The organism is Pseudomonas sp. NPDC087612, from assembly GCF_044743505.1.
Lineage (GTDB): Bacteria > Pseudomonadota > Gammaproteobacteria > Pseudomonadales > Pseudomonadaceae > Aquipseudomonas.
Genome location: NZ_JBIUWO010000001.1, coordinates 284,940 through 342,610 on the forward strand (window position 1 = coordinate 284,940; position 57,671 = coordinate 342,610).

The following is a 57,671-nucleotide window of genomic DNA, read 5'->3' on the forward strand; positions in this document are numbered from 1 at the left end:
CAAGCAATACGTTGCCGACCAGGACAACCCGTCCGCCGACGTACGCAGCCGCCGCCCCCTGCGCGCCGCGCAGATCGAAGTCCAGGAGGTGGCCGGCAACCCGGGCTGGTACCAGGTCTCGCTGGCGGTGCGCCCGCACTTCAAGTACATGGGCGCCAACTTCGAGATCTCGCTGGTTGGCCGCCTGGACACCCAGTAGATGAGCGTCAACAGCCTGTTCGAGCGCCTCGAGCCCGACGCCCCGCACTACCGCCCGGGCACGGCGCAGAGCCAGGCCCGGCAGGCGATCGAAGCGATCAAGCGGCACCTTGAACAGGTGCTCAACGCCCGCCAGGGCTGCTCGCAAAGCAGCCCTGAACTGGGCCTGCGCGATTTCAACGGTGCCGCCCAGGGCAGCAACGACCTGCTGATCGCCATCAGCGCCGACATTCGCCGCTCGGTCGAGGCATTCGAGCCGCGGATCAAGGTCACCGGTGTGCGTTATCAGCCTGACCCGGACCTGCCGCTGGAGCTCAACTTTCGCCTCGACTGCCAGGTACGGCTCGAGCACAGGGAAGAACAGGTGCAACTGCAAGTGGCCATCCATGGCCGCGACGGCTACACCCGGGTGAAGTGAGAAGACCATGAGCTTGAAACAACGCTTTGCCGATGAACTGCGTTACCTGCGCGAGCTGGGCCGCGAGTTTGCCGAAGACAACCCGCAACTGGCGCAGTTTCTCGGCGACCAGGCCGGCGACCCGGACGTCGAGCGCCTGCTGGAAGGCTTCGCCTTTCTCACCGCCAAGCTGGGCATGAAGATCGACGACGACCTGCCCGAGCTGACCCATCCGTTGCTGCAGATGCTCTGGCCCAACTACCTGCGCCCACTGCCCAGCGCCACCATCGTGCGCTTCGAGCCGCGGCCTGACGCGATCACCCGGCGCAAAGTGCTGCCCAAGGGCACGCGGTTGTTCGCCAAGCCCGTGGATGGTGTGTCGTGCGAGTTTCGCACCTGTACCGAAGTCAGCCTGTTCCCCCTGGCCATGCAAGAGGTCAGTGATGCGCACAGCCGCGAGACCTCAATGCTGCGCATCGATCTCAAGGTGCTGACCCCGCAACCGCTCAACAGCCTGGAGTGCGAGCAACTGGATTTTCACCTCAGCGGTGACGACGCCACGGCCCAGACCCTGTACCTGTGGATTGCCCACTACCTGAAACGCCTGACCCTGCAGATCGATGGCAACACCTACGGACTGTCGGCCGAGAACATCGGCTTTCCCGGGTTCAGCGCCGAAGAGGCGCTGCTGCCCTACCCGCGCAATGTCTTCGACGGCTACCGGATATTGCAGGAGTACTTCGTCTTCCCCCAGCGTTTTCACTTCTTCAGCCTCACTGGCCTTGCCCGGGTATGGCCGGCGCTGAGCTGCGGGCAGATTCGCTTCGAGTTCGAATTCTCCCGGCCCATGCCGGCCAACATGCGCCTGTGCACCCGCGACCTGCAGCTGTACTGCGCACCGGCGGTCAACCTGTTCAGCCACGATGCCGAGCCCATTGCCCTCGACGGACGCCAGCTGGAGCGGCGTATCCGGCCTGCGGGCAAGCACCCTGAAGCGTACGAGGTATTCAGCGTCGACCGGGTGGCCGGCTGGGATGCCAGCGACAAGGAACGCCAGGGCGAGCCGCTTCGCACCTTCACCCCTTTCGAGTCGTTCCAGCACGAGATCGAACTCGCCCGCGGGCGCACCGCCCTGTACTTTCGCACCCACATCGAAGAATCCCATGGCCGTGATGGCCTGATCCATCGCATCGCCTTTGTCCGCGGCGACGAGAGCCTGTACATCGGCGAGCGCGAAACCGCCTCGATCGAGCTGACCTGCAGCAACCGCGACCTGCCCCAGGCCCTGGGGGTCGGCGATCTGTCGTTGTCGACCGAGGCGACGCCTTCGTTCGCCACCTATACCAACCTGATCGCGCCGACCCGCGCCTACCGGCCGGTACTCGACAGCAGCCTGCACTGGACGCTGATTTCCAACCTGTCGCTCAACTACCTGTCGCTGCTGTCGGCCGAGCCGCTCAAGGCGGTGATTCGCGCCTACGACTTTGCCGCCCTGCATGACCTGCAGCAGGCCCGGGCCACACGCAAGCGCCTCAATGGCATTGGAAAGGCCCAGACCTGCGCGGTCGACTGGCTGATGAAGGGCCTGCCGGTGCGCGGCCTGCAGACCTGCCTGCACCTGGACCAGCAGGCCTTTCTCTGCGAGGGCGACCTGTACCTGTTCGCCAGCGTGTTGTCACGCTTCTTTGCCCTCTACGCCAGCATCAATTCCTTCCATCGCCTGGAAGTGATCAACACCACCAACAACGAGCACTATGAATGGCCACTGTTGACCGGCAGGCAACCCCTGATCTAGCCCAAGCGCTGCTGGCCGACGCCCGCAACTATTCGTTCCATCGCCTGCTCGAGCACCTGCACGCCCTGCACGGCGACGACCTCGAAGCACTGCCTGCGGCCCTGGCCACGCGCCGCCGGGTTCGCCTGCAGAGCCAGGCCAGCCTCGGCTTTCCGGCGTCCGACGTAACCCAGGCGGGCGTGCTGGCCGACGACGGCAGCGGTAACCAGCGTTATCGGATGCAGACCAGCTTCTTCGGCCTGCAGGGCAGCGACTCGCCCCTGCCCGCCTACTACCTCGACCGCCTGGCTTACGAGCAGGCCCAGGAGCGCGGGATTCGCCCGGCATTCCTGGACTTTTTCAATCATCGCCTGCTGACCCTGCTGCACCAGAGCTGGCGCAAGTACCGCTACTACATCCGCTTCCAGCCCGGGGCCCGCGACCGTTTTTCGCGTTATGTGTTTTCTCTGATCGGCCTGAACGACAACGACCTGCGCGGTGCTACGCCCTTGCCCTGGGGCCGCCTGCTGAGCTTTGCCGGGCTGATCGCCAGCCGCAGCCGGCCGCCGTCGATGGTGTCCGGCATCGTCGAGCATTGCTTCGATGTACAGGGCGTCTACCTACGTGAGTTCGAACGGCGCACCGTGCCCGTGCCCTCGCGCCAGCGCCTGGTGCTGGGCGAGCGCAACGGCCAGCTGGGCAACAGCTTCGTGGTTGGCGAGCGCACCCGGACCCGCGCCAGCAAGTTCACCCTGGTGATCCCCAACCTGTCCCAGGCGCGCTTTCGCCAGTTTCTGCCCAGTGGTACGCAGTTCGCCCGCCTGCGCCAGTTGCTGGAGTTTCTGCTGCGCGACGTGACCGCCTACGATCTGGAGCTGCACCTGTGCGCAGAGGACGTACCGCCGTTCAACCTGCAGCGCCAGGGCGGTACCCACCTGGGCTGGACCAGCTTCATCGAGAACCAGCAACAGCGCCACCCTGCCGTGGTACGGATCAGGGGGCGCGCATGAAGCTGACCCTGGTGATCGCTAATCCGGCGCAGCTGCTGCATGGCTGCCTGCCCAGCCGGGGCATGGATTACCGCGGCGGCCTGATCGGCAGCCACGGCTGCGACTGGCTGCTGCGTGACCGCTCTGGCCGCGTGCGCCCGCAGCACTGCCGGATCCACTGGCATGAAGGCCGCTTCTGTGTCACCGACCTGTGCGACGGCACTTACCTCAATGGCCATGACCTGCCCCTGGGCCGCGGCGCCACCGTTCGCCTGAACGAAGGCGACTGGCTTAAGGTCGGTGTCTACCGGATCGTCGTGCACCTGCACAGCGCTGCCTGTACCGACGATGACCCACGCCACCTGAGCCAGCGTTCGCTGGCCGAGCTGCTCAGCGGGCACGAGGACGGCCTGGAGGACTGGCACGCCAATACCCGCCCGCTGCAGCCAGCGCCTGTGCCTGCCCCGGCCTTGTGCGCGGATTTCGATCGCCTGTGCCGGCCACTGGATCCGCGCGAACAGCACGACCCGTTGCTGGGCCTGGGCGCACCGCCGTCGATACCGCTGGCAACAGCCCATCGCCAGCCCGCACCCAACCACCGCCACCCGCCTGTTGCGCGTGGCAGGAAACACCCGGCAGCGACCAGCTCACTGCGCCTGGGACTGTTGCTGCTGGCAGCCCTGACCCTCGGCGGCTGCACACTGCTGGGCAAGCTCGGCCAGGTGATCGTCGACCCTTCGACGCCGGTGGGCGGGCCCGGTGATCAACCCAGCCAGTACTCGCTGAGCCTGCACGCCAGCGATGACGTCAACCGCCGCCTGGTCAACCCCGGCAACGCGCCAATGGCCGCCGAACACCCCGCCGAGGCGCCCTACCGCCTGGACATCAAGGCCAGCAGCCCCCAGGCCCTGGCAGACAAGCTGCAAGCGGTGCTCGAGCATCTGTACGAAAACGCCCCGGCGCAATCACCCGTGCGTGAAGAACCTGCGCCTGAACCCCAGGCGTCCTGGGTCGAGGAGTCACCCCTGGGCGATTACCAGGCTGCCGGCGTCCACCTGGCTACCTCGGCACAGCACCTTGCCCCGCAACTGATTGCCACGCCGGTGGCGTTCAGGGTCCTGCAACTGAGCGACGACTCGTTGCTGATCAGCGCCAGTGCCCAAGCCCTGGCGCTCGACCTGAAACACGCCCTGGGCAGCACCTATATCCGCGTCGACGACTACCTGTTGCGGCCCGGCCAGTTCAAGTTCATCGACCCACAGCCCCTTGATGAGCAGACGCGCTTCGTCGCGGTGATCGCCGACTACCACAACGAGGAGGTCAGCCAGTGGAAGCAGCTGCTGCGCGTCGAACCCAAGGGCCGGCGCTACGCGCTGCTGGTCGAGCTTGGCCAGGCGCAAGTCGAGCTCAAGGGTGAAACCCGATGACGCCAGCTTGCGCCCCTTACCTTCAGAGAGCCCGACAATGAGTTCACGCCACCCGGTCATTTGGCACGAGGGTTTGTTCGTCAAACCCCAGCACTTCCAGCAACAGGCACGCGCTATGGAGGCCGCCGCGCAACAGCGGGTCGAGAGCCTCAACCCGGCGCCGTACGGCTTCAGCGAGCTGGAGCTGAACAACGAGTTCCTCAATTTTGCCAAGGTGGCGATCAATCGTGCGCGGGGCATCCTGCCTGACGGCAGCGTCTTCGACATCCCCGGCGACCTGGCCCCGCCGGCGCCACTGGAAATCAGCGACAGCGGCCTGGTCAACCAGGTGGTCTACCTGACGCTGCCGCTCAAATCCGCCGGAGGACTGGAGGTGCGCTGGCCCGAGCAGTACGCCAACAGCCGCTACATCGCCCAGCGCAAGCCGGTGCATGACATCCACAGCGAAAGCGGCGACCAGGTGGAAATGAACCTGGCGGTCCCCAACCTGCAACTGATGCTCGAACGCGATGACCGCAGCGCCTTCACCAGCATTGCCGTGGGCAGGATCCACGACAAGCGCCCCGACGGCAGCCTGGTGATGGACGAGCAGTTCTATCCCACCAGCCTGTCATTGCAGGCGGTGCCGGCGCTGCAGCGCTACCTGGGCGAAATCACCGGGCTGATGCGTGAACGGGCGCGCAACCTGGCCGAACGCATCGGCTCGCCCGGGCAGTCCGGGGTGGCCGACGTCACCGACTTCAACCTGCTGCAAACCCTCAACCGCTGGTACCCGCTGTTCCAGCACCTGAACCGGCAACGCCACATCCACCCCGAACGCCTGTACATCACCTTTGCCCAGGCCTGCGGCGAGCTGGTGACCTTCACCGATGAGAGCCACCTGCCCGAGGAATGCCCGGCCTATCAGCACGACAGCCTGCACCAGTGCTTCAAGCCCCTGGAGCTTACCCTGCGCCGGGCCCTGGGCACGGTGCTGCAACCACGGGCGGTATCGCTACCGATCGAAACCCTGGAGTACGGCGTCATGAGCGCCGCACTGGGCGACAAGCGCCTGCTGGACAACGCCGAGTTCATTCTGGCGGTACGCGCCAACCTGCCGCTGGAGACCTTGCGCCAGCAGTTGCCGCGGCAGATCAAGATCAGTTCCAGCGAAACCCTGGGCCGGCTGATCAGCCTGCAACTGCCGGGCATCCCCTTGATCCCCCTGCCGGTGGCGCCACGCCACCTGCCGTTCCACGCCGGCTTCAGCTACTTCGAACTCGACCGCCACGACCCGGCCTGGCAAAGCCTGCACAGCGCCAGCGGCTTTGGCTTACACATCGCCGGTGACTTCCCTGAGCTTGAGCTGCAGCTGTGGGCCATCAGGAGTGAAAAAGATGCGTGATGCCAGCCAGGAGCCGAGCAATCAAGAGCTCCACTTTGACGCGGTGCCGCACAAAACCGGCAACCCCGCCGGCGCTCCCGGGCCGCTGCGCTGCGACCCGCAGTTCGACTTGCGCGGGCTGTCGTGGAACCCCCTCTGTGATGCCGCCATGCCGCTGATCGGGCTGGTCCTGCGCCTGCATAGCCTGGACGCGCACGATGAGGTGCTGGCCTTGCGCCAGAGCATTCACAACCAGATCGTCACGGTAATGGAAGAAGTCGCCCAGCTCGACTACCAACCCAGCACCCTCAAGGCCTACTCCTACAGCCTCTGCCTGCTGGTGGATGAAGTGGTCATGAGCAGCGCCTGGGGCTTTCATGGCGAGTGGCGACAGCAGCCGTTGCTCAGTGCCTTGCACCATGAATCCTGGGGCGGCGAAAAGTTCTTCACCCTGCTGGCGCGCATGTCCAGCGAAGCGGCCAAGTACCAGCACGTCCTGGAGTTCATGTACCTGTGCCTGTGCGTGGGCCTCAAGGGCAAGTACGGCAAGCAGGCCAACGGTGAGGTCGAGGTGCAGAAGATCATCACCCAGTTGCACGGCGTGCTGCGCCCGCTCAGGGGCGAAACGCCCACGCAGTTGACCGAGCCGCTGCGCAACATTGCCCCACGCAATTACCGGCTCAAGCGCAGCTTGCCGCTGTGGACACCCTGGGCCCTGGCCGCCGTGGTCCTGGTGGGCGCCTACAGCGCCTACGCCCTGCGCCTGAACAGCATCAGCGAACAGGTGCTGGTGTCGCTGGAACGGATTCTCAGCCTTTGAACGATTTTCAGCGCGCCCCCGGGCGCCTGCAAAGCCTGGCCCATCGGGCCAACACACTCACCGTCATGGCGACGGTGGCGACCTGCGGGTCGTTCAATCGAACGCGACACGGAGCATGTCATGCCAACACCTGCCTACATCAGCATCCACGGCCAGAACCAGGGCCACATCACCAAGGGCGCCTTCACCGCCGACTCAGTCGGCAACGTCTATGTCGAAGGCCATGAGGACGAGATCCTCGCCCAGGAAATCGATCACCAGATCACCACCCCGACCGACCCGCAGAGCGGCCAGCCATCAGGCCAGCGGGTGCACAAGCCACTGATCTTCACCAGCGCCCTGAGCAAGGCCTCGCCGATGCTCTACCAGGCCCTGGCCACCGGCGAAATGCTGCCGACTGTCGAGGTGAAGTGGTTTCGGACCTCGGTAGACGGCAAGCAGGAGCACTTCTTCACCACCAAGCTGGAAGACGCCACCGTGGTCGACATCCACACCGTGCTGCCCCATGCCCAGGACAGCGACAACGCCAACTACACCCAGCTGATCAAGACCAGCCTGGCCTACCGCAAGGTCAGCTGGAGCCATGAAGTGGCCGGCACCGAGGCCTCTGACGACTGGCGCAAACCGGCCTAACCGCTGCGCCCGTACCGTTGCGCCACGGCTCGCCTGTGGCGCACCCCTTTCCTGCTGCACCGATCAGGAGGCGATATGCCTGCCATCGTACTGCTTGGCCACAACCATCACTGCCCCACCTGCGGCCCGACCACGGTCGACAGTGGCGCCGACAGCTTCACCGTCAACGGCCGCGCCATTGCCCGGGTTGGTGACACCCTCGGCTGCGGCGCCAGCATCACCAGCGGCTCGTCGTCGATGACCATTGGCGGCCATTCTGTGGCCCGGGTCGGCGATACCACCGACCACGGCGGCACCCTGGAAAACGGCGACGCCAGCTGGCTGGTCGACTGACCCTACAAGGAGCCCCCCATGCCCCGCCAAAGCGACCTGCGCTTCACCTTCGAGCCCCTGCAGGGCGACGCCTTCGAGGTGGTCGAGTTCCACCTCGAGGAAGGCCTGTCCCAGCCCTTTCGCCTGAGCCTGGAACTGGCCAGCCACGACCCGGCCGTCGACTTCAACCGCGTGCTCGACCTGGCCGCGCTGTTCACCCTGTGGCGGGGCGACACCCCGGTGCGCTACGTGCACGGCCTGGTCAGCCTGTTCAGCCAGGGCGACACCGGCTTTCGCCGCACCCGCTACCGCGCCGTGCTCGAACCCAGCCTGGCGCGCGCCGGCCTGCGCTCGAACTGGCGCATGTTCCAGGGCCAGAGCGTGCCCGAGATCATCCTCGCGGTGCTCGAGGCCCAGCGCCTGAGCGAGGTCAAAACCTACCTGTGCTTCGACCATCCGCCGCGCGAGTACTGCGTCCAGGCCGGCGAAAGCGACCTCGACTTCATCGCCCGCCTGGCCGCCGAAGAGGGCCTGCTGTACAGCTTCGAGCACCGTGCCGACGGCCATACCCTGTGGCTCACCGACCGCGTCGGCGGCCTGGGCACCATCGGCACCCACGAGCACTGCCCGGTGCTCTACCAGCCGCTGGCCGGCGGCGACAGCGCCGAGCCGGCCCTGCAGCGCTTTCACTACACCGAACAGGTGCGCAGCGCGCGCCAGGTGCAGCGCGACTACACCTTCACCCACCCCTATTACAACCTGCAGCACAACGCCGTCGGCGCCAGCGACCTCGACCACCAGCACAGCGACTACGAACGCTACGACTACCCCGGCCGCTACAAGCGCGACGCCAGCGGCAAGCCCTTCACCAAAACCCGCCTGACCGCCCTGCGCAGCGACGCTCGCCTGGCCCATATGGAAGGCGATGACGCGCGCCTGCAGCCGGGCCTGGCCTTCGACCTCAACGACCACCCGCGCGAAGACTTCAACGACCGCTGGCGCACCATCGCCATCGAGCACCACGGCACGCAGCACAGCAGCCTGCTCGAAGAGGCCTTCGCCAGCGACAGCGGCACCGCCTACCGGCTCAGCGCCAGCGCCATCCGCTGGGACGCCGACTGGAAAGCGCCGCTACGGCCCAAGCCGCGCATCGACGGCCCGCAGATCGCCAGCGTGGTCGGCCCGCCGGGCGAAGAGATCTACTGCGACGAATGGGGCCGGGTCAAAGTCAGCTTCCCCTGGGACCGCGACAGCCACCAGGACGACCACAGCTCCTGCTGGATCCGCGTCGCCCAGGGCTGGGCCGGCGCCACCTGGGGCGCCATGGCCATCCCCCGGGTCGGCCAGGAACTGATCATCAGCTACCTGGACGGCGACCCCGACCAGCCCATCGCCACCGGCCGCGCCTACCGCGAAACCAACCTGCCGCCGTATCAACTGCCCAAGCACAAAACGCGCATGACCATCAAAAGCCGCAGCCACAAGGGCCAGGGCTTCAACGAGCTGCGTTTTGAGGATGAGCTGGGGCAGGAAGAGGTGTTCATCCATGCCCAGAAGGACAAGAACGTTCATATCAAACACAACAATGGGGTGTTTGTTGGCAATGATCGCAGTGAGAAGGTCGAGCGCGATGAGCAGATCGAGATCGGCCACGACCGCAGCGAACGGGTCGGTAACGATGAGCGGGTTGAGGTTGGGCAGGATCAGCATTTGCAGGTGTGGCGTGATCGCTTTCAGACCATTGGCCGCAACCACTCGCTCAACATCGGTGGCGATCGTATCGAGGAGGTAGCCAACAATCGAGTAGAGAAGATTGCCGCTGACTATCACTCCGAAGTTGGAGGCAACGCCCAACATTCGGTGAGAAACGCCTATCAGCTGTCTGCCCGCCACAGTATCGAGCAAAAGACTACCCGCTTCGAAGTTGCCGCAGGCGAGCGAATCGAGCTCAAGGCCGCTGGCGGGAGTATCACCATCGATTCCAGGGGCATCACCCTCGACGGATTGACCATCCATTTCAAGGGAACGGTGACCTGCGATGCAAACGGATCGGGTAATTCGTTTACCCATGCACCTCCCTCTCCCGCTCCACTCGGCAATTTCTTGGGCCGCTACACACTGGTGAAGAACGATCAACGCGCCTTCTCAGGTTACCGGTACCGCATCAGTACTGGCGCGAGCGTACTCGCCGAAGGCTTGACCCGCACTTCAGGCGAAACCGATTGGGTGACAACCGAGAACATCCAAGCCGTGCAGGTCCATAAGGCCGTCATGCGTGAAGACCAACGGATAACCGAGGACTGGCAGTCAAAAGTGGCTGCGATCGACTGGCAAGCTGCTGAGTACAGTGCCGATGAATTGTTTCCGGACGCATTGATTGACTATTACATGGGAGTAGATGACTGATGCCAGCCCCCGCCGCTATTGCGCGTGTCATCGAGGCCGCCTATCGCGCCTACAGGGCGCATCAGGTTTCTGAGGCAGTAAAGAGCGCAGCAGATCTGGCCGAATTCGCGCACGAGATTACTGAACGCAGAAACAAGATCAAGCAAGTGCTTCAAACCACCATAGAGAAGATGGCGCAGGAAGTTGACACCAAGAGTTCAACCTTTGCTCAAGTCGACCACGGTGGTAATAGCACCGTATCCAGAAGAGGCAATGAAAATATAACGTTCAAGGAGTTCATTGAGCGCAAGGTTCCCTTTCGCCCTGCCATTAGCCAGGTGTGTACCACTGCGTTGCAAATACCCATCAAAACACCTCGACGGATTCGCAAGAAGATGGGTGATGAATTGGTCAACAGCACAATCGAGATCGCACTCAAGCAACTCACTGCCTCGTTGTTTTTCGAAGCCATTGACGAAGCGCTGGACTGGCACAGCCCACTCAAGGCAGAACCCAATTACAACCGTGCTAGCAGCAAAGCTCTGCTGGGTGAACCACCGACACGGCCCAAGCGCTTTGGCAAGGTGACGTCATTCTGGCCGCGACCTCGGGGAAGCCTTGCACCGGACTTGGTGGTAGTCGAGTACCGACAAGAACCCTTTGAAATCGAAAACGTTTTTGCGGCAGTCGAAATCAAGTTCCCCAGGGATTGGGCCAAGGCGATACAGATAAAGGAATACGTCGACCTCATGACGCCAAAATCCGGGGTGAATCGAGAGAAGATCGGCAAAGAAAAAGTAGCACTGCTGCGGGTTCCGGAAGATTGCACTGGCTTCGAAGCGGAAGAAAAGAAAAAAACTGTACAGAAAGGCAAAGGTGGAAGGAGCTAGCCATGAGCACTACGCACGAACTATTTGATGACGAAGAGCGCCGCGACTTTATTGATTTACTCAAGGAGTGGCCAAATTCATATTGGGGGACAGATGAGGCTCGGCACAGTATCAGCCCATTTATAACCTTCTATTTCTTACCCAAAGAAGAAGAAAACAAAGAAATTTCAGCACTGTTAGTTGATATTCACGAGGAGTTTGAACAGCTGGCCGGGTACCCCTATAGCATCTTCATGCACGGCGCCGCTGCACGCCCTCGTCGCTATGATGCATTGCACCGCCCTGACCTTAGAAAACTGGCCAGCAAGACTGAGCCGTACGAATACTTTGTCTTCGAGTTCACCGATGAAGAAAACCATGCCTCTTCACCGACGACGGCCGGCTACTTTTGGCGCAGCAAGTTCAAAGCGGCCGACTGGAAAACAGCCTATTCATCGATTGTCTTTTACTACCGCTGGCAGTGGTGGCTGGACAACCGCGAGGCGTGGCGCACATTTGTGCTCAAGACCATCGACCGGCTCAAAGCCGACCAGGTCTATAGCGGCTTTGCCATGGCCAACCCGCTGGAGTTCGGCACACGTGCCGCCGTCACCACCTGGGAGCGCGCCTTGACACCTGCGTTCTACGGCTTGGATATCGATTACCCGTTCGGAATGGACAACGAGTTACTCAACGGCATTCGCCCGCCCACGTGGGCCTTTTTGCTCGCCGACCCCTGGCGCGAGAAACTTGACCTGACGCGTGAGCAAGTGCACAACGCCCTGGCGCACCCGCGCATCAGTATCACCGAATTGCAATGCGGCCTATGGATCGAACTGGGCGAACAACCGGAGCTCTATCCCGCCGAGTATGGCGTGCCTGAGTTGCCAATGCTGTTGAACAAATTGTTAAAGCCCATTCGCTACGACGACTTGGGCTTATTGGGATTTGGTCAATGGGACGGCGATCCTAACGAGCGCTTCACCGATGCGGACGGCCGTCGCTGGATGGGCCGCTTTGATGCCGACAGCGACTGGCCTACACCCTTCATGCGCGTTGGCGCGCTGCCGACGAAGACGTGCACTCTACCCCCTGCACCGGCATGCGCCGTCGCCGGTATGCCATGCCTCCAAGCCGGGGTTTGGCGCATGGTCGGCCAGGCGGACAGCCGCCGAGTGTTTGAACAGGGGGACATCCTGCCCCACTTGAGCAATGAGTCGGATGACGGCTTTGTTATCTGGCAGCGCGACCCCGACCAGACCCCGCCGGAACCGGCTCGTTACGCCAACAGCCATGAGCCAGCTCCTCGCGCAGGGCGCTGGGAACTTGAGAGCGACCCGTGCGTGTCATGCGAACTGCGCGTGAATGATCTGCTCCCGCTTCATGCAGATCAGATTGTGCGCTGGCGCTGGCTTGGCTTCGGGCTTCGTGTACTCAGTGGGTCACTGTGTCCATATCCTGGAACATGGGTATGTGAGTACAAAACTGGCAGCAAGCGCTTTTTCGAATACGAGGCCCCTATGCCGACCATAGACGGCGAAAAAGTCGTCTGGTTTTGGTTGACCCTATCGCCCCTGTGAGACTTGCTACTTGGTGATCATTGACTGCAACAACCACTCGCTACAGCCCAAGCAGAACGTACAAGCCGCGACCAAAACGCCATAGAGAGCACTTTCCAATGTACATATTCGACGACGCTATGAAATATAGTCCACCCTTTCTCGACAATCCGGCTCCAGGGCGCAAGTACGACCTGCCACGTCCGAACCAGCCACCAACTATGGAGCTGCCTGGGGGGTACTCCCGGTAGCATACGATTGGGATGACCTCCACGCAGAAGCCTGTAGAGGCTGTGTTCCTGGAACAGCCAGAGTAGAGAACATAACAATTAGTGTTCTTAAGCCAGGTACAAACGAGGTATTAGATCGTTTCCCGTTTTCCTGTGACATTCTACAAGGCGAAATGTACTGGGCCATGGCCCAACTATTCATGCAGCAAGGCCCGCAGGCATTACCCCACTTCACTCGCCCACCCCGGGACTGGAACAACGAAAAGGTCACCTTCAATCTCACCCGCCGCCTCGCGCCCAAGGTGAAATGGCCGGAAGATCTGGACCTGGAATCACGGACGGCCCCTTGATGCCCGTAAAAGAAACAGCCCCTAGTCAACAAAAATCCAGATCTCATCCGACATATCTGACAGACAAAAGCAAAGAGCTATGTAGGACGCTTCTGATTTCTATCTCGTCTCTTGAGGCACCAAGCCCCACCCACCTAGATTCCCCTGACGCGTCCCCTGCAGCCTCAGGCTCAGGCTCAGAGCGCTACCCCAATCAACGGCAAGGATGTCGACATCAATTCAAGGACCCACGATGGAATTTCACAACCAGACGCCCTTTGCCGCGGTGTGTTTCAGCGCGCTCGACCCGCGGGGCAACGAACATCCCGTGGTGGTCATCAAGGTTGGTTATCGCCTGCTGCCGATTGCCGGCCAGCCGGGGCACTGCAGTGCCGAAGTGATGGCTGAGGAACCGGCCCTGCTCTGCGCCGCCGATCGCTACTTCGGTGAACAAGGCCGCAGCAGTGTCTATGAAGAAAGCGACCTGGCGCCGTTCAAACCGCGCTGCGATGTGATCGTCAACGGCCATGCCCACGCCCCCGGCGGCGAACCGGCAACGTCCTGGACCGCCGGCATCCGCTTGAGTGCGCCTCAGGGCGAAACCGCGTGCGACATACTGCTCGACAAACAGCTGCGTTTCAGCGGCCCGCGCTACTTTGAACACGGTCTGTTCAGCGGCTGGCGCCTGTCTGCCGCGGAGCCGGCCACCTGCGTGCCGCTGCGTTGGGAGTATGCCTTTGGCGGCAGCAGCGTGTTGGCCAACCCCGGCTACCCGGGCACCAGCGCCGAGCCCTACCTGCTCCATCAGGTCTGCTACAGCAACCCCCTGGGCCGGGGCTGGATCGAAAAGCGTCACGAAAAACACGCCTGGTCCCTGCAAACGCCACTGCAACGCCTGGCAGCCCCGCAAATCGAAACACTCGAGCGGCCAGTGACCCACCTGCACATCACTCACCACCCGGACGGCGACATCAGTGCGGCCGACATGGCCCAGCTGTCGGCCACCTACGGTTACTGCCCGGCAGGCTTCGGGGTGGTGGGCCGGGACTGGGCACCACGCCTGGCCCTGGCCGGTACCTATGACAAGACCTGGCAGGCAAAGCCCTGGCCCGGGCTACCCGCCGACTTCGACTTTGCCTACTGGAACGCTGCCCCTATCGACCAGCAAATCGACTTTCTTCCCGCCAGGCTGCGCATCGAACTGTTCAACCTCACGGCTCCAGCCCTGGGCCACAACGGCCAACTCTGCGTCGAACTGCCCGCGCACCGGCCCTTCGTGCTGATGCACCTGCGCAGTGGCGAAGTCCTGGCGCTGCCCCTGTTCACCGACACCCTGCACATCGATACCGATGCCATGACCCTGTCGTTGACGCACCGGATCAGCCTGCCCCGCCCGGATGACATCGAGGCACTGGAGGCCTGCTTCGAAGCCGAGCCGTGCACGGCTGACTGAAAACTCCACGCCATCCCCTCCCGACGCTTTTTCGTTTCTGCGTCGCTTTTACGTTTCTGTGCGACACATCCCACTTCAGGCACTCCCGTACCAGGCCCTCATGGTGGTAGCTTGGAAATGTTTTGTTGCACCCATCCTTTCTCATTATTTGCCTGCAAAGGAATGCCCCCCGCAATGAATTTCGCCCTGAAAAAACTGGCTGCGGCCACCTTGATGCTGGCTGGCCTGGCGTCAATCACCACGCCTGCCTATGCCAACATCACCCCACAGCAAAGCGCGGCCATTCTCAAGAGCTTCAGCGACACTTCGGTCAAGGACTTCCGCCAGTTCCTCGCCAGCCTGGCGAAAAGCGAACTCGGCAAGGCCGACAAACTCGACCAGAGCATCGCCGCCTTCCTCGCCAACCAGCAACTGACGGCTGAACAACAGAACGAAATCCATCGCCTGCTGGGCATCTATGCGCGGGTCAAGTACGGCGATGCGGCCACCCAGACCCTGCGTGAGCTGGTGGCCATCCCGACCTTCCGGGTCGACGGCGTCGAGCAGCACGACAACCCCGAGTTCATCAAGATCGCCGAGAAGATCAAAGGTCTGGCCAAGGCTTTCAACCTGAACTTTCGTAACATCGACAACCGTGTCTATGAGATTTCCCTTGAAGGCAAAGGCGATGAAGTGGTCGGCATCCACGCCCACGCCGACGTAGTACCGGTGACGCCAGAGAACTGGGTACTCAAGGACGGCACCCGCCTTGACCCGTTCAAGGTCACCCTGATTGGCGATCGCATGTACGGCCGCGGCACCGAAGACGACAAAAACGGCATCGTCGTGGCGATGTACGCGATGAAGATCATCAAGGAAGAAAAGCTGCCACTGGCGCGCAACTTCAAGCTGCTGGTCGACACCACCGAAGAGACCACCGGCGACGCCATCCCCTACTACTTCGAACGCAACCCCACGCCCAACTACAACCTGGCGCTGGACGGTGGCTACCCGGTGGTGATCGCCGAGAAAGGCTACGGCACGGTCATGGCCAGCTTTGCCCGACGCGCAGGCGAAGGCAACGGCGCTGAAATCACCACCCTGAGCGGTGGCCTGGCCACCAACCAGATCCCTTCGACTTCGGTGGCGACCCTGGTGACCGACAACTCCGCCGAACTGGCAGCCAGCCTGCAAAAAGCCGGCGCTGAGTACGTCAAGGCCAATGGCGGCAATTTCGAGGTCAGCGCCAAGGTCGACGGCAAGGATGTAAAGCTGACCGTCACTGGCGTCTCGGCGCACTCCTCTGAACCTGAGTCCGGGGTCAACCCGGTGGCGCGGATGCTCGGCTTCATCAACGGCCTTGATGGCAAGGTTGCGCTCAAACACAACCACATCACCGACGCCGCTCGCTACGCCGCCGACAACTGGGGCCTGGACTACCTGGGCGGCAAACTGGGCGTGGGTTTCTCCGACAGTTTCATGGGCCCGCTGACCACCTCGCTGACCTACGTTGGCCTCGATGACAAAGCCTTGAAACTGGCGGTCAACCTGCGGGTGCCAAAGGGCAAAAGCCCGCAATCCCTGAAGAGCGAAATCGCCGGCAAGCTGGATGCATGGAGCAAGCAGAGCCACATCAGCCCGACCTTCGACTACTCGATCGCCGAGCCGATGTACCGCAACCCCGAGGGCGAGTGGGTCAAGGCGCTGCTGGCGGTTGCCAGCGAGAACCTGGGCATGAAGCACGAATTCGGCACCTCCGCAGGCGCCACCTCGGTGCATGAACTGCCCAACGGCGTGCAGTTCGGCCTGGCCATGCCCGACGTCAAGTACACCGGGCATAACGACAACGAGTTCAAGACGGTGGAGCAGTTCCTTCTGGACCTGCAGGTGGTGACGGAAATGATGGGGCGTGTCGGGCAACTGCCCAAGCTCTGACCCATGCAGCAGGCCCGCTGTTGTGGCGGGCCTGCCTTGCGCAGTTTGTTAGACGCTATCGCACCACTTGCAGGTTATGATCCACCAACGTCCCTCCATGGAATGGATAAAACATGCACAAGCCCCCACCCAGGTCACGATTGCTCAGGGCCGCAGTGTCTGCACTGGCCATCGCCAGCATCAGTGGCTGCCTGACCAGCAAGTTGTACGAGCCGCGAGCCAGCGATGAAGTCTATACCGAGCAGGTTGGCCAGCTCTATGTGACGGCAGACCAGAAGAGCTTTGTGGTGCTGGGCAAAAAGTACCATTACTTCATCCTCGTCGAACCCGCGCTGTTGCAGGCGATTCGCTCAGGGTTGCATGCCAGGATGCAGGCCGAGTTTCTGCCGGTTCACGTCAGCATGTATGAAACCCTGGACGGCGAGTTCGAGCTCAGGATTCCCGGGCTTGCGCAACTCCAGGCACATGAGATCAACGAGGCAAAAGCGCTGGGCTTTATGGCCTCAACGCAACAGGACGCCCTGGTGCGTCGCTACAAAATTCAAGGCAGCCGATTCGAGGCGAGAAAGGACATCAGCGCCCTGGAGGGCAACACGCTGAACAGCACCTACACCCTTCAGGTTTCGGCCTACAGGGAAAAGAGCAAGGTCACCCAGGTGCTGCTGACACCGGTCACTGTCACTGCGGATGGCGTGTTGATGATCCTCGCCGTGCCGCTGCTGCCGGTGGCGTTCATGGCGGCGCAACCGTTCCGGGTCAAATAGCACTTGTACAGGCAAGTGATATCATTTTGACGTCAACTAATTTACCATCGCCGCGCTCTTCTGCGTGGCCCTGTCTTTTTGTCAGCGCAAGGTCCAGCCCCGCACGGAAGCGAAGCACTTAAAACGCCGCTAAAGGAATGAACCGTGACCCCCGTGATGTTCCGCAAAACCCTGCTCGCCCTGGCCGTAACCGCCACCGCCCTGCCCGCCCTCGCTGAAACCGTGCAACTGACCAACGCCGGCTTCAAAAGCGAGCACCAGCGCTACAGCGGCAACCTCGAGATCAACGGCGCCTACAGCGGCGGCAGCGACGAAGATGCCATCGAGCTCAATGGCTCGAGCATCGAGAAAGACCTGATTCTCAACGCAACCATCAACAGCACCGGCGACTTCGCCGGCGGCGTCGATATGGACGTGTGGGAAGGTACGCAGCCGTGGGTGGCCAACAGCGTTGGCGGCGACGTGATCAACAAGGGCAGTATTTCTGCCATCGGCGGTGGCGCCAACGCGCTGATGATCGACCCGGCCAAGATCGGCGGTAGCGTCATCAACGAAGGTTTGCTGTACGCCGAAGGTGCGCCATTGAGCGACGACGGCGGCCGTGATGTTGCCCGCGCCGTGGATTTCTCCGGCTCGTCGGTGATCAAGGGCGACCTGCTCAACGCCGCCAGCGGCAAGATCATCGCCAAGGGCGAAGATGCCAAAGGCATCAACCTGGAAGGCGGCGAGATCGTCGGCAAGGTCATCAACCGCGGCCTGATCGAAGTCACCGGCGCCGGCGCCACCGGCATCGACGCCACCACCAGCGGCTCGGGCATGTACACCGACATGGTCGACCTGGCCGGCATCGAGAACCACGGCACCATCATTGCCAATGGCGACGACGCCGAGGGCATCCGCATCGACGGCGCCAGCTTCACCGGCATGAACAACCACCTGGTCAACACCGGCACCATCCGCGCCGAAGACGCCGCCATCGCCATCGGCTTCAGCGACTTCGACAGCCCGGGTGCCCAGCCCTGGTACAAAGCCGAAGGCGACTTCAACATCTTCAACAGCGGTTCGATCATCTCTGCCGACGAAGCCATCGACGCCTCGCAAAGCAACCGCCCGGTCGAGCTGATCCTGCGCAAAGGCAGCGTCATCGTCGGCAACCTGATCGACCTGAGCAACATCGAGATCGAAGGCGACACCTCCTTCACCGGTACCGACAGCCGCGCTGACGGCGCCAACATCCGCATGAAAGATGGCGGCTGGATCGATGTCGGCGGCCTCAGCGAAGACCTGAAAACCACCCTGACCTTCGAAGCCCCGCACACCAGCATCGACGGTAACCTGTACGTCGCCGGCAACTCGGCCCTGGGCCTGAACCTGAGCAGCGCCACCGACGCCAACCGCGCCGTGCTCAAGGTCAGCGGTACCACTCAGTTCGGCCAGGGCGCCCAGTTGCAACTGGCGGCCAAGGGCGAAGACTTCAACGCCAATGGCAGCCGCTACACCCTGCTCCAAGCCGGCCAGATCGAACTGCTGGGCGCCGACGGCGAAACAGTCGACCCCAATGGCAAACTCAACCTGGTCAGCAGCTCGGCGCTGCTCAAGGTCGACAGCTTCACCGTCGACAACAACCAGGTGGTGGCCGTGGTCACCGGCAAGGGCAAGGAAGAAGTCGAACAGATCATCACCAACCAGGGCGGCTCGGCCAACAGCCAGAAAGCCCTGGGCAGCCTGACCGCCGACGGCATGATCAGCAAGCTGGCCAACAACGACCCGTTCAAGCAGGCCCTGCTCAACGCCGACGAAGCCCAGGTCGCCAAGCTCGCCTCCGAGCTGACCCCGGAAACCAACGGCGGCGCGACCCAGGCGGCCACCACCAGCCAGAACCTGGTCAGCAACGTCACCGGCAGCCGCACCAGCTCGCTGCGCGGCGCCTCCTCGGGTGAAGGCTTCAAGGAAGCCGGTGTCTGGGTGCAGTCGCTGTACAGCGATGCCAGCCAGGACCTGCGTGACGGCGTGGCCGGCTACAACGCCTACAGCCGCGGTATCGCCGTCGGTGCCGATGGCAAGCTCAACGACAACCTGACCCTGGGCCTGGCGTACAGCTTCATCAACACCGACGTCAACGGCAAAAGCGGCAACCAGACCGAAGTCGACAGCCATGCTTTCACCCTCTACGGCGGTTTCGAGCACGGCAACTACTTCGTCGATGCCAGCCTGACCTACGGCTTCAACGACAACCAGAGCAAGCGCAGCATTGCCGGCACCCAAGCCAAGGCCGACTATGACAGCGACCTGCTGGGCCTGAACCTGGTCGGTGGCTACACCTATCACATCAACCCGCAAGTGCTGGTCGAACCGCGCCTGGCGGCCCGCTACAGCCTGGTCAACATCGACGGCTACCGTGAAAAAGGCTCTTCGGCAGCGCTCAAAGTCGAAGACCAGCGCTATGAAGCCATCGAGCTCGGTGCCGGGCTGCGCGTGGCCGGCAGCGTCGCCCTGGGCGCCGGTACCCTGGAGCCGCAAGCCAAGCTGATGGCGTATCACGACTTCGCCGCTGACGAAGCAAAAAGCACCTCGACCTTCCTGCTCGGCAGCACGCCGTTCGTGACCAGCGGTGCCAAGGCGGCGCGTGACAGCTATGAAGCCGGCGTGGGCGCCGACTACAAGCTGGGCGCGGTAACCCTGGGCGTCAACTACGACTACATCGGCAAGTCGGGCTTCGATGCCGACGTGTTCTCGGCGAAAGTCCGTTACGACTTCTGATGAGTCAACACCTTGCCGGCCCACGCCCGTGGGCCGGCGTCGGTCGAACCTTGGGGGCGCTGCTGGTCAGCGCCCTTCTTGGTGCCTGCCAATCCCCCTTTCAAGCGCTGCAGGAGCTGGCTGAACAGCACGGTCGCCACGTACAAATCGTGCCGGGCCAGGCATTCCCGCTGGTCCTCTTGCCGCCGTCTGAGCAACGCCCCACCGAGCGCCTGCGGGTGTACCTGGAGGGCGACGGCCATGCCTGGGCCACGGCTAGCCAGCCGAGCCTCGACCCCAGCCCGCGCAACCTGCTGGTGGCGCGCCTGGCGATCAATGATCCAGCCCCCAACGCCTACCTTGCCCGGCCCTGCCAGTTTGTCTCGGCTGCAGGCTGCACGGCGGCGCTGTGGACCGATCGGCGTTTTTCCCAGGAGGTGGTGACCAGCCTCAGCCAGGCCCTGGACCGGCTCAAGCAGCGCGTTGGCAATCGCCAGTTCGAGTTGGTGGGCTATTCAGGTGGTGCGGCATTGGCCGTGCTGCTGGCCGCGCAACGGGACGATGTCGCGCAGATCCAGACCCTTGCCGGCAATCTTGATCCAGGCTTATGGGTACAGCTTAAAGGCTTGTCGCCCCTGAACGGTTCGCTCGACCCGATGGTCTATCGCCAACGCCTTGTAGCATTGCCCCAGCGCCATCTGCTGGGCGGCCGCGACCAGGTGATCAGCGCCGAGATCAGCGCCAGTTTTCGCGGCACGCAGGCCTCCAGCCGGTGCAATCAACGGGTGATCATCCCGGCTGCAACCCACGAGCAGGGTTGGGAGACCGCCTGGGCGCTTTGGCAAGGCCAGGCGATCGGGCCCTGCCCCTGAACCCAGGCATCGCCTCACTGTGCCCAGCGCGCCTCGCTGTTTTGTAGCGCCGAGGCAATGGTCGCCAATTTGCCGTCCGGCAGGGTGTCCGGCAACAGGTCGGTACCGGAGCTGACGTACAACTGCGCATAGGCATTACGCAATTCGGCATACGACAGGTCGCGCTTCAACTGTGTCTGCAGGTTGTTCAGCTCGCCCTGGATCAGCTCCAGCTCACCAATGTTCTGGGTCTGGTAGCGGTTGCGCAGTTGCTCGGCGATCTGCCCGTCGAGTGCCGCCAGCTCTTCGCTGGTGCGAAACTGCCGCGCGGCCTCGTTGTAGTTGGCGTTGGCCACGTACAACTGCGCCAGCACCGCCATCGACATCGCCTGGCGGCGCGCCGCCGCGACGTCTTCGCCGGCCTTGGCGACCTTGATGGCCGCCGGGGCCGAAAGCACGTTGAACAGGTTCCAGGTCACCTTGACGCCGTAATCCGCCCAGCTCTGGTTGACCAGGAAGGAGTTGCTGTCGTAGTGCCCGCCGGCCGAGAACTCCAGCCCCGGCAGCAGGCGCAGCATGGCCTTGCGGGTTTCGGCGGCACTGATCCGCGCCTGGTAGTCCTGCTCGCGCAGTTCCGGACGGCTGGCCAGGGCCTGTTGCTCCAAGCGCGTGAAGTCGCCCTTGAACTGCGGCACCGTGTAGCCCTCTTCCGGCGCCAGGCTGAAGTCGGTGTTCAGCGGCAGGTTGATCAGCGCCGCCAGTTCCGTCTTGGCCAGCGACAGCGCGCGGCGCTGCTCTTCGAGCTGGCGGGTCGCCTCGATCAACGCACGCTGGTAGCTGAGCGACTGCACCGGGTCGCCAATGCGCTGGCTGCTCATGTGCTGGCTGTTGTCCCGGGCCTGGGCCACGCGGCCCATCAGGCTGTCGATCTGGGTCAGCAGGCGCTGCGCCGCGACCGCCCGCCAATAGGCCGAGCGCACGTCCTGGGTGATGGTGTGGATGACCTTGCGGCGCCGTTCCTGGAGGATCAGGCGCTGGTCGGCCTGCTGCTTGGCACTGACGTAGCTGACACCGAAGTCCAGTACGTTCCAGACCATGGTCAGGTCCGCCACTTCACGGTCGCGGTCCTGGGAGGTCGACGGCTCCAGGGACTGGGTACCGGTCTGCACGCTCTGGCTGCTCGAAGCGCTGACATTGTTGCGCCCGGCGTAGCCGGCTTCCATGGCCATGCGTGGCAGCATGTCGAAGCGCGCCAGGTCGACCTGGCGCTTGGCCAGGGCTTCTTCCATGACCTTAAGGCGTGATTCGAGGTTGTACTTGACCGCCCGGGCCATGGCCTGGTGCAGGGTCAGCGGGCCGTTGAGCGGCTCCTGGTCCTTGAACATACTGACCAGGTCGGTGCGCGCGCGCTCCTCGCTGATGCTGCGCTCGATCGGTTCGCTGGTAACCGCACATCCGCTGATTGCCAGCGCCAGCAAGCTGGCGCTGAACAGTTTCTGACTTTTTTTCATCCTTGGGCCGCCCCCTGGTACGGCTCGATCATCTCTGAATAAGTGCTGGCGTTTCAGGTCCGGTTGCCGATCTGTGTCGGCTGTGCCAGAGCCATGGCCAATTCGCGTACGGGACGCTGTTCGGCGTCCTTGATGTCCTGCAACTGCTGCTCCAGCGAGGCGGCGCCAAACACTGCGCGCAAGCCTTGGGCAGGGTCGGTGGTGCGCCACTGCTTGCCGTCGAAAACCCGCATCGACTCGCCCTCCGGCGCCGCCTCGCGGGCAAACAGGGCGGCAAAGGTACTGGTGCCGAACACGCCCCCATCACCGCCGCCAAAACCGAGAAAGCCCTGCCCCGATCCGTCGCCGCTGCCATCGCTGCTGGCAAATACCTGGGCGATGAAGCTCGGCGCGCTGAGACCGTTGTGAATGAAAATGCTGCCCAGGGTGTCGATGCCACTGCCCAGCGTGCGCTCCTCGAACAGCGGCGCGGGCAGCATCGGCGACGTGCTGGCAACCGACGGCAACTGCGGGACTTGTGGCTGCAGCAGCGGTACGCTCACCGCCGGGTTGCTGACGGGCGGATTGACCCGGAATTCGAGATCGCCGACATCCTGGTTCGGCAACTGATACAGCGGGCTGCTCATCGACACCGCCAGGGCATTGCCGGCGCCGTCGCGGATGCCGCTGTTCAGCGCGTTGAGGCTCAGCCCCAGGCCGCCCTGGCCGCTGATACTGCCCAGGGTTACCCGGTAGGTACGCGCATCCAGTTGCTGCACCGACTGCACCACCCCCGTGGCGCTGCCGCTGGACAGCACGCTGAAGTCAGCGGCATCGACGCCGCTGACCGCCTCGTCAAAGCTCAAGGTGTAGCTCAGCGTCCGCTCGCCAGGCGTTGCCGGAGTTTGCACGACGATCTCGGCAGGCCGCGGTGCCCGGGCATCGACGAGGATGCCGGCGGTGCTGGCGACGTTGGTCAGGCCGGTGCCGGCATCGTTGCCGCGTGCATCACGCACGGTGCTGCCATTAAGGTCCAGGCTCGGCGCCACGCTCAGGCCATTGCTGGCCTGCAGGCCCGGGCTGATGGTCAGGCGGAACACCAGGGTGTTGCTGCCGGAGCCGGAAACGTAATCGGCATACACCACCCGGCCATTGTCCAGGGTGACCGCCAGGCGCGGCGCGCCAGCGGCGGTATCGACCAGCACCGCTTCGTCCAGCTGCACGCTGAACTCCAGCCCCTGCCCGGCGACATAACTGCCCGCCGCCGGCACCGCCACCGCAGTCACGCTTGGCGCCACGCGGTCGATACTGTAGCTGCTGCCTTGCAGGCCCCCTGCAAGGGCATTGCCGGCCGCATCGGTGATGCCGGTGCCGGTCGGATTCAGGTCCAGGCGCAGGGTGCCGACACCGCTGAGGTTGTCGACCAGGACGCTGTAGGTGCGCCCGTCAAGCTGCGTCACGCTGCTGATCCGCCCGCTGGCGCTGCCACTGAAGGCCAGGCTGAAGTCGGCCAGGTCGACGCCGCTGACGCTCTCGTCGAAGCTCACGGTGTAGCGCAGCGAACCGCTGTTGCTCGGGCTGACATCGACGCGAACGATATCCGCCACTTGTGGCGCTGCGGTATCGATACGCACCCCTGTGGTACTGGCGAGCCCGTTCAGGCCCAGGTTAAGGGGGTTGCCTGCCGCATCGAGCACTGTGCCACCGTTCAGATCCAGGGTGCTGCCGACCTGGATGCCATCGGCATCGTTGTTACCGGCTTGCACGCTGTACTGGAACACCAACTGGCCGCTACCAGAGCCGGACACATAGCTGGCATAGCGGGTCAGCCCGCCAATAGTCAGCTGCAGGCGCGGCGTACCGGTGGAGGTATCGACGATCAGCGCTTCACTGGCATTGACCGTGAAGCTCAGCACGTCGCCAGCGTTGTAGCTGCCTGCTGCCGGTACCGACACGCTGGCCACCGTCGGCAGCACAGCGTCGACCACTACGCCACTGGTGCTGGCGACGTTGTTGAGGCTGATCAGCGCGTCATTGCCAACGCTGTCGCGCAGTGCACCGCCATTGAGCACCAGGTCGCTGCCCAGGCTGATGCCGGTGCTGTCGAGCTGGCCGTTGCTGACCGTCAGGCGGAACACCAGCGCGCCAGTGCCAGAGCCGGACAGATAATCAGCGAACACTGTGCCGCCAGTGTCGAGGGTGATTTGCAGGCGCGGTGTACCGGTGACCATCACCGCCTCGCTGAGGTTGACGGTAAAGTCCAGGTGCTGGCCAGCGACATAGTTGCCGTCGGCCGGCACCGTAACGCTGTTGACCGTCGGTGCCACCCGGTCGATCTGGTAGCTGGCGCCGCTCTGCCCATTGCTCAGGCTGTTGCCGGCCGCGTCGCTGATGCCGGTGGCGCTGCTGTTGAGGTCCAGGCGCAGGCTGCCAACGCCGCTCAGGCCGGACACCAGTACGCTGTAGGTGCGCCCGTCCAGCGAGGTGACGCTGCTGATGCTGCCGTTGGCCGTGCCACTGAACACCAGGCTGAAGTCGCTGGCATCGACACCGCTGACCGCTTCGCTGAAGGTCAAGTTGTAGCGCACGCTGCCGGCATTGCTCGGGCTGGCATCGATGGCCAGCAGCGCTCCAGCGCTGGGTGCCAGGGTATCGACCAGCACGCCGGCGGTACTGCCCAGGCCATTGAGGGCCAGCACCAGGCCGTTGCCGGCGGCGTCGCGCAGCGTACCACCGTTGAGGTCCAGGGTGCTGCCGAGCTGAATGCCGTCGGCATCGTTGACGCCGGCATCGACACTGTACTGGAACAGCAACTGGCCGCTACCGGAGCCGGACACATAGCTGGCATAGCGGCTCAGCCCGCCAATGGTCAGTTGCAGGCGCGGCGTACCGGTGGAGGTATCGACGATCAGCGCTTCGCTGGCGTTGACGGTGAAGCTCAGCACGTCGCCGGCCTTGTAGCTGCCCGCAGCCGGTACCGCGACGCTGCCGATAACCGGCGCCACGGCATCGACATTGACGCCCGTGGTGCTGCCGACGTTGTTGAGTGTCGCGCCTGCCAGATTGCCCGCCTGGTCGCGAACCGATCCGCCGTTGAGCACCAGGTTGCTGCCAAGGGTGATGCCGTTGCTATCGAGCTGACCGCTGCTGACCGTCAGGCGGAATACCAGCGCGCCGGTCCCGGAGCCGGAAAGGTAATCGGCGAACACGCTGCCGCCAGTGTCCAGGGTGATCTGCAGGCGCGGTGTACCGGTCACCGTCACTGCCTCGCTGAGGTTGACGGTGAAGTCCAGCTGCTGGCCGGCGACGTAGGTGCCATTGGCCGGCACGCTGACACTGGTAACCTGCGGCGCGATGCCGTCGATGACCAGGTTGTGGTTGGCCCCCAGCGAATGGGCGGAGCCCGGCGTTGGCAAGGTCAAAACGGCATTGTCGAAGGTGGCGTTGCGAATCACTGCACCATTGAGGGCCAGGGCGGCGCTGCCGGCGTAGTCGAGGTCGGCGCTGGTATCACCGGCCTGCACGGTGTACTGGAACGTCAGGGTGTTAGTGCCCGAGCCGGCCACATAGGTGGCATAGCGATCGATAAGGCCGGTTTCCAGCAGCAAGGCCGGGATGCCGCCAGTGGTGTCGACGCTGACCATCTGGTCGAAGGTCAGGGTCAGGGTAATGCTGTCGCCGGTCTTGTAGCTGCCATTGGCGCTCTGCGCCGAGACATCGGTAACCCGCGGGTTCAACGAGGCGACGTTGATGCTAACGGTGTCGGTGTCGGTCTGCGCCCCGCCGCTGCCGCTGCCGCCCAGGTCGCTGGTGGTGATCTGCAGGCTGGCCGAACCGTGGTAGCCGGCCACCGGGGAGAACACCAGGCCGTTGAGCGCGGCATTGATATCGCTTTGCGAGCCGGTGAAGGTCATGCTCGCATCGCCCGTGCCGCTGCCGACGGTAAACACCAGGCCGCTGAGGCTCGACAGCGTCAGCAGGCCATTGCTGGCGGTCAAGGTCACCTGCAAGGCGGCGCTGCCGGCGTCAACATCGCTGATGCTGATCAGGTTGCCGTTGCCGTTGTTGAAGGTCAGCGAGCCGTCCTGAAGGACGTTCTGGCTACTCGGTACCTGGTTGACCGGCGCATCGTTGACCGCACCAATGGCCAGTGTCACCACCCGCTGAGTGAGCTGCGCCCCGCCGCTGCCCGTGTTGCCGCCATCGTTGTAGGTCACCGTCAGGTTGACGTTGCCGTTGCCGTTGGCGGCGCCGATGTAGGAGACCCCGTTGGCGGCGATAAAGGCGTTGATGTCCGATACCGAGCCGACCAGTATCAGACCGCTGCCCAGCGTGTTGACCGTGACGCCGGCGCCACTGTTGGCGTGCAGTTGGCCCAGCGCCACGCTCAGGGTCAGGGTGACCTGCCCGCTGCCGGCATCGGCATCGCTGATGGAAATGCCCGACACCGTGCCAGAAGCATCTTCATTGAAGTTCAGGCTGCTCGGTACGCTGAGGATCCCGGCGTCGTTGACGGCCTGGATGTTGACGGCCTTGCTGGCGACGGCGCTGTCGCTGTTGCCGTCATTGACCGAGAACGAGACGGTGCGCGTCGAGGTGTCGGGGTTATCGGAAACGTTGCGATAGCCCACCGATTGCAGGGCGACCTGCCACTGCCAAAGGGTCGCGGTGGCCCCCGCCGACGTCAGGGTCAGGACGCCGGTCGCGGCGTTGTAACTGGCGTTGATGTTGCCCGTAATCGGCGAACCGGAGCTGAACTCCAGTACATCCTGGCCGGCGCGGAAGTTGCCGGTAATGCTGATGGTAGCGCTGGCCAGGGTGTTGCTGTCGACGTCGCTGAGCGTCAGCCCGCTGTCGATTGCTACGGGCCCTGCGTTCTCGAAGTAGGTTTCGCTGCCGCCGCTGGTGGCGATCACCGGCGTGTCGTCTACTGTCGCCACGGTCAAGGCGCGCGTCGCGGCCGGGCTGTCCAGGGCGCCGTCGTTGACCACGAAACTCAGGGTCCGGGTAGCCGTGCTGGGCGATTCGCTCTGGTTGCTGAACGTCACCGAGGCCAATGCCGCCTGCCACTGCGCGAGGGTGGCAGCGGCGCCTGCGGAGGTCAGGGTCAGCACGCCGGTGGAAACGTCGTAGCTGGCGCTGATGTTGCCCATGGTTGCCGGGTTGTTGGTAAATGCCAGCACGTCGAAACCGCCCTGGAAATTACCGATAATGCTGACCCTGGCGCTGGCCAGGGTGCTGTTGTCGGAATCGCTCAGGGTCAGGCCGCTGTCGATGACTACCGGGGTCGAGGGGCCGTTGTTGCCCTCGACGAAGTGCGCGCTGCCAGCGCTGGTGCTCAGGTTCGGCGCGTCATTGACCGCCGTGACGGTGATGCTGGCAGTGTCGCTGGCGATGGAAAACGCCGTGCTGGCGCCGCTGGCCGTGGTGTCGACCTTGCTGCCCTGCTGCCCTGCCGAGGCGCCAGTCTGGTCCCAGGCCTTGTAGGTCAGGGTTGCCACCATGGCGCTGGCGCCGTCGGGCACCAGGCGCAGCTTGTCGCTACCGCGCAGCAGCAAGGCGCTGTTGCCGGCCACGGCGCCGATATCGCTCCAGGTGCTGCCATCGGTGCTGTACTGCCAGGTGCCGGTGCCGCTGTTCAGGCCGGTGATGGCGATACCGACAAGGGCGCCGGTGTCGACATCGGTTACGCCACTGAGGAAGCTGGCAACGGTTTGCCCGGGGTTGTTCAGCTGGCCATCAGTGATGCCGATGAGCACCGGTGCAGTCGGGGTCAGCAGCGGCGCGTCGTTGACCGCGCTGATTGTGATCTGCGCCTGCGCGGTGCCGACCGAGAAGCTGCTGCTGCCGCCGTTAATGGTGGTGTCGCCAGTGTGGCGTACTGAGCTGCTGGAGGCCGTGCCGCTGGTCTGGTCCCAGGCCCGCAAGGTCAGGCTGGCGCTACCGGCATTGGCGCTATCGGGGACGAAACGCACTTGCGTAGTGCTCGACAGCAGCAGGCCGGCGCTGCTGGAGACCACGCCGATGTCGGCCCAACTGAATCCGTTGCTGGAGTACTGCCAGAAGCCATTACCGCTGCTGCCGATCACGGCGACGCCGCTCAGCGAACCGGCGCCGTCGACATCGCCATGGCTCAGCCCGGCGAGAATGCTTGCAATCAGCTGGCCGCTGGAACTGCTGTCTTCATCGGTGCCCGGCAGCACGAACGGCCCGCCCGAGAGGCTGGGCGCATCATTGCTGGCCTGCACCGTGACCGTTGCGCTGATGGCCAGCGAAGTGCTGTCGGCACCGCCATTGCCGGTGCCGCCGGTGTCAGCCACGCCGGTCAAGCTGATGACCCGGGTGCCGATGGTCGGCGCATGGCTGAGGTTGCTGTATTGCACACCATCGATCAGCGTCTGGGTCAGGCCGCTGCTGATGCCGGCGGCCTTGGTCAGGGTCACCGTCGCGGTCGCGCCGCTGAGCGTCACCGAATAGCTGAAGCCGTTGATGGCCGTGGTGCCCGAGGCGCCGTTGACCAGGTCGATGTTGCTGCCGTCGAGGGTCAGGCGCTCGTTACCCAGATCACTGACATTGCTGACGGTGAAGGTCAGCTGCTTGATGCCCTGCCCGGCCTCGACGGTAGACACCACCACCGCGCTGAACAGGTCGGCCGGCGCGCCGCCTTCGGTGAAGGTCGGGGTGCCGCCGCTGGCGGTTACCGTCGGTGCATCGTTGACCGCGCTGACATTGACGCTGACCAGGGCGCTGGCGTCGCTGGCGCTGTCGCCATCGTTGATGCTGACCTGCACCGTACGCGCCGCGGTTGAGATATCGCCATTGTTGCTGTTGCTGTAGGTCAGGTTGCGCACCAGCGCCTGCACCGCAGCGGCGGTCGCGTTGCTGTTGAGCGAGATCACCAGGTTGCTGCTGGCGCTGCCGCCGGCAAAGCTGCCGATGATCACCCCGGCATAAGTCACGTTGCTGCCCGAGACACCGATCTGCCCGGCCCCGCTGCCCTGGTTGAAGATCCCCAGCAGGTCTTCGCCGCTGACCCGGTTGGCGGTGATCGCCACGGTGACGTTGCCGCCGTTGAAGTCCGCCGAGTCCAGGTCGGTGAGCAGCGCATTGCCGCCGGCGTCGAGCAGCACCGGCGCCCCACCCTCGATAAAGGTGTTGCTGTCGCCATTGAGGTTGCTCAGCACCGGCGGGTCATTGGACTTGGTGGTGAAGTTCAGCGTGGTGTTGTTCTTCACCCCCTTGAAGATCGCGCCATCGCCATCGACGAAGGTCTTGGCGTCCAGGCGGATGGCATAGCCGGTGCCCAGTGCCAGGGGGACCGGCAGGGCGATGGTCCAGGTGGTGCCGGAGCCGCTGATCTGCGCACTGCCAATGGCGATGGTCTGGACCACGACATTGTCGAAGGTGCGCACGATGTAGATGTTGCCGCTGCTACCCTTGCTCACCGCTTCGTTGAAGGTCAGCACGATGTTGGCGTTGGTGTCGACGTTGCTGGCGTTGTCGCTGGGCGTCGAGCTGACCACGATCGGTGGGCGGTCGTTCTGTACATACAGGTTGCCGGCGGTGGCGTTGAACCCACCATACAGGTCGATATCGCCGTCGCCGTCGAAGTCGGCGGCGCGATAGGTGGTGCCGGTATGATCGACCAGGCTCAGGCCGGCCAGCGGCGACTGGGCCAGGGTCTGCAGGGTGAAGGTGCCGTCGCCGTTGCTGCGCGCATAGGCGAAGGCTGTGCCGTTGCCGCCAGTCTGGTAGAGGATGTCGGCATCGCCATCGCTGTCGAAGTCGGCCAGCACCATGCGGCCGAACGCTGCCGGGGCCGGGAACGAGGCGGTTGACTGGCTGCTGAAAGAGGCGCCGTCATTGCGCAGGTAGACCCCGGTGGTGGCGTTACTGCCGGCCAGTACGTCGATGTCACCGTCGCCGTCGATGTCGGCGGCGTAGTAGTTGCTGCCGTTGTGGTCCGGCAGCGTCAACCCGGCAAAGGGTGATTGCGCCAGGGTCAACAAGGTAAAGGTGCCGTTGCCGTTGCTGCGCGCATAGGCGAAGCCGGTGCCGTTGGCGCCGGTCTGGTACAGCAGGTCGGCGTCGCCGTCGTTGTCGAAGTCAGCGGCGAGCATCCGTGAGCCGGCCGCTGGCGCCGGGAAGCTTGCCGTCGACTGGCTGCTGAAACTGCCGCCGTCGTTGCGCAGGTAGGTGCCGGTAGTGCCGTTGACCCCGGCCAGCACATCGAGGTCGCCGTCGCCATCGAAGTCGGCAACGTGGTAGTTGGAGCCGGTGTGGTCCGGCAGCGACAACCCGGCAAAGGGCGACTGCGCCAGGCTTTGCAGGGTGAAGCTGCCGTTGCCGTTGCTGCGCGCGAATGCCCAGAGCGAACCATTGCCCCCGGTCTGGTAGAGGATGTCGGCGTCGCCGTCGTTGTCGAAATCGCCCACCACCACCCGGCTGCCGGCGGCGATGGTGGTGCCGCTCAGCGGCGCGCTGCCGGTACTCCAGGAGGTGGCCAGCAGCCCCTGGTAATCGTTGAGCGCCAGGGCCGTGGTTGCCAGCGGGCCGCTGCTGCGCTCCAGGGTCCAGTTGCCGCCCAGCGCACCGCTACCGGTGTCGTCGCTGGAGGCGCCGATGTCGGCACCGGTCAGGCTTGCCAGCTGGCTGACAAAGGCCTGGCCAGCATCGTCCTTGCCGACCTGGCAGCCATACAGCATCAGGTCGCCGTCGGCCTTGAGCGACTGGCCGATGGACTGCAGCGTCTCGCCGTGATCGGCAAGGTTGCTGCTGCTCAGCCAGACATTGCCCAACTGCACGGTACCCGACGCACCGTGGGAAAATACATGGATGGCATCCAGGTCGCTGCGGCCCTTGAGGTAGTCGGCCATTTGCTGCAGGCCGTCCTTGCCCGGGTCGAGCACCACCACTTCACTGCCCGCCGGCAGGCCCTTGAGGGCTTCCTGCGGGTTGCTGATCTGGCCATCGACAAACACCACTTCATGGCGTTCGCTGGCACTGGCGCCACGCGTATCGGCCGTGGCCAGCGCGGCCTTGTCGGCCTGCGCGGTATCGCTTGCGCTGTCTTTGCCGGTGTCCTTGGCGGCCTCGGCAGTTGCCTCCTGGGCAACCACCGCAACCGAGGCGTCGAACATGATCCGCGGTTCCAGGGCAAACAACAGCGGTGCCTGAGCGGCAGGGGTGGGCACTGGCCGGCCCTGGCGTTTGAATCGGTCGATGAACTTCATGTTGCACCTCAGGCTGTACGGGTTGTTGCCCTAAAACTGCTATGGAACGGCTATGGCAGCGGTGGCGCGCATCACGCGCCACCGCGCCGGTTCATCAACCGCGCGAAGGGAAGATGCCTTCGGTGGCGATGATCATGCTCAGGCCCAGGTACGGGCTGAGGTTGTTGAAGGGCTGATTGCCACCGGCAACGCCACAGCTTTGCGCTGCCAGGTTGGTCAGCGCCGTGGGGTTGCCATAGATGTTGACCGTGCCCAGGTTGGCATCGCCGCTCTGCGCCAGAACCAGGCTTGCCGTGCCTTTGTCGGCGCCGGCAGCTTCCGTCGAGACCATTAGCGGATGGCTGTGCATCGGCATTTGCTGCACGGTCAGCGTGGTGTTCTGGCTACCTCCCGTTTCACCGAGATCGACTTCACCCAGGCCCGGGCCCTGGCCCCAACCGACGGGCGAGCGGCCGCGCAGGTCGGGCAAGCCGAAGGTGACCCGGCCGTCGCCGCCATAGATCGTGCCGAGGATCGAAAACAGCGCGGCGTTTTGCGATATCGCCATCAATTGCCCACTGCACATTGCATAACCACGGGGCGCAAAGTTGCCACCGAACATCTTGATCTCACCGAGGAAGGGATCACTCATCTGGCATTACCTGTTTTTGGGTTGTGGGTGTGAACAGATCAGTTCAGGGCGCTCAGGCGCGGCACTCGGCCTGCGGCTCCCGCTCGCGGTGCAGCACCGCCTGCAGCACATGACGGCCATCGGGCTCGGGCTGCACCGGGGTCATCAGCAGCAACCATTCCTGCTGCTGCGGACCGATAACGCGGTACACGCCCTGCTGCGGCAGCAGGCCGGCGGGCAAGGCGAAAAACACCAGGAAGCATTCGTGGCGGGCGCTCATGGCCACGCCCTCACTCAGTTGCACGCGTTCGATGGCTACGCGCTGCTCCGGCCCCAGCCAGAGCGCAAAGGCATGGCGGTCGGCCGCTTGCAGCTCGGCGAAGGTGGGCATGGGGAACTGGCCGGCGGCGCTCATGAGGCCTGCGCCATCAGGCAGCCAGGCACCGGCTCACGCCGCAGGCGGCGGTAGACCCCCGACTCGCCGACCGGGATAAAACCGAGCCTTGCATACAGCCGTTGCGCCGGATTGTAGTGCTCGACACACAGCTCGCAGGCCAGCCCGCGCTGGTCGGCGCGGCGCAGCAAGTCGTCGAGAATGGCGCTGCCAGTGCCGTGGCCAATGCAGGCGGGCAACAAGGCGATATCGATGAGGTTGAGTGCAGTCTGCCCCCAGAACAGGTACAGGCGGCCGATGGCCTGGCCCTGGCGTTCGACCAGGAGGAACTCACCATCCGGGTAATGGGCCTGGTAATACTGGTGCTGGGCATTGAATTGCTGGCGCAGAAACTGCGCAATCTGCGCGGCCGACCAGCCGCTGTGGCGCATTTCGCCGGCGCGGGTGGTGGCGTACAAATGCTCAAGGAAAGGCAGGTCGCCTTGGCCGATGGGGCGGAAACTCAAACCGAGTGGGTTCATCGTGTGTAGCGTCCCTGCGAGATGCTGAGCATTGATCCGTCCGCCCCAATGCCCCACGCCGGGCGTGAGATCATTGTGATGGCATTTTATTCTAATTGTCTGACAATCGCACTATCAAAATCCGCTTTCTCTTACCCCCAGCGCAGCCATTCGTCGCCATGCCGATGCCAGCAACGATTGACCCTTGCCTTCGAGCACCACCAGCCCGCGAACCGGGCGTTGCAGGCCCCCAGGCGGGCTGTTTTCGAGGGCAAAGCGTACGCCGTATTGCCCCTGCAGCGGCTGCGCCCGGCGGTTCTCGTCGCGGCGGATGGCGATGGGGCCCTGGTGCTCGGAAACCAGCGCCTCCTGATCGATGGCGCTGACCCCGGTGGTGTCGATATCGCTGAGGCTGACCCGCAGCGAATCGCGCAGCGGATCATCGGCAACAAAATGCCCGGGCGCGCCGGCCTCGACCCGCCACAAGTCCGCTTCGGCCAGGTAACCGCGCAGGCGCAGACCCTCCTCGACCACTGCAGCCAGCGGCAACTGCGCGGCAATCCAGCGGCCCGGTGCCAGGCCCACGGCCAGGTCGCGTATCACCCCGGCGTGCGGCGCGCGCAGGTTCAGGCGCTCGCGCTGGGCGGCCAGGCCACGGTATTCGGCCACCGCCTCGGCCAGGCGCTGCTCGAGGATGCCACTGTCGGCAGCGGTTTCACTGCGCCCGGCCTGGCGACGCAATTGCAGCTGCAGGATCTGGATTTCGCGCCGTACGATCTGCAGGCGCGATTCCAGGTCCGGTGACTCCAGCACCACCAGCAACTGATCGCGGGCCACGCGCTGGCCGTCCTGCACATGCACCTCGCGGATACGCGCTGCGGTCGGTGCATGCAGGGCACTGACCCGCGACGCTTCGAGCAGCGCCGGCACCTCGACATCGCTGCGCCACGGCAACACCAGTAGCAGCAGCACCGCCAGCAGGCCGAGGCCCAGGCCCAGCACCTTGCTCGGTTGCGCCCGCTGGCGTTGCTGCCACCAGTGCTGGCCCTCCTTATAGACCGGCAAGGCAATGAACCAGGTCAGCTCGACCAGCATCAAAAAGATGCCCAGCGCCTTGAAAAACAAGTGGTACACCGCCAGGGCGATGCCGAAAAACAGCACTGCGCGCCAAATCCAGGCGGCGTAACCCCAGCTCAACAGGCGCCGGCGCATGGCCGCCGACCATGGCTCGGGCGCCGCCTCGCCATAGCCGAACAGCGCCTCGCGCAGGCGCCAGCGGCACAAGGCAAAGGCCCGGCCCTGGAGGTTGTCGACCGCCCACAGGTCGCTGAGCAGGAAGTAGCCGTCAAAACGCATCAGCGGATTGAGGTTGATCGCCAGGGTGGTGATCCAGGTGGCGCTGGCCAGCATGAACGCCGCCGTGCGCCCTGCCCCGTCCGGCAACAGCGACCAGGCCAGCAGGGCCACGCAGGCCAGCAACAGTTCGGCGAGTACGCCGCCGGCACCGATCAACAGGCGGGTGCGGCGGTCCTGCACGCGCCAGGCATCGCTGACATCGGTGTAGAGCATCGGCAACAGCACCATGAACGCCAGGCCCATGCTCGGCACCCGGCAGCCGGCGCGTTTGGCCATGTAGGCGTGGCCAAATTCGTGGCACAGCTTGGCAAAGCCCAGGGCGATGGCGAAAGCTGCGGCGCCGCCGAGGCTCAACAGGTGCGGGAAGGTGGCAAGAAAACGCTGCCAGTCGCGCATGACCAGAAACAGCCCCAGGCACAGTACCGTGGGCAGGCCGTAGCGCAGCAGGTTCGGGCCGAACCGCGCCAGCCACGGCCAGGTACGGTTCAGAAAGGCATCCGGGCGCCACAACGGAATACGAAAGAACAGGTACTTGTGCAGCAACTGCGTCCACAGCCCCTGTCGCTGGCGGGCGGCCTTGTCGGCGTAGCTGGCCCGTTGCTCGTTATCACTGGCGGTAACCAGGTCATGGCCACGCAAAAAGCGCAACAGCTCCTCAATGGCCGTGCCCGGCAGCGGCATGCCCGGTTCGCGATTGGCTGCGGCCAGCACCCGCGCCGAATCGCCCAGCGCCCAGTGCCGCAACAGGCGCATGGCGGGCGCGCCGAGCTTGAAATAGCGCCCGCGCAGCGGGTCGGCCAGGGTCCATTGCGCAGCGCCGTCCAGCCCTGGCGCGGCGGGCGACAGTTGCAGGTCCGGGCGCAGTGCCGGCAGCATCAAAGGCCCACCGTCTGGCGCAGGGCCGCCAACGGCCGGCGCAGCAGGTACAGCGCCAGCGGTGCACGCTGGCCAAACAGCTTGGCGGTGCCACGCAGGCCGATGCGCGGCGGCGCGTCGGTAAAGCGTGCGTCCAGGCGATAAGCCAGTTGCCCGGCCGGAGTGTTCTGCGCTTCGTAGGCGGCGCGTTCGAGCTCGGCGCCATGACGGTGCAACGGGTCGCTGTCGAGAAACAGCGCCACTTCGGCGCCAGGCTCAAGGCTCAAGGCATCGGCCACCGGCAGCTCGATGCGCAGCTCGGCCTGGGCCGGGTCGGCGATTTCCAGCAGACGCTCGCCGGTCTGCAGTGGCTTGCCGGTCAGGCGCTGGGCGTCGGCGAACACGGCAATACCGGCACGCTCGGCACGCACATCGGCGCGCGCCAGCAGCTCGCGGGCATAATCGCGCTCGGCGCGCTTTTGCTCGACACGGGCGGCCAGCAGGTCAAGCCGGGCGCTGGATTCAGCATCGGAAAAGGCTCGCTGGGTGTTGGCCTTGAGCTCGGCCTCGGCGACCCCGAGGGTGCGCTCGGCAACATCGGCCTGGGCCTTGAGGCTGGTGGCGTCGAAGCGCACCAGCACCTGCCCGGCCTGCACCGCCTGGTTGGGCTTGATCAGGAACTCGGCGATCACCCCATCCAGCGGTGCGGCCACCACCTGGCCGTTGCGTGGCACCACTTCGGCCGGCGCCAATACCGACTGGCGCACCGGCACCAACAGCACCAGCAGGGCTGCGGCGCCGATCGCCCAGCGGCTGCGTGCCGGCCAGCGCAGGCGCCATGGTTTGCCCGGCTGCAAGGCCAGCCAGGCATGGCTGTAACACTCGCCCAGGTGGTTGAGCAAGCTGTGCTCGGCCTCGACCCAAGGGTTGTCGCGGGCCAGCCACAAACCGCCAAAAACCACACCCTGGCGGTCCTTGAGCGGCAGCCAGAAGGCGTGGGCAGCTGACAACGACTGCCAGTCATCGCGGCTGGCCTGATCGAAACTGTCCGGGTTCAGCGGGCCGCTGGTGTCCAGGCGAGCGCTTTTACCCAACTGCGCGCCAGCATGCTCGATGAAGGCCACGAACGGCGCGTTCGCCTCGACCACGCTGATCGCGGTCAACGCCCGCACCTTGCCGGCAATCAGCAATGCCGCGTGGCGAAAGGCGAACAGTGGCTGGGGGTCGTTGACCATGCTGAAGGCCAGCGCCTCGACCGAGGCCGCAGCACGGGCCTGGTGCTCCAGGCGCAGGTAATGCGCCAGCAGCTGCTCCATGCCATTGGCTACTGGCGCGTTCATGGCTGGCCGGCGAAGTGCGCGGTGCCGCTCATGCCGGCCAGCAGGCCGCGGCTGTCGGCCGGCAGCGTGCCGATCAGCAGCAGGGTCTGGCTGCCTTCATCGATGCGCGCGCCCAGGCGCTTGACCACCGCCTGCAGCGGCGCGCCGGTTTCATCGGGGACGAAGCTGAAGGTCTGTTCCGGCTTGAGCTTGCCCAGCCAGCGCGAAGGCACCAGCAGGTGCACCTCCAGCGAACGGTTGTCGACGATTTCCAGCAACGGCGCGCCGCTGGCCACGCTTTCGTGGGCCTGGACCTTACGGGCAACCACCTGGCCGTCGAACGGGGCCTTGACCTGGCAGCGCTGCACTTGCACCTGATAAACCTGCGCCTCAGCCTGGGCCTGCGCCTGGCGCGCTTCGGCCAGGGTCACTTCGAAGCGCCCGACCGAATTGAGCGCCGCCAGTTGCTGCTTGTTGCGCAGCTCTTCACGGGCCGCACGCACGGCAGCGCCGGCGGCATTCTGCTGGGCCTGGTAAGCGCTGCAATCAAAACGCACCAGCACATCGCCCTTGCTGAACGACTGGCCTTCGGCGAACGGCATGTCCACCACCCGCCCGGCCAGCTCGCTGGCCAGCACCGCCTGCGAGCGCGCGCGCAGCACGCCGCGCACTTCGCTGACGCTCGAGGTCGCGCCCTCGAGCAGCGGATCGCTGTCGGCAGCTGCCTGCGCCAGGCTTGCGACCATCATCAACGCCAGGCACCAGGCTCCGTGCTTCATCTCGCTGCATCCTTTCATTATTGGTTGTATGCGTTGTGTATCGGTTGCAGCGGCGCGAACCTGATTACCGTTGGTCAGCAGCCGATGGCTGGCAACCCAGGCACCGCCCTACGTGCCAGGCACAGGTGGCATGGCAAGTGTAGTAGCGGGGAACATGCGCGATGAAATGCGCGAACTGCAATCAAGGTAAGTGGCAGGATGCTATCAGTGTTTTTCGAGGCGCGGTAGCGGGTGCGAGGGGGTAAACACGGTATTTTTTTTGGCCCGGCGAGCTGGCCTTCGTCAGCGATGAGAACGATGCTGCATCTGCGCACGGTTCTCTACCAGCAGCACGCTCAAACACGTCTGAATACATACTCCATAAATACGAACTTACATCTTGTCAAAACATTTGCATTGACGCTTCAGCCCCTCTGGCGAAAACAATAAACCCAGACCGAGCGATACACAGAAGTTTGAAAAGCAAACATTAAAGATGCTTCCTACAAACAATAAAAAACATTAAACAACTTCCCCCAATACGTTGAAAGCAAACGTTCACGCAGGGCCGCACATGTCATTAAAAAGTCGCTATATGGAAGAACGCCGGCGCCTGCGCGAACTGGCCGACGAATTTGCCGAAGACGATCCGCGCCTGGCGCACTTTCTCGGCAGCGAAGCCTCTGACCCCGACGTCGAGCGACTGATGGAAGGCTTTGCATTCCTGACTGCAAAGCTTGCGATGAAGATCGACGACCACCTGCCGGAAATCACCCAGCCGCTGCTGCAACTGGTCTACCCCAATTTCCTTCGGCCCTTGCCCAGCGTCACCCTGGTGCGCTTCGACCCGATCGATCATGCGCTGAGCGAAAGCCAGCTGATCCCCAAGGGTACCACGCTGTTCTCCAGGCCGGTCGACGGCGTGAACTGTACCTTTCGCACCTGTACCGACGTGACCCTCTACCCCTTGGTCATCGATGAGATCTGCCACATCGACAGTCGACAAATCCATCGTCCACATCGACCTTGGCGCGCTGACCGAGCAACCGCTGCGCCAGCTCGACTGCGACCGGTTGAGCTTTCATCTGGGAGGCGCTGCAAGCAACGCCCTGACGCTCTACCAATGGCTGTCACAGCACCTGCACAAGGTGGTTTTGCACATCAACGACCATCGCTATTCCCTCCCGCCCGCGACCTTGACCTTTGCCGGTTTCGAACCCGGCGAGGCACTCCTGCCAAGCCCGGGCGAGCACCTGGATGGCTACCGCCTGATACAGGAGTACTTTTACTTCCCGCAGCGCTTTCACGGCTTCAACCTGACCGAACTGCGCCGCTACTGGCCGGACGTCGCAGCCGAGCATATCCGCCTGGAACTGCGTTTTGACGCGCCCTTCCCCAACGGTTTCCAGCTCGACCGCGACAGCCTTTCACTGTACTGCACACCGGCCATCAACCTCTTCGACCACCCGGCCAGGCCCATCCCGCTTGACGGGCAGGCCGTCTGCGAAGCCGTGCGACCCAGCGGGCGGCAAGCGCAGGCCTATGAGATTTTCAGCGTTGACAAGGTCGCTACCCGACGCCGGGACACGCAGACCTCGCAGGATCAACAAAGCCTGGAGTTCGCGCCCTACGAAGCACTGCCCCGGCGTGTCGAACGCGCCGAAGAGCGTAGCGCACACTATTACAGCGTGACGCTCGAACAAGACCTGATCAAAGAGCGGGCGCGCCATGTCATCCGCCTGCTGCACGGTGATCAACGCCCCTACCGGGGCCAGCAGCAGACCCTGAACATCGACCTCACCTGCTGCAATGGCAACCTGCCCCTGCAACTGGACATCGGCGATATCAACCTCACCACCCAGGCCACGCCCTCGTTTGCCACCTACCGCAACCTGACCCGCCCGACCCGCTGTTACCCACCGGCGCTGGATGACGACCTACACGGGGATGTGCAGTGGGTACTGCTTTCCAACCTGGCCCTGAATGACCTGTCGCTGTCCTGCGCCGACGCGCTCAAGGCGGTGCTGCAAGTCTATGACTTCGTGGCGCCCTATGACCTGCAGCACAAGCGCGCCACCCAGCGCCGCCTGAACGCTATCGAACACGCCAGCACGGCGCCGACTGACTGGTTGATCAAGGGCCTGCCCGTGCGCGGCATGCTCACCACGCTCAGGGTCAACCCCAACGCCTTCGACAATGAGGGCGACCTGCAGCTGTTTGGCAGCGTGCTCTCGCACTTCATGGCGCTGTATGCCAGCAGCAACTCCTTTCACCAGCTGGAAATCATCAACAGCGTGCGTAACACCAGCTTCGTCTGGCCCGCACGCACCGGCCAGCAGCCGGTGATGTGAACCCGGCAGGCCGCCACTACCTGAGTATGAGCCGGGAAAAACTACGCGTGCGATGCGCTGAGTTGCGTTCACTAACGTGCACTTAAACCGCTCTGTAATCAGCAGAGCAAACTACTACGTCTGCAAAAAACACCCCAAAAACAACAAGTGACTTTTCCCACAAGCATTTAGGAAGCCCAACAAAGACAAGGCAGTAAGTTACCTCTTACTGTCTCCCCCCTCTGTAAGAACAAATCTTGTTGGACGTTCCATCCACGTCCATTCGACCTGCCCGACGCAATGAACAGCAGGAGTTGCCATGCCCGGCCAGCGCGATGTGCGTTTTACCTTCAGCTCGACGGCTGACATTGACTTTGATGTGGTGTCTTTTGAACTGAACGAGGGTATTTCCCAACTCTATCGTTTGACCATCGAGCTGGTCAGTGCAACCGCCGACGCCGACTTTGCCACCCTGCTCGACCAGCCTGCGGCTCTGACCCTCTGGCAGGGCAACCAGGCCGTTCGCCATGTGCATGGCCTGATCAGTCGTTTCGAACAGGGCCAGACCGGCTTTCGCCGCACCCGCTACCGCGCCGAGATCGAACCGCAGCTGGCCCGCGCGCAACTGCGCTCCGACTGGCGCATCTTCCAGAAACGCAGCGTGCCGCAGATCCTTGAGCAACTGTGCAAGGAGCGTCAATGGGGCCAGGCCAGCCAGCACCTGAGCGAAACCCACCTGCCCCGCGAGTACTGCGTGCAGGCGGGCGAACTGGACCTGGACTTCTACCTGCGCCTGGCGGCAGAAGAAGGCTTGCTGTCGAGCTTCGAGCACAGCGAAGCCGGCCATCGGCTGATCCAGGCCGACCATATCGCGACCTTCGGCGCCATCGAGGGCGGGCCGGTGGTGTATGAGGCCAATCCGGGCGGCGAAGCCTGGCAACCGTCCCTGCGCCAGTTCACCTACCGCGAACAGGTACGGACCAGCTGCCAGACCCAGCGTGACTACACCTTCAGCCATCCGCGCTACAACCTGGAGCAAAACGTGCTGGCCGCCGAGATGGGCAGCCAGACCGTCGACTACGAGCGCTACGACTACCCCGGTCGCTACAAGCACGACGACGCCGGCAAACCCTTCACCCAGACCCGCCTCAAGGCCCTGCGCGGCGATGCGCGTACCGCCGAGGTCGAAGGCGACGATGCGCGTCTGTTGCCGGGCAAGGCCTTCACCCTCAGCGGCCATCCGCGCGAAGACCTCAACAGCGGCTGGCGGCCAATCCAGATCAAGCACCAGGGCCGCCAGCACACCGCCCTGGAAGAAGAGTCTGCCGAAAGCGAACACGGCACCTGGTACAGCCTGACCGCCACCTTGATCCCCGACACCGTTGAATGGCATGCCCCGGCGCGCCCCAAGCCATGCATCGAAGGGCCGCAGATCGCCATGGTGGTCGGCCCGGCCAAAGAGGAAATCTACTGCGACGAGCATGGCCGCGTGCGCGTGCAGTTTCCCTGGGACCGCGAAGGCTGCGAAGACGATCGCAGCTCGTGCTGGGTGCGCGTCGCCCAGACCTGGGCCGGGGCGGGCTGGGGGCATGTGGCCCTGCCGCGAATCGGCCAGGAAGTGCTGGTGGGCTTTCTCCATGGCGATCCGGACCAGCCAATGATCATGGGCCGCAGCTATCACGCGATCAACCGCACACCATACCGCTTGCCCGAGTTCAAGGCACTGAGCCCGCTGCGCAGCAAAGAGCACCACGGCCAGCGCCACAACGAACTGCGCCTGGACGACACCAGCGGGCAGATCAGCGCCACCTTGATGAGCGATCACGCCGCCAGTGCCTTGAACCTGGGCTACCTGACCCATCCCCGGCCCGGTGGCGGGCAGCCCCGGGGTGAAGGCTTCGAACTGCGCACCGACGCCCACGGCGTGGTGCGTGCCGGCGGCGGCCTGCTGCTGACCAGCGAACTGCGCGCCCGCGCCGCCTCCCACCACACTGACCTGCCGCAAACCGCCGAACGCCTGAAGACCGCCCAGCAATACCACGCCACTTTCGCCAGCGAAGCCCGCGACCACCTGGCCCAGGAAAGCGGCGACCAGGACGAAGTCGCCGATGCGCTGCAGGCCCAGCACGACGGCATACGCGGCCGCGGTACCGGCAACCCCAATGCCAATCAATACCCCGAGTTCAGTGAACCCTTCCTGGTCCTCGACAGCCCGGCCGGGATCGCCAGCAGCACGCCGCAATCCACCCACCTGGCCAGCGGCGAACACCTGGGCCTGAGCAGTGGCGGGCACACCAGCCTGGCCGTCGGCAAGCGCCTGCTGATCAGTGTCAGCCGAGGCCTGCGCACCTTCGTGCAAAGCCTCGGCTGGCGCCTGGTCGCAGCCTCCGGCGATATCGACATCCGCGCCTTGAAAGACAGCATCAACCTGCTGGCCAAACTCAAGGTCACCGTCAGCGCCGAACGCATCATCCTCAGCGCCAAGGAGGAGCTGGTGATCCAGGCGGCGGGCAGCAGCACCACCTACAACGCCGGCGGCATCAGCCACGCCACCAGCGGCGTGTACACAACCCACGCCACAGACTTTCTCTACAAAGGCGCAAAGAGCCAGGCGGCGGCCTTTCCTGAAGGGCCAAAAGCCGGCAAAGGCAATCTTGAGCTGTTCCAGCACTACGCCAATGGTTTTGCGTTCAAGGGCTCGGAGTATCAGGTCGAGGATGCACTCGGGCAGGTTTTCAAGGGCACGCTGGATGACAACGGGTTTGCGGCGGTGGCAGGCCTGGCGCCAGGACCGGTCAAGGTGCTGTTCGGCACAGACAAGACTCGCGCCGCCTCGGCAGCGCCATTTGCAGAGCAAGCAGCACGATCAGCAGCGACACCCGGCGCCATGACTACCTTGCGGCCGTCGCAGGTCATCCAGCAGACGTTGGACCGCCTCTTCGCAATGGAGTCCGCTGATAAAGGACTGCCCCTCTCCCTTCCCGCTATTCCCGCAAATCGAACCAGTAACGGAGGCGGCCCGAATGGCTCGATGTGAAGGTGCGGTCGCGCCCAAGAATACTTTTACCGAAGAGGATGTAAGGGCTGGCACCGACAAACTGGCGCAGTGGCTGACCGGGCTCACCGGTGATGCCGTCAACTGGCGCACTGTTATTACTGTCGGTGAACTGCTACCCGTCGCGGGCTCGATCTTCGCTGCGGCCGATGCGATCGGCGACATCATTGAGCTGGCCCAGGGCGACGCTACCTACAGGGCCGATCTCTACAATTGGGTCGGCCTGGGGATCAACCTGTTCGGCCTGGTTCCGCTCCCTGGAGTCGGAGCAGCCCGAGCGGTCATGCGCCCTTCACTGAAGACCCTCAGAACCACCAAAGGCGACATCAGCCAGGCGCTGCTGACCACCATAGAAAGCGCGCTGGCCGATGTCTGCCCCGGCGATCTCGAGGCGTTCATCAAGGAGGTTGAAGCCACCCTGCACAGCATCCTCAAGGCCTTTGCACAAAAGGTCATCGAGGTTTGTAAATTCCTTGCTGACCTCATCCGCTCGGTGGCAAGCGGCGCTGTACAGGACGTGGCACTGACCGTGCTCTTTCCCGGAATCAGCCTGGTAGTTGAAGCGGCCGATGCCTTCAAGAGACGCACCGGCTTCGGCTTTGGAAAAGACGATATCGGCTTGGGCGACAGACAAAAGCAACAGTTGCAGAAAACCCTTGAGCCCGTTGCGGCGAGCATCGAGCAGATTGGCAATATCGCCAGCGACAAGATCATCCAGACAGGCAGTGAAACCAATCCGGACAGCCTTCTTACCATTATCAGGGCGCTTTCCAGTGCCTTGCAGCGACGCAAGAATGCCCCGCGCCAGGCCAATATGGCGCCTGGCAGAACCAACGAAGCCAGGAGGCCACAGCCGCAAAATGGCACTCAAGCCAGTCCGGCCCAGCGCTCTGCCCGTGCTGACGGTAACTGCCAAAAGCAGGGAAGCAAAGCTGGCACCCAGTGCAGCATCAGCTTCGCCATGGGCAGCGAAACAATTGTCCATACCGACTTCGAGCTTCCCGGCACCTTCCCCCTGGTGTGGAACAGGACCTACCGCTCCTCACTCTCAGCCTTCGACAACAACCCGTTCGGTGCCCGCTGGATCACGCCGTTCTCCAGCCGCTTGGATCTGAACGAAGATCAACTCACCTACCATGCGACCGATGGGCGTAGCCACCACTACCCGCTTCCCGATGTTCACCATCACCATCTCGACCCGATTGAAAACCTGGTCATTGCGCGCACCAGCAAAAACAAATTGGTACTGCTTCGGGGGCATGACAGCCAGGAGCACTACGAACGGGTAAGCAATCAGTTCCGCCTGACAGCCATCAGCCTGCGCGGCGGTGCCCGCATTGCCTTGCACTACGAGCACCAACACGCTGAACACAGCGTGCTCTCGGATTTGCTCACCTACCAGAACGACACCCCGCACCAACACATCCATACCCAGATCGACGACCAGGGCCGAATCAAGGCACTTTGGCTCATGCATGACGGCCAAGCGCTTCGACAGTTGGCACGTTATGAGTTCGACCACCAGGGTGACCTGCGCGCCGCCCGCGACGAGCACGATGCTCAATGGAACTATGACTACCAGCACCATCTGCTAACCCGCTACACCGACCGCACCGGTCGCGGCATGAACCTGCAATGGCAAGGCAACGGGCCGGATGCCAAAGCGGTTCGAGAATGGGCCGACGATGGCAGCCAGGACACCCGCCTGAGCTGGGACCCGAACATCCGCCTGACACGCCTGCTCGACGCCAACGGTCAAGAGACGCTGTATTACTACGATGTCCTCGGCTACACCTACCGCATCATCCATCCCGATAGCAACGAGGAGTGGTTCTATCGCGACGACGCCAAGAACCTCACCCAGCACATCCACACCGACGGCAGTGTCGACAGCTACGCCTACGATGACCGCGGCAACCTGGTCCAGCACACCCGCCCCGACGGCACCAGCGTCCACCATGCCTACGACGACCAGGACCTGCGCTTCAAGACCCGCGATGCCGAGGGCGGGCTGTGGAAGTACGACTACGACCCGCGCGGCAACATCATCGAAACCCTCGATCCGCTGGAGCACAAGACCCAGTACAGGTACAACAGCGACAACCTGCCCGTTGCCATCATCGACGCCAACGGCGCAGAAAAAAAGCTTGCCTACAACGCCGACGGCCAGCTGATCCGCTACACCGACTGTTCCGGCAAAACCAGCCAATGGCGATACAACGCGCTGGGGCAACTGTCCCAAGTCACCGACGCCGCGGGCATGGTCACCAGCTACCATTACCAGGCAGGTCAGCTCAGCCGTATTGTTCACCCGGACAAGACCGAGGAGCGTTTCGAGCGCGATGCCGAAGGCCGTCTTCTCGACCACATCGACGCCCTGCAGCGCCGCACCGTCTGGCAATACAACGAAGCGGGGCTGATCCAGCAACGCCAGAACGCCGATGGCAGCATCCTCAACTACCGCTGGGACCGGCTTGGCCAGCTTGTCGAGCTGCGCAACGAGAACAACAGCACGGCTACCTTCAAGTACGACCCGGTTGGTCGCCTGCTGAAGGAAACCGGTTTCGACCAGCAAACCACCCACTACCTCTACGACAACGGCAGCAACCAGCCTACCCGACGCCTTGATGGCGATCGCGTCACCTGTTTCGAATACGACCCCCTGGGCCGACTGCTAATGCGCCAGGCAGGCCAGAGGACGGCGCAGCAATGGCAAACCGAAACGTTCGCCTACGACGGTAACGGCAATCTGCTGCTCGCCGAGAACGACGCCTGCAAGCTGCAATGGTTCTACGATAGCGCAGGCAACAACACGCGCGAACACCAGTACCTGCGCTACCTGAAAAAGCCCCATGTTGCCATCTGGCGGCACGAGTATGACGCGCTGAACCAGCGGGTTGCCACGGTCCGTCCCGATGGCCATCGGGTCAGTTGGTTGACCTATGGCAGCGGCCACCTGCTGGCGCTGAAGCTGGACGATCGGGAACTGCTGAATTATCAGCGTGACGACCTGCACCGAGAGATTGGCCGCGAGCAAGGCAACGGTCTGCAACAACGCCAGAGCTGGACACCGAACGGTCACTTGCAGGAACAGACCGTCGCTCGACGCGGTGAGTCAAGCCGCTTGTCAGTGCGCAACTACCGTTACGACGTTGCCGGTCAGCTCACCAACATCCAGGACCTGCGCCGTGGCGCCATCAACTACCGCTACGATCCTGTTGGCCGCCTGCTCGAAGCAGGCAGTTTGGCAAATAGCGAACATTTCGCCTTCGACCCGGCCAGCAACCTCCTCGACCCGCAGGCACCCCAGGAGCACAACGGCTACCCGCGCAGCAAACTGCTCGACAACCTGCTGCGCGACTACTGTGGCAAGCACTACCTCTACGACGAACGCGGCAACCTCAAGGAGCGCATCGAGAACGGCAAGAAAGCCACCTTCAGCTGGGACCTCTACGACCGCTTGACGCACTACGAGGATGATCGGCTGACTGTCTACTATGCCTATGACGCCCTCGGCCGGCGCCTGTGCAAGCGCTCCCGCGCCAAGTACCAGAACCGCCGCGAGGCCGGTCCCGCATGGAACCAGAACGAACAGCGCAAGCTCGATCAGCAGTACGGCTGCGGCAACACCCTCTACGGCTGGGATGGCGACACCCTGGCCTTCGAAAACCGCACCCATGACCTTGGCGCCCGCCTGACCCACTACGTGTACGAGCCCGGCACCTTCGTGCCCGTTGCTCAAGCGGTGGAACACCACTCCATCAAGTTGCTGCTCGAGCCTGTCTACGACTTTCCCTACGACATCGAGCGTGATCCCGTCTGGCAGCACAAGCCCGCGCCAACGCCCTTCGATGCGTTTGCCTGGTACCAGTGCGACCACCTGGGCACGCCCATGGAGCTTACCGACGAACAGGGCGAAGTGGCCTGGAGCGGCACCTACAAGGCCTGGGGCGCGGCACAGGAGAAACGCAGCGACACCGCCAAGCGCGCGGGCATCCACAATCCGTTGCGCTTTCAGGGGCAGTACTTCGATGTCGAGACAGGGCTGCATTACAACCGGTATCGGTACTATGATCCGGGGGTCGGGCGGTTTGTTGGGAAGGACCCGATCGGGTTTGCGGGTGGGTTGAATGTTTATGCCTATGCGCCGAATCCGGTTGAGTGGGTTGATCCGCTGGGTCTGCAACGCAAACTTTGTCCGTGTGGCGACCCAGTCAGGTCAGCTGATGGCCGCCTGAGAAACTCTGATGGGACATTCGCTTTTGATGGTGGCTCAAAACAAAAAATCTCGGGTTCCACTCATGGAAATAGCAGAGACAGCACGAGACCCGCAACTTTGTACGGCCTATACGACAAAGACGATAACTTTAGAAAGTGGGGAATTTCACAGGACCACACAACCAGATACACTTCAAGAGAGCTGGATGGTGGGAGAGTAAAAGCACTTAGAACTGGCCCGCGCGCCGAAATGTTAATGAGAGAAAGAAAACTTGTGGAAAGATTCCCCGGCCCCGAAAACAAGGAACACTGGGCGGGAAAGCGGCGCAGATAGAGGAAAACGAATGAAAATTACAGTAGGCGCTCAATATGGCGACCCAGCATCAGATCGAATTGTACACCCGATCAAGAAAGAGTTAACCACCCACCTTGAAAGAGGTATGAGTCGAGATTATTTTAGAACGATCTTGGAGATTGGCATCGTGCTTCGGGTCTCCGGCGCAATATGGAAATTCGAGCCAGCTGGGGCAAGCAGACTCAGACACAACAAGCGGAGTAACATCATCACAGCGGACCTGGTAATCCCGGAAAGTGAATGGCGAGAGCGCTCTGTCGCCCATATAAAGAAGTATTTAGCCACTATCACGCTAGACTGCTTTGAGGCCATAGAGGAAAAAACCAAAAAAAGCAAAGAGCTTGTTTACAGCGAGGATTTTCGTGCAGACAGCACACAGGTGATTTCTGATTTTTTGCAATAAAAACAAAACAACTATGAATCGAAACTTCGACTAAACGAACTGGACTTGGAAATTTGAAAGCAATCATTCGACGAGGAGATAAAACTGACCACGGCGGTTCAGTTATTAGTTCTATCCCTCACACCAGCCTTGACGGTCGCTCGATGGCCGGCAAAGGCAACCTAGTCTCCTGCCCGCTCTGCAAAGGCATCTTCCCCATCATCGAAGGCAGCAGCACCTACAGCATCAACGGTATCCCGGTCGCGCTCGACGGCATGAAAACCGCCTGTGGCGCCAGCCTGATCGCCAGCGCCTCTCACGGCAGCGTGCATCGATAACCCGAAACCAAAGAGCACTTTGTTCGCACGGATTGCGACCACACCTCAGCGTCAACGGAGGATGAGGCCATGGGCCAACTGAAAACCCGAATTGCCGAGCTGAAGCAAGCCCTGCAACAGCTTGTCGAGCACAACGTCCACAACCCGGACGACGATGACCACTGGAGCGGCGTGCTGTTCTTCTGCGCCACGGACGAACGTACCCGTACATTGGTCGAGCAAGTTGAAATCCTCGCCAGCGAGCTGTTCTTCGATCCACAAGGCAGGGCCCTGCGCCACCGCATGCGCACCGCCTGCATTGACGGCGTCATCATCCAGGAGTCAATGCCCTCCCGCGGCGATGAAACGGTTATCCGCATCGAGGTGTTACAAGCGGGTCGTATCACTGTGAGTGCAGCCAGGGAGTAAGGGCTACCGCTTGAATACTTGGCCTTCGACCCGGCCAGCTCCCGCGCCAAGTACCAGCACCGCCGCGAGGCCGGTCCCGCATGGAACCAGAACGAACAGCGCAAACTCGATCAACAGTACGGTTGTGGCAACACCCTCTACGGCTGGGATGGCGACACCCTGGCCTTCGAAAACCGCACCCATGACCTTGGCGCCCGCCTGACCCACTACGTGTACGAGCCCGGTACCTTCATGCCCGTTGCTCAAACGGTGGAACACCGCTCCATCAAGTTGCTGCTCGAGCCTGTCTACGACTTTCCCTACGACATCGAGCGTGACCCCGTCTGGCAGCACAAGCCCGCGCCAGCGCCCTTCGATGCGTTTGCCTGGTACCAGTGCGACCACCTGGGCACGCCCATGGAGCTTACCGACGAACAGGGCGAAGTGGCCTGGAGCGGCACCTACAAGGCCTGGGGCGCGGCACAGGAGAAACGCAGCGACACCGCCAAGCGCGCGGGCATCCACAATCCGTTGCGCTTTCAGGGGCAGTACTTCGATGTCGAGACAGGGCTGCATTACAACCGGTATCGGTACTATGATCCGGGGGTCGGGCGGTTTGTTGGCAAGGATCCGATCGGGTTTGCGGGAGGGTTGAATGTATTTGCTTATGCGCCGAATCCGGTTGAGTGGGTTGATCCGCTGGGGTTGGCGAAGAAAAACTGCAGATGCGAAGAAGATAATCACTACTGGGGCCCCGAAAAGCCAAGAGCTCACAATGCAGCTCCGAACTCTATTTATACTAAGACCGACCGTACTGGCTCCGTTGCTGTCCAAAATACAGTATATGATGAAAAAGGCTCCGCCATTGGCCAGATTGATTTTAAAAATCATGGAGGCAAAGCTACTTCAGGGCATGGACACATAATATCACGCCCAGGAAATCTATCCGCAGGCCATGGCCCTGGAGCCGTGCATATCGAGCCAAATAAAGTGCCGAAAGGATGGAATAAAATACCAAACGGAATGCTTCCAGCCATACCTATAGGAAAATGATCATGACAGAAAACGCAGAGAAAATTCTCAATGAATTTCACAACTTTGATGACGGACTATTACTAACCTTTGAGTATTCTTACCCAACCAACCAACCATTAACAGCACGAATAGTAGCTTATGGAAAAAACCACAGCACAGAAAACCAACACTGGGAAAAAGTAGAGTTCTTGGCAACTGACATAGAAGAAATAAAAATCAAAATAAAAGGAAATCAATTCAACTCAATAACCACTGGAATCAGACTATTGAAATTCAACAATCTTTGGTGCCTGGATATAGACGGAAATTACAATTTCGACAAAGACCCAGCATCACTAAAAGAAATTCAGCAATATGGAGAGTGCTACATTATAGCCAGCAGTATAAAAGCACGAAAATTAATAGAACTATAATATAACGCACCCTCAGCACCTGGACGACCTTACCCCACCTAAAATGAAAGAAGGAACACCTATCTTGACGCAGCGGACCAGCATCCAAGGGAGCAAAACAGCACACCCACCTTAACATGCTGCATAGCACCCCACAAAAGAAGGAGGGGGTAAAAATGTCAAAGCGAATCCTTTGGAAACAAGGAGACTTTATTGTCATCGGGCTAAAAAATGGGGATTATACAATTGCACAAATGCTTACAAGCCCAGTGCTGCGCTTCTTTGACATAGTCTCCCAAGAGGACGACTGGGCGACTGTAGAGTGGCGCAACGTAAAACCGACATTTCAAATTTTTGTTGCAAACACTGTCCTGAAAGAGCTGGGCGTTCGAAAAATAAAGATTGACTTACCGCCCTCTTCCAACCTAGATCCATTTTGGATAAAACCTTATACCTCCATGGATGTACAGCACTACAAAGGCAAGCCATCTGACTTCCCCTTTTTGGGCGGAAAACTCATAGATCTAGGACCAAACAACGACAGAGAAACAACAACAGCGCCAGTATTAAAGCATGACTTAACACTACCTGAAGACCGAGAAAAAATCGAACGATATGAACTCACTAACATGTGGGGCGACCAAGACCTAGAAGATCGATTAGTACGATTTTTTCGTACCGGAGTTAACAGAGACGATCTGAAATATGAAATTTTTCCAACACTATGGGCAGACCGTGCGCAACTTAGGCCTTTGACTCGCAGACTTCCAATTCCTCTTAGATAAAGAGCTTTGTTGGAAAGGATCCGGTTGGGTTTGCGGATGGGTTGAGTGTTTATGCCTATGCGCCGAATCCGCTTGAGTGGGTCGATCCGCTGGGTCTTGCAAAAAAGAAGATCAAGGCAAGCGGAACACCCAAACAAGCGCAAACCAAAGTTAAAAGGGAGCAAGCAAAGTCTGAAATTGATCGTATTGACGCCCCCCAGCAGAATGTTCCTCACAGCCAATGGCATGCACGCTGCCCATGCGGCTCAGGTTACAACCTTGACAGATCAATCCACGACAAGGGCAGAGACGATGTAACATTTTCTAGAAAAACAATCGAATAGCTTAACGAGCATGGCTGGAGCATACCATTAAAATGAAATTAACAGATTTGTACATTTCGATAATAAGCAAGGAATCATATGATGATATGGACGTATTTTTCTTGAGCTACGAAAGCTTTGAGGAAATTCCACTTATTTCAAGATACAACAGACTTGACCAGCTTGCCGACATATTAGGGAAAAGCAACACTCTAGACTTTTTGATTGGACTTTCAGCGTTTCTACTTAACTCAATCACCACCCTGGCAAGGGTAAAAAAACTAAATGAGGACGAACTTTTCATAGCAATAACATTTACAGATTTTGACAACCCCTACGGAAGCGAACCCATAATCCCAAATATTTTTATCTACCCAAACCAAAACAAAGAAAATGACTTCCATCAAAGTCTAAAAAACAACACCCCCAACAAAAAATCCATTGAACTAACAACAATCCAAAAGCACTTCTCAAAATGCAACTTGGAAAATAGCTTTATATTTTACGAGAGCAGATTTTTTGACCCAGCTTGCGATGAAGAAATTGTAAGGATATTTGCCGTCCCCAAGCGCTCCCACAAAATATAATGCCGGCATAAGCGACGCCCACAACAGAACAAAAATATCGAGACCGGCCTGCATTACAACCGGAACCGATACTATGATCCAGGGGTTGGGCGGTTTGTTGGCAAGGCTCCGATTGGGTTTGCGGGAGGGTTGAATATTAATGCCTATGCGCCGAATCCGGGTAAGTGGTTAGTCCCAGTACGGGACCTTGAATCTATAGAACACAAAACCTCGGCACATTGATAACAAAACAAATCAACCCAGCACCAGATAGAAACAAAAACAGAGCCGCTTACATCGACTGTGCAAAAAGGCACCTATCACAATGAACAAAGTAAAGCCAGGAGATATTTTTGCCGTACCACTTGATAATCGCAAACAGCACTATGGCTATATACGAATGTATAACGACCCCAACATAGCCATATTGAACGTGACATCCAAAAACAGATTGCTTAGCATTACCGAACTGGAAAATTACACACCCTACATGGATGCCTTTTCGTTAAGAACCGCAGTTGAAAAAGGTGAGTGGCCATACATTGGAAACATCCCATTCAACAAGAACGAAAATCCTTGGCCCGGCCCCAAAAAACAAGTATCCACAATCAGGCCCGACTTAAAGCTTGTCATATATCAAGGAAAACTAATTCCTTCCGAAAAATTCGGAGAATATGACAGCCTTCCCGAATTTAAAAAATTTACCGACGAAACACTAATCAAAGAAATAATCGCTAACTCTGAACATTTTCATAAGCTCTAACACTCATCAAGCATTCACCTAAAATATCACTAAATAAGAGGAGGGCTTGAGTGAAGAAAATTGCACGCCTTGGGGATTCGACTGATCACGGAGGTTCGGTGATTGAAGCTATCCAACATACAAACCTCAACGGCAAACCAATAGCCGGCAAAGGCAACCTAGTCTCCTGCCCACTCTGCAAAGGCATCTTCCCCATCATCGAAGGCAGTAGCACCTACAGCATCAACGGTATCCCGGTCGCGCTCGACGGCATGAAAACCGCCTGTGGCGCCAGCCTGATCGCCAGCGCCTCTCACGGCAGCGTGCATCGATAAACAGAAACCAAAGAGCACTTTGTTCGCACGGATTGCGACCACACCTCAGCGTCAACGGAGGATGAGGCCATGGGCCAACTGAAAACCCGAATTGCCGAGCTGAAGCAAGCCCTGCATCAGCTTGTCGAGCACAACGTCCACAACCCGGACGACGATGACCACTGGAGCGGCGTGCTGTTCTTCTGCGCCACTGACGAACGTACCCGTACATTGGTCGAGCAGGTTGAAATCCTCGCCAGCGAGCTGTTCTTCGACCCTCAAGGCAGGGCACTGCGCCACCGCATGCGCACCGCCTGCATTGACGGCGTCATCATCCAGGAGTCAATGCCCTCCCGCGGCGATAAAACGGTTATCCGCATCGAGGTGTTACAAGCAGGTCGTATCACCGTGAGTGCTGCCAGAGCGTGACGGCTACCCGCGCAGCAAACTGCTCGATAACCGGCTGCGCGACTATTGCGGCAAATATTACGTCTACGACGAACGCGGCAACCCCGGGTGATCTATCACCCAATTTGCAAGACAATGTGTCCAGGCGACCGGTCAGTCGAGTGTATGAAATGTCGTTGAGGCGCGTGCCAGAGCCTTGGCTGAAAGCATTTAGCAAAACCGGCAGGCTTCGCGCCCTGACCACTTGCGATTTCTCCCCATCCCGCCGCTTGCCCTGTGCACGCTCCTTGCCCGAAGATCCAGCCTGGCGATAGCAGATCGTCGAAACAACTCAGGCAAAGGACTTACCGTGAACAACAAGAAATCGCCAAACTCAGGCGACAGCCTCTCACCGCCCTGGACCACCCATATGCCGCGCGCACTGCACCAGCTGGAGCAGTTTCGCCGCGAGTACACTCGCAACTGGCGGGTCAATGCCAACAGCCACCGCAACCAGGGACACTATGCCTGGATGACCGCTCAGGTTGAGGGCTACCTGCGCCTCCTGGAGATTGGTTGCGGCGTCGGCCACTCCACCCTGGCGCTGCTGAAGAATGGTCACAGCGTGGTCTGCGTGGAAGAGAACCCCCACTGCATTGCAGCCACTCAGGCCCTGCTCTCAGAACACGGCTACTCGGTCGCGGTCATTGCACGCGAATCTGCCCAAAGCCTGGACGACAACGCCTACCGACTCGACTACTGCGCGCCGGGTGATGCGCCCAAGGCCGACTGCCTGCTGATCGAAGGCGATGCCCTGGGTGACCCGCAGCTTGAGCAGTGGCTCAAGGCCCAACCTCGATTCGACGCAGTGGCCTGCTGGCTGCTCGGCACCCACAACGCCCGAGGCCACAACGTCGCGGTGGACACTCGCCTGATGCCAACCGCCTTCGAGCACCGAATTTTCGTGCAGAACAGCGTCTATGAACTGGCCGATGAAGTGCTGCGTCCCGGCGGATTGTTGAACGTGATCGACCGTGGGCAAACACCCGACACGGACGTTCTCAAGCACGCCGTCCTTGGCGGTCACCGTGATCAGGCCAGTGTCACCTCATTGCAGGTCGAGAAGCTGGAGCACACGCCCTACATGCACACCCGCGAGGAAGGTGCGATGGGGATGCAACTGACAGCCCCCGTAGCCTCTGCCGTACCGACCGGTCCCGTGACGCTGTCGCTGACGGCGGTTACTTCGCGCAAACCCTGAAGCGGCTGCCCCGTCCTGCGTGGGCGGGCACTGCCACTTCACAGACCGTCAATGGAGAGCCAATGGACAACCCGCACCGAAACCTCAAGGCCGCTGCCGATATCCGCCAAACCCTGAAGGCCCTGCAAGAAAGCCTGCCACTTTTGGTAGCCAAAGGCTTTGCCAAGGAAGCGCATCGAATTGGCGAAATCGTCAAAGACACGCAGAAGACGATGGACCGCATTGCCGTAGACACGGATGGTGAATTCACCTCAAGGCACTGATGGTTCAGCGATGCGTCAGCGCCCTGGACCAGACACCTGCCCAGCACCGAACAGCAGAAACGAAAAAAGGCCCCGAAGGGCCTTTTTTCTATCACCACAGCACTCTGCTGAATGCTGTAGCGCCATATTTGGAGCGGGAAACGAGACTCGAACTCGCGACCCCGACCTTGGCAAGGTCGTGCTCTACCAACTGAGCTATTCCCGCGTCGTGATGGGGGCTATTGTAACGATTCAATAAATCTCGTCAAGCCCTTGATTCAAAAAAGCTTTATTTCTGCTCCGAGCCTTCGCGCAGGTGCGGCCAGGCGGCGCGCAGGTAGTGCACCATCGACCACAGGGTCAGGCCGGCAGAAATCATCAGCAAGGCGTAGCCAAGAATCACCCAGAAGGTCAGCACCGGCGGGTTGGCCAGCAGGATCACCAGGGCGAGCATTTGCGCTGCAGTCTTCCACTTGCCCAGGTTCGACACCGCCACGTGCGCCCTCGCCCCAAGCTCGGCCATCCACTCGCGCAGCGCCGAGACCACGATCTCGCGGCCGATGATCACCGCCGCCGGCAGGGTCAGCCAGAAGTTGGCGTGCACTTGCACCAGCAATACCAGGGCCACCGCCACCATCAGCTTGTCGGCCACCGGGTCCAGGAAGGCACCGAACGGCGTGCTCTGCTGCAGGCGACGGGCCAGGTAACCGTCCAGCCAGTCAGTGGCCGCGGCGATGGCGAAGACACTGCTCGCTGCGATATAGCTCCAGTGATACGGAACATAGAACAGCAAAATGAAGATCGGAATGAGCAGGACGCGAAGAACGGTAAGCAGATTTGGAATATTCATCGGCACAACTGGCTGCAAAGTGAGCGGGCATTCTACTCGCTATGCAGGTTGGCATAAATCGACTCGGCAAGCTTTTTACTGATTCCCGGTGCTTTGGCGATTTCTTCGACGCTGGCGCGGGTCAGCTCCTGCAAGCCACCGAAGTGTTTGAGCAAGTCGCGGCGGCGTTTCGGGCCGACCCCGGCGACGCCTTCAAGGGTCGAGGTGCGGCGGGTCTTGCCGCGGCGGGCGCGGTGGCCGGTGATGGCGAAGCGGTGGGCTTCGTCGCGAATCTGCTGGATCAGGTGCAGCGCTGGCGAGTCGCCCTTGAGGGTGAACTCGTGGGCCACGTCGTTCAGGTACAGGGTTTCGAAACCGGCCTTGCGCGTGGTGCCCTTGGCCACCCCGAGCAAAATCAGGTCGGGCACCGCCAGTTCCTGCAGCACTTCACGGGCCATGTTCAGCTGGCCCTTGCCGCCGTCCACCAGCAGCACGTCGGGCAGCTTGCCCTCACCGTCCTTGAGCCGGCCAAAGCGCCGGGTCAGGGCCTGGTGCATGGCCGCATAGTCATCGCCCGGGGTTACGCCTTCGATGTTGTAGCGGCGGTAATCGGACTTGAGCGGCCCTTCCGGGCCAAACACCACGCACGAGGCGACGGTGGCTTCGCCGCTGGAATGGCTGATGTCGTAGCACTCCAGGCGCTGCGGGGTTTCGTCCAGGGCCAGCACCTGGGCCAGGGCCTCGAAGCGCGAGGCCATGTGCTGGCGGTTAGCCAGCCGCGCGCCCAGTGCCTGCTCGGCATTGGTCACCGCCAGTTGCTGCCAGCGCGCACGGGTGCCGCGCACCCGGTGGCTGATGGTCAGCTCGCGGCCGCGCAGGGTTTCGATCGCGGCGGTGATGGCGGCAAAATCCTCGTGGACGACGTTGACGATCAGCTCGCCCGGCAGTTCGCGCTCGGCGTTGCCCACGTAATACTGCGAGAGGAATGCGGCCATGACCTCGGCCACCTCCTCCTCGATGCCCACTTGCGGGAAGAAGTTCTTGCTGCCCAGCACCCGCCCGCCGCGCACGCTGATCAGGTGCACGCAAGCACCGCCGGGGTTGACGAAGGCGGCGACGACATCGACGTCGCCGCTGCCGCCTTCCATGCTCTGCTGGTCCTGCACGCGGCGCAGCAAGGCGATCTGGTCGCGCAGCTCGGCGGCCCTCTCGAATTCCAGAGCCATGGCCGCCTGTTCCATCTCGGCGTTCAGCTCGTTGGTCAGCTGGTGGCTACGGCCTTCAAGGAACATCACCGAGTGGCGCACATCCACCGCGTATTCTTCGGGTTCGACCAGGCCGACACAAGGCGCCTTGCAGCGTTTGATCTGGTACTGCAGGCACGGCCGGGTGCGGTTGCTGTAGTAGCTGTCTTCACACTGGCGGACGAAAAAGGTCTTTTGCAGCAGGCTCAGGCTTTCGCGGATGGCGCCAGCGCTGGGGTACGGGCCGAAGTATTTGCCCTTTTGCTTCTTCGCCCCACGGTGGATGCCCAGGCGCGGGTAGTCGCCGTCGGAAAGAAACACATAAGGATAGGATTTGTCGTCGCGCAGCAGGATGTTGTACGGCGGCCGCCATTCCTTGATCAGGGTCTGCTCGAGCAGCAGCGCCTCGGTCTCGTTGGCGGTGATGGTGGTTTCGACCTGGGCGATGCGCGCCACCAGGGCAGCCGTCTTCGGCGCCAGGCCAGCTTTGCGAAAGTAACTGGCGAGGCGCTTCTTGAGGTTCTTGGCCTTGCCCACATACAGCAGCCGGGCCTCAGCGTCGAACATCCGGTAGACGCCCGGGCGACCGCTACAGGTCGCCAGGAATGCGCTTGAATCGAACACAGGTGTCATGAATGCGCTCAGAGACTGGCGTCAACCATGCCGTGGCGGACCGCCAGCAGCGTCAGCTCGACGTCGCTGGTGACCGAGAGTTTTTCGAAGATCCGGTAACGGTAAGTATTGACCGTTTTCGGTGACAGGCACAGCTTGTCGGAGATGATCTGCACCTTCTGGCAACCGACGATCATCAGTGCGATCTGGATTTCTCGCTCCGACAACGCATCGAATGGCGAGCCTTGCGGCTGGAACGACTTGAGCGCCAGTTGCTGGGCAATCTGCGGGCTGATGTAGCGCTGGCCGGCAAACACCAGGCGAATGGCCTGGACCATTTCGTCCAGCCCGGCGCCCTTGGTCAGATAGCCGGC

Annotated in this window: 44 protein-coding genes, 1 tRNA gene and 2 pseudogenes (2 of these 47 cut by a window edge); 35 read left to right on the forward strand and 12 right to left on the reverse strand. The window is 62.0% G+C overall.

Annotated features, from left to right (window positions below):
- The 18 genes and pseudogenes from tssC to ACIOVF_RS01240 all read left to right on the forward strand — a co-directional run.
- Positions 1-199: the final stretch of a type VI secretion system contractile sheath large subunit gene (gene tssC / locus ACIOVF_RS01155; RefSeq protein ID WP_401286756.1), read on the forward strand. Its footprint begins 1,280 nt before the window's first position; 199 of the gene's 1,479 nt are visible here — the last part of the coding sequence; the start codon falls outside the window, past its left edge; the stop codon is at positions 197-199.
- Complete coding sequence (tssE, locus tag ACIOVF_RS01160) at positions 200-616, forward strand: type VI secretion system baseplate subunit TssE (protein WP_045197969.1); 417 nt, start codon at positions 200-202, stop codon at positions 614-616.
- Positions 617-623: 7 nt separating this feature from the next.
- Complete coding sequence (gene tssF / locus ACIOVF_RS01165; RefSeq protein ID WP_401286760.1) at positions 624-2,390, forward strand: type VI secretion system baseplate subunit TssF; 1,767 nt, start codon at positions 624-626, stop codon at positions 2,388-2,390.
- A complete protein-coding gene (gene tssG / locus ACIOVF_RS01170) occupies positions 2,354-3,379 on the forward strand; it encodes a type VI secretion system baseplate subunit TssG (protein ID WP_401286763.1) in 1,026 nt (341 codons plus the stop codon). Before tssF (ACIOVF_RS01165) ends, tssG begins: the two co-directional genes overlap by 37 nt.
- The gene (gene tssJ / locus ACIOVF_RS01175; protein ID WP_401286766.1) at positions 3,376-4,785 is read left to right on the forward strand and encodes a type VI secretion system lipoprotein TssJ; all 1,410 of its coding nucleotides are present in this window, start codon (positions 3,376-3,378) and stop codon (positions 4,783-4,785) included. Before tssG ends, tssJ begins: the two co-directional genes overlap by 4 nt.
- Before the next feature lie 37 nt (positions 4,786-4,822).
- Positions 4,823-6,169 carry a type VI secretion system baseplate subunit TssK gene (gene tssK, locus ACIOVF_RS01180; RefSeq protein WP_401286769.1) on the forward strand — a complete coding sequence of 449 codons (1,347 nt, stop codon included), beginning with the start codon at positions 4,823-4,825 and terminating at the stop codon, positions 6,167-6,169.
- Complete coding sequence (icmH, locus tag ACIOVF_RS01185) at positions 6,162-6,968, forward strand: type IVB secretion system protein IcmH/DotU (protein WP_093381832.1); 807 nt, start codon at positions 6,162-6,164, stop codon at positions 6,966-6,968. The genes tssK and icmH overlap by 8 nt, the downstream gene beginning before the upstream one ends.
- A gap of 120 nt (positions 6,969-7,088) precedes the next feature.
- The gene (locus tag ACIOVF_RS01190; protein ID WP_045197961.1) at positions 7,089-7,601 is read left to right on the forward strand and encodes an Hcp family type VI secretion system effector; all 513 of its coding nucleotides are present in this window, start codon (positions 7,089-7,091) and stop codon (positions 7,599-7,601) included.
- Between the two features lie 75 nt (positions 7,602-7,676).
- Positions 7,677-7,934, forward strand: coding sequence for a PAAR domain-containing protein (locus ACIOVF_RS01195; protein ID WP_093381831.1), 258 nt, complete (start codon positions 7,677-7,679; stop codon positions 7,932-7,934).
- An 18-nt stretch (positions 7,935-7,952) separates the two neighbouring features.
- Positions 7,953-10,319: a type VI secretion system Vgr family protein gene (locus ACIOVF_RS01200; RefSeq protein WP_401286774.1), complete on the forward strand. Its 2,367-nt coding sequence runs from the start codon at positions 7,953-7,955 to the stop codon at positions 10,317-10,319.
- A complete protein-coding gene (locus ACIOVF_RS01205; RefSeq protein WP_045193994.1) occupies positions 10,319-11,188 on the forward strand; it encodes a hypothetical protein in 870 nt (289 codons plus the stop codon). Before ACIOVF_RS01200 ends, ACIOVF_RS01205 begins: the two co-directional genes overlap by 1 nt.
- Positions 11,189-11,190: 2 nt before the next feature.
- Positions 11,191-12,747 carry a type VI immunity family protein gene (locus tag ACIOVF_RS01210; RefSeq protein WP_401286778.1) on the forward strand — a complete coding sequence of 519 codons (1,557 nt, stop codon included), beginning with the start codon at positions 11,191-11,193 and terminating at the stop codon, positions 12,745-12,747.
- Positions 12,748-12,964: 217 nt separating this feature from the next.
- Positions 12,965-13,306: pseudogene (locus tag ACIOVF_RS01215) on the forward strand (DUF6708 domain-containing protein); the annotation flags it as partial.
- 232 nt (positions 13,307-13,538) lie between these two features.
- Complete coding sequence (locus ACIOVF_RS01220; protein WP_401286781.1) at positions 13,539-14,738, forward strand: DUF2169 domain-containing protein; 1,200 nt, start codon at positions 13,539-13,541, stop codon at positions 14,736-14,738.
- 174 nt (positions 14,739-14,912) lie between these two features.
- Positions 14,913-16,652 (forward strand): dipeptidase, encoded by a 1,740-nt coding sequence (locus ACIOVF_RS01225; RefSeq protein WP_401286784.1) that lies wholly within the window; start codon positions 14,913-14,915, stop codon positions 16,650-16,652.
- 113 nt (positions 16,653-16,765) lie between these two features.
- Positions 16,766-17,416, forward strand: a complete 651-nt coding sequence (locus ACIOVF_RS01230; protein WP_401286787.1) for a hypothetical protein — start codon at positions 16,766-16,768, stop codon at positions 17,414-17,416.
- 156 nt (positions 17,417-17,572) lie between these two features.
- Positions 17,573-20,176, forward strand: coding sequence for an autotransporter outer membrane beta-barrel domain-containing protein (locus ACIOVF_RS01235; RefSeq protein ID WP_401287564.1), 2,604 nt, complete (start codon positions 17,573-17,575; stop codon positions 20,174-20,176).
- A complete protein-coding gene (locus tag ACIOVF_RS01240; protein WP_258715189.1) occupies positions 20,176-21,027 on the forward strand; it encodes an alpha/beta hydrolase in 852 nt (283 codons plus the stop codon). The genes ACIOVF_RS01235 and ACIOVF_RS01240 overlap by 1 nt, the downstream gene beginning before the upstream one ends.
- A gap of 14 nt (positions 21,028-21,041) precedes the next feature.
- Here the strand turns inward: ACIOVF_RS01240 and ACIOVF_RS01245 are convergent, their stop codons facing one another.
- The 8 genes from ACIOVF_RS01245 to ACIOVF_RS01280 form a co-directional block, all read right to left on the reverse strand.
- Entirely contained in the window at positions 21,042-22,517 is a 1,476-nt protein-coding gene (locus tag ACIOVF_RS01245; RefSeq protein WP_045194002.1) for a TolC family protein, read from the reverse strand.
- A 53-nt stretch (positions 22,518-22,570) separates the two neighbouring features.
- On the reverse strand, positions 22,571-31,729 hold the full coding sequence (locus tag ACIOVF_RS01250; RefSeq protein ID WP_401286790.1) for a DUF4347 domain-containing protein: 9,159 nt from the start codon (positions 31,727-31,729) through the stop codon (positions 22,571-22,573).
- A gap of 94 nt (positions 31,730-31,823) precedes the next feature.
- Positions 31,824-32,360 carry a phage tail protein gene (locus tag ACIOVF_RS01255; RefSeq protein WP_045194004.1) on the reverse strand — a complete coding sequence of 179 codons (537 nt, stop codon included), beginning with the start codon at positions 32,358-32,360 and terminating at the stop codon, positions 31,824-31,826.
- 52 nt (positions 32,361-32,412) lie between these two features.
- Positions 32,413-32,754 carry a DUF6916 family protein gene (locus tag ACIOVF_RS01260; RefSeq protein ID WP_401286794.1) on the reverse strand — a complete coding sequence of 114 codons (342 nt, stop codon included), beginning with the start codon at positions 32,752-32,754 and terminating at the stop codon, positions 32,413-32,415.
- Positions 32,751-33,254 carry a GNAT family N-acetyltransferase gene (locus ACIOVF_RS01265; protein ID WP_045194005.1) on the reverse strand — a complete coding sequence of 168 codons (504 nt, stop codon included), beginning with the start codon at positions 33,252-33,254 and terminating at the stop codon, positions 32,751-32,753. The genes ACIOVF_RS01260 and ACIOVF_RS01265 overlap by 4 nt, the downstream gene beginning before the upstream one ends.
- Before the next feature lie 114 nt (positions 33,255-33,368).
- Complete coding sequence (locus tag ACIOVF_RS01270; RefSeq protein ID WP_401286798.1) at positions 33,369-35,468, reverse strand: HlyD family efflux transporter periplasmic adaptor subunit; 2,100 nt, start codon at positions 35,466-35,468, stop codon at positions 33,369-33,371.
- Positions 35,465-36,784 (reverse strand): efflux RND transporter periplasmic adaptor subunit, encoded by a 1,320-nt coding sequence (locus ACIOVF_RS01275; RefSeq protein ID WP_401286801.1) that lies wholly within the window; start codon positions 36,782-36,784, stop codon positions 35,465-35,467. The genes ACIOVF_RS01270 and ACIOVF_RS01275 overlap by 4 nt, the downstream gene beginning before the upstream one ends.
- Complete coding sequence (locus tag ACIOVF_RS01280; RefSeq protein WP_401286804.1) at positions 36,781-37,542, reverse strand: efflux RND transporter periplasmic adaptor subunit; 762 nt, start codon at positions 37,540-37,542, stop codon at positions 36,781-36,783. The genes ACIOVF_RS01275 and ACIOVF_RS01280 overlap by 4 nt, the downstream gene beginning before the upstream one ends.
- A 574-nt stretch (positions 37,543-38,116) precedes the next feature.
- Here ACIOVF_RS01280 and tssF (ACIOVF_RS01285) point away from each other — a divergent pair.
- The 17 genes and pseudogenes from tssF (ACIOVF_RS01285) to ACIOVF_RS01365 all read left to right on the forward strand — a co-directional run bounded on the left by tssF (ACIOVF_RS01285) (position 38,117) and on the right by ACIOVF_RS01365 (position 54,633).
- Positions 38,117-39,872 (forward strand): annotated as a pseudogene (gene tssF / locus ACIOVF_RS01285) (type VI secretion system baseplate subunit TssF).
- A 298-nt stretch (positions 39,873-40,170) separates the two neighbouring features.
- Positions 40,171-42,888: a type VI secretion system Vgr family protein gene (locus ACIOVF_RS01290; protein WP_401286806.1), complete on the forward strand. Its 2,718-nt coding sequence runs from the start codon at positions 40,171-40,173 to the stop codon at positions 42,886-42,888.
- On the forward strand, positions 42,875-47,458 hold the full coding sequence (locus tag ACIOVF_RS01295) for an RHS repeat-associated core domain-containing protein (RefSeq protein ID WP_401286809.1): 4,584 nt from the start codon (positions 42,875-42,877) through the stop codon (positions 47,456-47,458). The genes ACIOVF_RS01290 and ACIOVF_RS01295 overlap by 14 nt, the downstream gene beginning before the upstream one ends.
- A gap of 10 nt (positions 47,459-47,468) precedes the next feature.
- A complete protein-coding gene (locus ACIOVF_RS01300) occupies positions 47,469-47,882 on the forward strand; it encodes a hypothetical protein (protein WP_401286812.1) in 414 nt (137 codons plus the stop codon).
- Positions 47,883-47,935: 53 nt separating this feature from the next.
- Positions 47,936-48,199 (forward strand): PAAR domain-containing protein, encoded by a 264-nt coding sequence (locus ACIOVF_RS01305; protein ID WP_401286815.1) that lies wholly within the window; start codon positions 47,936-47,938, stop codon positions 48,197-48,199.
- Positions 48,200-48,268: 69 nt separating this feature from the next.
- Positions 48,269-48,607, forward strand: coding sequence for a hypothetical protein (locus tag ACIOVF_RS01310; RefSeq protein ID WP_401286818.1), 339 nt, complete (start codon positions 48,269-48,271; stop codon positions 48,605-48,607).
- A gap of 18 nt (positions 48,608-48,625) precedes the next feature.
- Positions 48,626-49,639, forward strand: a complete 1,014-nt coding sequence (locus ACIOVF_RS01315; protein WP_401286821.1) for an RHS repeat domain-containing protein — start codon at positions 48,626-48,628, stop codon at positions 49,637-49,639.
- A 2-nt stretch (positions 49,640-49,641) separates the two neighbouring features.
- Positions 49,642-50,034: a hypothetical protein gene (locus tag ACIOVF_RS01320; RefSeq protein ID WP_401286823.1), complete on the forward strand. Its 393-nt coding sequence runs from the start codon at positions 49,642-49,644 to the stop codon at positions 50,032-50,034.
- Positions 50,035-50,189: 155 nt separating this feature from the next.
- The gene (locus tag ACIOVF_RS01325; protein ID WP_401286826.1) at positions 50,190-50,798 is read left to right on the forward strand and encodes a hypothetical protein; all 609 of its coding nucleotides are present in this window, start codon (positions 50,190-50,192) and stop codon (positions 50,796-50,798) included.
- A 41-nt stretch (positions 50,799-50,839) separates the two neighbouring features.
- Entirely contained in the window at positions 50,840-51,121 is a 282-nt protein-coding gene (locus ACIOVF_RS01330) for a hypothetical protein (protein ID WP_401286829.1), read from the forward strand.
- A 32-nt stretch (positions 51,122-51,153) separates the two neighbouring features.
- Positions 51,154-51,687: an Imm15 family immunity protein gene (locus ACIOVF_RS01335; protein WP_401286831.1), complete on the forward strand. Its 534-nt coding sequence runs from the start codon at positions 51,154-51,156 to the stop codon at positions 51,685-51,687.
- Positions 51,688-51,723: 36 nt separating this feature from the next.
- On the forward strand, positions 51,724-51,909 hold the full coding sequence (locus ACIOVF_RS01340) for an RHS repeat-associated core domain-containing protein (protein ID WP_401287567.1): 186 nt from the start codon (positions 51,724-51,726) through the stop codon (positions 51,907-51,909).
- An 82-nt stretch (positions 51,910-51,991) separates the two neighbouring features.
- Positions 51,992-52,429: an Imm26 family immunity protein gene (locus ACIOVF_RS01345; protein ID WP_401286833.1), complete on the forward strand. Its 438-nt coding sequence runs from the start codon at positions 51,992-51,994 to the stop codon at positions 52,427-52,429.
- Positions 52,430-52,479: 50 nt separating this feature from the next.
- Entirely contained in the window at positions 52,480-52,743 is a 264-nt protein-coding gene (locus ACIOVF_RS01350) for a PAAR domain-containing protein (RefSeq protein ID WP_093381755.1), read from the forward strand.
- Positions 52,744-52,812: 69 nt separating this feature from the next.
- The gene (locus ACIOVF_RS01355) at positions 52,813-53,151 is read left to right on the forward strand and encodes a hypothetical protein (protein ID WP_401286836.1); all 339 of its coding nucleotides are present in this window, start codon (positions 52,813-52,815) and stop codon (positions 53,149-53,151) included.
- 388 nt (positions 53,152-53,539) lie between these two features.
- Positions 53,540-54,370, forward strand: coding sequence for a hypothetical protein (locus ACIOVF_RS01360; protein WP_401286839.1), 831 nt, complete (start codon positions 53,540-53,542; stop codon positions 54,368-54,370).
- 62 nt (positions 54,371-54,432) lie between these two features.
- Positions 54,433-54,633: a hypothetical protein gene (locus tag ACIOVF_RS01365; RefSeq protein WP_045194012.1), complete on the forward strand. Its 201-nt coding sequence runs from the start codon at positions 54,433-54,435 to the stop codon at positions 54,631-54,633.
- Positions 54,634-54,762: 129 nt separating this feature from the next.
- Here the strand turns inward: ACIOVF_RS01365 and ACIOVF_RS01370 are convergent.
- The 4 genes from ACIOVF_RS01370 to uvrY form a co-directional block, all read right to left on the reverse strand.
- Positions 54,763-54,838: transfer RNA gene (locus ACIOVF_RS01370), tRNA-Gly, on the reverse strand.
- A 63-nt stretch (positions 54,839-54,901) separates the two neighbouring features.
- Complete coding sequence (gene pgsA / locus ACIOVF_RS01375; protein WP_010221879.1) at positions 54,902-55,462, reverse strand: CDP-diacylglycerol--glycerol-3-phosphate 3-phosphatidyltransferase; 561 nt, start codon at positions 55,460-55,462, stop codon at positions 54,902-54,904.
- 32 nt (positions 55,463-55,494) lie between these two features.
- The gene (gene uvrC / locus ACIOVF_RS01380) at positions 55,495-57,318 is read right to left on the reverse strand and encodes an excinuclease ABC subunit UvrC (RefSeq protein WP_045194013.1); all 1,824 of its coding nucleotides are present in this window, start codon (positions 57,316-57,318) and stop codon (positions 55,495-55,497) included.
- Between the two features lie 8 nt (positions 57,319-57,326).
- A protein-coding gene (gene uvrY, locus ACIOVF_RS01385; RefSeq protein ID WP_010221877.1) for a UvrY/SirA/GacA family response regulator transcription factor crosses the window boundary here: on the reverse strand, positions 57,327-57,671 show its 3' portion. Its footprint extends 294 nt past the window's final position; the window shows 345 of its 639 coding nt (coding positions 295-639); the start codon falls outside the window, past its right edge; it ends in the stop codon at positions 57,327-57,329.

Coding starts and splice junctions, on each gene's coding strand:
- ACIOVF_RS01335 (WP_401286831.1), top strand. CDS start 51,154: ATGAAATTAACAGATTTGTACATTTCGATAATAAGCAAGGAATCATAT.
- ACIOVF_RS01290 (WP_401286806.1), top strand. CDS start 40,171: ATGCCCGGCCAGCGCGATGTGCGTTTTACCTTCAGCTCGACGGCTGAC.
- tssF (WP_401286760.1), top strand. CDS start 624: ATGAGCTTGAAACAACGCTTTGCCGATGAACTGCGTTACCTGCGCGAG.
- ACIOVF_RS01260 (WP_401286794.1), bottom strand. CDS start 32,754: ATGAGCGCCGCCGGCCAGTTCCCCATGCCCACCTTCGCCGAGCTGCAA.
- ACIOVF_RS01300 (WP_401286812.1), top strand. CDS start 47,469: ATGAAAATTACAGTAGGCGCTCAATATGGCGACCCAGCATCAGATCGA.
- ACIOVF_RS01190 (WP_045197961.1), top strand. CDS start 7,089: ATGCCAACACCTGCCTACATCAGCATCCACGGCCAGAACCAGGGCCAC.
- uvrC (WP_045194013.1), bottom strand. CDS start 57,318: ATGACACCTGTGTTCGATTCAAGCGCATTCCTGGCGACCTGTAGCGGT.
- ACIOVF_RS01360 (WP_401286839.1), top strand. CDS start 53,540: ATGCCGCGCGCACTGCACCAGCTGGAGCAGTTTCGCCGCGAGTACACT.
- ACIOVF_RS01325 (WP_401286826.1), top strand. CDS start 50,190: ATGTCAAAGCGAATCCTTTGGAAACAAGGAGACTTTATTGTCATCGGG.
- ACIOVF_RS01205 (WP_045193994.1), top strand. CDS start 10,319: ATGCCAGCCCCCGCCGCTATTGCGCGTGTCATCGAGGCCGCCTATCGC.
- ACIOVF_RS01365 (WP_045194012.1), top strand. CDS start 54,433: ATGGACAACCCGCACCGAAACCTCAAGGCCGCTGCCGATATCCGCCAA.
- tssG (WP_401286763.1), top strand. CDS start 2,354: ATGGCCACTGTTGACCGGCAGGCAACCCCTGATCTAGCCCAAGCGCTG.
- ACIOVF_RS01220 (WP_401286781.1), top strand. CDS start 13,539: ATGGAATTTCACAACCAGACGCCCTTTGCCGCGGTGTGTTTCAGCGCG.
- icmH (WP_093381832.1), top strand. CDS start 6,162: ATGCGTGATGCCAGCCAGGAGCCGAGCAATCAAGAGCTCCACTTTGAC.
- ACIOVF_RS01230 (WP_401286787.1), top strand. CDS start 16,766: ATGCACAAGCCCCCACCCAGGTCACGATTGCTCAGGGCCGCAGTGTCT.
- ACIOVF_RS01295 (WP_401286809.1), top strand. CDS start 42,875: ATGGCTCGATGTGAAGGTGCGGTCGCGCCCAAGAATACTTTTACCGAA.
- ACIOVF_RS01355 (WP_401286836.1), top strand. CDS start 52,813: ATGGGCCAACTGAAAACCCGAATTGCCGAGCTGAAGCAAGCCCTGCAT.
- ACIOVF_RS01255 (WP_045194004.1), bottom strand. CDS start 32,360: ATGAGTGATCCCTTCCTCGGTGAGATCAAGATGTTCGGTGGCAACTTT.
- tssK (WP_401286769.1), top strand. CDS start 4,823: ATGAGTTCACGCCACCCGGTCATTTGGCACGAGGGTTTGTTCGTCAAA.
- ACIOVF_RS01310 (WP_401286818.1), top strand. CDS start 48,269: ATGGGCCAACTGAAAACCCGAATTGCCGAGCTGAAGCAAGCCCTGCAA.
- ACIOVF_RS01280 (WP_401286804.1), bottom strand. CDS start 37,542: ATGAAGCACGGAGCCTGGTGCCTGGCGTTGATGATGGTCGCAAGCCTG.
- tssE (WP_045197969.1), top strand. CDS start 200: ATGAGCGTCAACAGCCTGTTCGAGCGCCTCGAGCCCGACGCCCCGCAC.
- ACIOVF_RS01235 (WP_401287564.1), top strand. CDS start 17,573: ATGTTCCGCAAAACCCTGCTCGCCCTGGCCGTAACCGCCACCGCCCTG.
- pgsA (WP_010221879.1), bottom strand. CDS start 55,462: ATGAATATTCCAAATCTGCTTACCGTTCTTCGCGTCCTGCTCATTCCG.
- ACIOVF_RS01210 (WP_401286778.1), top strand. CDS start 11,191: ATGAGCACTACGCACGAACTATTTGATGACGAAGAGCGCCGCGACTTT.
- ACIOVF_RS01245 (WP_045194002.1), bottom strand. CDS start 22,517: ATGAAAAAAAGTCAGAAACTGTTCAGCGCCAGCTTGCTGGCGCTGGCA.
- ACIOVF_RS01275 (WP_401286801.1), bottom strand. CDS start 36,784: ATGAACGCGCCAGTAGCCAATGGCATGGAGCAGCTGCTGGCGCATTAC.
- ACIOVF_RS01320 (WP_401286823.1), top strand. CDS start 49,642: ATGACAGAAAACGCAGAGAAAATTCTCAATGAATTTCACAACTTTGAT.
- ACIOVF_RS01345 (WP_401286833.1), top strand. CDS start 51,992: ATGAACAAAGTAAAGCCAGGAGATATTTTTGCCGTACCACTTGATAAT.
- ACIOVF_RS01195 (WP_093381831.1), top strand. CDS start 7,677: ATGCCTGCCATCGTACTGCTTGGCCACAACCATCACTGCCCCACCTGC.
- ACIOVF_RS01265 (WP_045194005.1), bottom strand. CDS start 33,254: ATGAACCCACTCGGTTTGAGTTTCCGCCCCATCGGCCAAGGCGACCTG.
- ACIOVF_RS01240 (WP_258715189.1), top strand. CDS start 20,176: ATGAGTCAACACCTTGCCGGCCCACGCCCGTGGGCCGGCGTCGGTCGA.
- ACIOVF_RS01250 (WP_401286790.1), bottom strand. CDS start 31,729: ATGAAGTTCATCGACCGATTCAAACGCCAGGGCCGGCCAGTGCCCACC.
- ACIOVF_RS01200 (WP_401286774.1), top strand. CDS start 7,953: ATGCCCCGCCAAAGCGACCTGCGCTTCACCTTCGAGCCCCTGCAGGGC.
- tssJ (WP_401286766.1), top strand. CDS start 3,376: ATGAAGCTGACCCTGGTGATCGCTAATCCGGCGCAGCTGCTGCATGGC.
- ACIOVF_RS01225 (WP_401286784.1), top strand. CDS start 14,913: ATGAATTTCGCCCTGAAAAAACTGGCTGCGGCCACCTTGATGCTGGCT.